We start from the raw sequence: 54,050 nt of genomic DNA on the forward strand, positions 1-54,050 counted from the left end.
CTCGCGCATGCAGCTGTTCACGGCACGGTCCAGATTGCTCGAGTTGTAGCTGCGCTGGTTGTAGCGGTTGTTATAGCGGCGATCATCATAGCGATCGCGGCGCTTGTTCTTGCTGGCCGCGCTGGCAATGGCAGCGATGCCGCCCAGGATCGCAATGCCTGCAATCACATCACCGGCATCCACGCGGTTGCGGCGATAGCGACGGTAGCGGCGGCGATATTCGCCATTGTCTTCTTCGAACTGGAAGGTGCCTTCTGTATACGCACTGCGCTGGCTGGAAACCGGCAGCTCTGCGGCTGCAACCGGTGTCGCGACGAGCGAGACGGCAACGCTGGCCGCGGCAAATGTGGAAAGAATCTTCATGGCAGGACCCCCCTAGGTCCGAGAGTGGATTGGTCTGCAAATGCGGCGCCCATGCCGCAAGGATGGGAACGGAGTTAGGCGGCCCCGGCTGTCACCAGCCTGAACCGCCCAACCCGGGAGAAATCATCGGTTATCGATCACCGCAGACCACGGACGCCGCGGAAGTCGATATCGGCAACCCGGCCACGCTCGACATAGCAAGTGAACTTGCCGGTATCGTAGGCACGCTGGCGATAGCCGTTGTTGTAGCCATAGTCGTAGCGGCGATCATCATACCGGGCCCGTTGGCGATAGCCGCGCTGGCCCTCGACAGCGATCCGGCCCTTCACGCGCCAGCCATAACGGGTACGCTCGACATCGCGGATCTGGGTCACATCGGCGAAGCGATAGCCGCCGCGACGGGCGTCGCGCTTCGCATTGCGGATACATTTCTGGACGGCGCGATTGCCATTGCCACGCCGTTGCACACGGCGGTCGCCATAGCGGCGATCATCGTAACGGTACCCATCGCGATAGCGATCCTTGCCGACGCTGGAAGCGACTGCGGCAATCCCACCGAGGATCACGGCACCTGCGATCACATCACCAGCATCGACACCGCGATCACGGTGACGGTCATTGGCCATGGCAGGGCTCGCGGAAGATGCCGCCATCGCACCTGCGGCGACGGTTCCGAACAGTGCTTTGGAAACGGTCTTCATTGTCTCTATTCCTCGTTTCGACGGGACGGGAGTGCCCCTGTCGATGTTGGGAATAGAACATTGGCAATGAGGCGAGACTGAATTGGCCCGACAGCCGATGTTCAGAAAAGTGAGCACTTTTCTGAACATCGGCGTCAAAGGCAGTTAGTCGGTCAGATCGAGCCCTGTGAAATAGGCCAAAAAGCCAAGAATATCAGCCGCTTCCTCGATGGCCTTGTCGGTTGGCTTGCCCGAGCCATGACCGGCGCGGGTTTCGATGCGGATCAATTGCGGCTTGTCGCCCAGCTGGGCCGCCTGCAACGCCGCAGTGTATTTGAAGCTATGCCCTGGCACCACGCGGTCATCCGTATCGGCCGTCGTCACCAGCAATGCGGGATAGTCCGTACCATCTTTGACGTTATGATAGGGCGAATAGGCGAGGAGGTTTTTGAAGTCCTCTTCCTTGTTCGGATAGCCGTAGTCATCGACCCAATAGCGCCCCGCGGTAAAGCGATCGAAGCGCAGCATATCCATCACGCCCACCGCCGCATTGCCCGCGGCAAACAGGTCCGGACGCTGGTTGGCCACTGCACCCACCAACAAGCCGCCGTTTGATCCCCCCTGAATGGCGAGGCCATCTTCCGGGGTGATCCCTTCAGCGATCAGCGACTCGCCTGCGGCAATGAAATCATCGAACACGTTCTGCTTGTTCAGCAGCCGCCCGCCATCATGCCACGGCTTGCCATATTCACCGCCGCCGCGAATGTTGGCGACGACATAGGCCCCGCCCGCCTCCATCCAGGCCAGCCGCGACGGGCTGAAGCCGGGCGTGAGCGAGATATTGAATCCGCCATAGCCGTAAAGCAGGGTCGGCACGGCCTCACCGCTTTCCGCGACTGCCTTGCTGCGCACCAGGAACATTGGAACGCGGGTGCCATCCTTAGAGGTGTAGAACTTCTGCTCGACGACATAGTCATCGGGGTTGAACTTCACTTCAGGCGCGGCCCAGCTTTCACTGTCACCGGTCGCAACATCATAGCGATAGATGCTGGTGGGACGGTTGTAGCTGGTGAAGTAGTAGAAGGTTTCGCTGCCTTCCGTATCACCATCAAACCCGCCGGCAGTTCCGATCCCGGGCAAGGCGACTTCGCGCACGGGATTGCCAGCCAGATCGAACACGCTGATCTTGCTCTTTGCATCGACCAGGTAACTCGCGACGAGCTTGCCGCCGACCAGCGATACTCCGCCAAGCGTCTCCTTGGCTTCGGGAATAACCGTTTCCCAGGTCAGATCGCCCTCGGCCAAATCAAACTTCACGACCTTTTCCAGCGGCGCGCCATCATTGGTAGTGAAGAAGAAAGTGCCATCGACATTGCCGACATAGGAATAGGAATGATCGAAGCCGGGCACGATCACCCGCGCCGCGCCGGTGGCGCGATCGATCAGAGTTACTTCGTAACGGTCATCCGTGCCGCTGGAACTGGTGACGATCACATAGGCCCCATCGTCGCTCACCTGTGCAAAGTGGTTCAGCTCTGGCGCGTCGGGTGTCTTGAACACGACGGTGTCCGCGCTCTGTGGCGTGCCCAGTTTGTGGAAATAGACCGTGTGATCGGTGTTGAGCGCCTGGAAGGTCTCGCCCTCGCCCGTGGCAGGGAAGCGGCTGTAATAGAAACCGCTGCCATCCTTGGCCCAGTCGAGGCCCGAGAATTTGACCCACTCGACTGTGTCTTCGAGCACTTCGCCCGTGGCGACATCCATCACCTTGACCGTGCGCCAGTCGCTGCCGCCATCCTGGATTGCATAGAGGATCTTCGAGCCATCCTTGGTCGGCGACCATCCGGCCAGAGCGGTTGCATCATCATCCGACCATTCATTCGGATCGATCAGCTGGCGCGGCGCACCATCCAGACCTTCACGCATATACAGCACTGACTGGTTCTGCAGGCCGTTATTGCGGGTGTAGAAATAGCGTCCACCCGCCTCCTGCGGGATGCCGAACCGTTCGTAATCGGTCAGCTCGGTGATCCGTTGCTCGAGCGCTTCGCGTCCCGGGATCCTGGCCAGGAAAGCATCTGTGACGGCATTCTGTCGCTCGACCCAATCGGCCACTTCTTCGTCCACACGGACATCGTTCTCCAGCCAGCGATAGGGATCAGCAACCCGCTCACCGAATTGCAAGTCAGCCACATCTTGCGCGCGCGTTTCGGGGTATTCTGGTGCAGTCATATCCTGGGCATATCCTGGGCTGGCAACAAGCACGGCCGCAGCGCCGGCAAGAAGGGTGTTGCGAAACATGGGGGCAGTCCTCTCCAAAAGGTTCGTTATGTTGCTCATGATTTAGCCGCTCGAAGGGCCGTTTCAATGGCGCCCGGGCGCGAACTATTCTTCCAGCGCAGCCAGCACATCACGGGTAAAGGCCGCAATGTCGAAGCGGGTGCCGACCATGTCTTCCCCGCGCCGCACGATCACAACCTCGCGGCTGGGCACGATCACGACATACTGCCCCCGATTGCCGAACGCCGCGAATGCGTCTGCCGGAACACCTTGCGATGTGTTGAGCAGCCAGAACCCTGCCCCATAGCCGAACGGACGGCCCACTGGCTGCGGCCCCGATGGCGCGGAAACATATTCGGTCCAGTTCTCGGGCAAAATACGTGTGCCATCAGGCAATACGCCGCCATCAAGATAAAGCTGCCCCAGCTTCGCCAAATCGCGCGCGGTCGACCAGACTTGCGAGGACAAGACATACTGCGCCCGCCAGTCTGTCTCCGGCACCGTATGCGTCATGCCGACCCGCAGCAGGAAGTCTTCCGGCGAATGGTCACGCGATGCCCGGGCCATTGCCTGCGTCGCTGCGAGCGTATCATTGTTGGCATAGCGGAAGACAGAGCCAGGCTGGTGAACCAGCGGCCATTTCAGGGCCGTCTCCAGGACACTACCGCCGCCCCAATACAAGGGATCGGTACGATTGCCCGGAGTGTCCGAATAGCGGCCAGATGCCATCCTCAGCAGATGATCGATCGTGATCGCCTTGCGCGGCTCGCCCCGGCGAAACCCGAGAAAAGCTGATTCCTCGACTGTCAGTTCCCCGCGCTCCACTGTGGCTCCCACCAGCGTAGCGGCGAGGCTTTTCGCAACGGACCATGTCCGCTGCGGCGTCCCCGGATCAAACCCGGCCGCATAGGCCTCTGCAACCGGTCGTCCCTTGTGGGTGATATATACCGCTGTCGTACGAACGCCCTCCCCATACTCTGTGCTCAGCGCGTTCGCGACAAGCGGTGCGAAACGTGGCCCGGGCGCCGCGATCGGGGCCATCTCACGCTTCCTTGAAGCAGGCTCGGCCGCCGGTCGGCCATACATACTCCGCACCCCGCCAATAGGGGTGAGAGAGCATCCGCCTGTCTCGATATGCACGGCGAAGCGCGGGGGCATGCCGTCTGCCCAATCGACGCTGACCCGCTCCATGGTGCCATTCTCATGGCGCTCAATGGTGGCGTTCAATTCCGGAACGATGCTGTTCAACGGCTCCTGGATGCCCGTCAGCTCCCATTGCTCGATGCTCTCTACCGTGCGGCTGGAGCCATTCCGCTCTGAATTGGCCAGCGCACTGCACAAGAACAGCGCCTTGTATCCGGCCGCAAGCGCCCGGTCGTAGCGGGAATCAAGCTGTTCCTGCTGGCTCTGAGCGGTGGCGGGAGATGCGGCGAGGAACAGCACGGCGGCTACTGCGATTGTCGTTCGGATCATGGTGGGCACCCTAAGCGCCTGTGCCCAAAAGAAAAGGGCCGCCGGATTGCTCCGCGCGGCCCTTTCTGTGGTCGATAAAACCGATCCGCTTACGCGTCTTCGGTTTCGTCTTCCTCTGTCATCACCGGACCGCTGTCCTGGCCACGGGCGTCTTCGTCACGGTCGACGAGTTCGATTACCGCCATGGCAGCGCTGTCGCTGGCACGGTAGCCGGCCTTGATGATGCGGGTGTAGCCACCCTCACGATCGGAATACCGCTCGGCCAGAACGTCAAACAGCTTCTTCAGCTGGGTTTCGTCGAGCAGGCGGCTCTGCGCCAAGCGACGGTTGGAAAGGCCGCCACGCTTTGCCAGCGTGATCAGCTTCTCGATATAGGGGCGCAGTTCCTTGGCTTTCGGGGCCGTAGTGACGATCTGCTCATGCTTGATGAGGGCAGCCGACATATTGCGGAACAGGGCCTTGCGGTGGCCCGACTTGCGGCTCAGCTTACGCTGGCGAATTCCGTGACGCATTGTATTTTCCTTCGTTCGTAAGGGGCCCGTATGAGGTAGCCCGGTACGGGCCGGATGTTCGGGTCCGGCCCATTCCCGTGTGAATTAACCCAGCAGCTCTTGTTCGAGCTTCTTGGCCATTTCTTCGATGTTTTCCGGCGGCCAGCCAGGGATGTCCATCCCGAGGCGAAGACCCATGCTGGAAAGCACTTCCTTGATCTCGTTGAGCGACTTTCGGCCGAAATTCGGCGTGCGCAGCATCTCGGCTTCGGTCTTCTGGACCAGATCACCGATATAGATGATGTTGTCGTTCTTGAGGCAGTTGGCCGAACGGACCGACAGTTCCAGCTCGTCGACCTTCTTGAGAAGGTAGCGGTTGAGCTGGTTGGCGTCCGATTCCTGCGGCTCGGCAGCAACACCGATCATGGCGCTCTGCGGCTGCGGGATGCCGTCTTCGAAGTGGACGAACAGGGTCAGCTGGTCCTGCAGGATACGCGCGGCATAGGCCACGGAATCTTCAGGCGTGACCGTGCCATCGGTTTCGATCGTCAGGCTCAGCTTGTCATAGTCGAGTTCCTGGCCAACACGGGCGTTTTCGACCTTGTAGCTGACCTGGCGGATCGGTGAATACAGGCTGTCGACCGGGATCAGGCCGATCGGCGCATCGGCCGGACGGTTCTGTACGGCCGGGGCATAGCCCTTGCCGACATCTGCGGTCAGTTCCATGTTCAGCGTCGCGCCTTCGTCGAGGTGACAGATCACGAGATCCTTGTTCATCACTTCGATGTCGCCGGAAACGGCAATGTCACCAGCCTTGACTTCAGCCGGGCCGGTTGCGGAAAGCTGCAGGCGCTTGGGGCCTTCACCTTCCATCTTGAGAGCGATCTGCTTCACGTTAAGAACGATGTCGGTCACGTCTTCACGCACACCGGCAAGCGAACTGAATTCGTGCAATACGTTCTCGATCTTGATCGAGGTTATAGCCGCGCCCTGGAGCGAGCTAAGCAGAACACGACGCAATGCGTTGCCGAGCGTGAGGCCAAAGCCACGCTCCAGCGGTTCGGCGACAAAGGTTGCCTTGCGCGTCTTGTCGCTGCCCTCTTTCAGTTCGAGCTGCGTGGGTTTCTTGAGTTCCTGCCAGTTCTTGGTGTTCACGGACATGGATTTCCCCTGGTTCGGATGCGGGCAGGACCGGAGCGTCAGATTGACGCGTCCGGTCCGTAAAAAAGTGTCGGCAACCAGATGGCTGCCGGGCAGCTACGGATCAGACGCGGCGACGCTTGGACGGCCGGACCCCGTTATGCGGGATCGGTGTAACATCGCGGATCGAAGTGATCGTGAAGCCGACGGCCTGGAGGGCACGCAGCGCACTTTCGCGGCCCGAGCCCGGGCCCTTCACTTCGACTTCCAGCGTCCGGACGCCGTGTTCGGCGGCCTTCTTGCCGGCATCGTCAGCGGCAACCTGGGCAGCATAAGGCGTCGATTTGCGACTGCCCTTGAAGCCCATCATGCCTGCGCTGGACCAGCTGATAGCATTGCCCTGCGCATCGGTGATGGTGATCATGGTGTTGTTGAAGCTGGCGTTTACGTGCGCAACGCCACTGCTGATATTTTTCCGCTCGCGGCGCCGGATGCGGCCTGGTTCGCGTGCCATGGTGGTATTCCCCTAAATCAGATCGGGAAGGAAGAGACGGGCTGAGCCGCCTGCTTACTTCTTCTTGCCGGCGATCGGCTTCGCCTTGCCCTTACGGGTACGGGCATTCGTGTGCGTGCGCTGTCCGCGAACGGGCAAGCCGTTACGGTGACGCAGACCGCGATAGGACCGCAGGTCCATCAGACGCTTGATGTTCATTGCGGTCTGGCGACGAAGGTCACCTTCCACAGTGTAGTCAGCGTCAATCGCTTCACGCATCCGCAGTACTTCCTCGTCAGAGAGGTCTTGCACGCGGCGGGCGTGATCGATGCCCAGCTTGTTGGCGATATTCACGGCAGTCGTGCGACCGATCCCGTGAATGTAGGTAAGCGCAATGATTACGCGCTTGTTTGTGGGGATGTTGACCCCGGCAATACGAGCCACTTAATTCTTCTCCATGCTCCACAGAAGATGCCCGGGGCAGCTTCTATCTCATCGCTAAAAACACCCGGCAGTTGCGCGCAATGCCCTACGGCAAAAAGCCCGGATGGCGTGCATCAATTGGCTGCAGCCTGCCGGACTCGCTCGAAACTGTCGAATGAAAGCGCGCTTAAGGCGATTCGACCCGGAGGTCAACCGTAAGCCACGCAAAACGACGCGACTGCCAAGATGGGCAGCGCGCGATGAATATCAAGAGGTCTACCCTTCCCGCGACTCGCTGTCAAAACCGGGCATGTTGAGAAACCGCTGCAAGAACTGCAGTGTCGCGTGTGCCATCACCCTATCGCGTTGGTTCGTCTAGGAAATCCTCGCCAATCGCACTTTCGATCACGGGCTCTGGTTCAGCCTCTTCATCACCCTCCGGTGCCGGATCAGGCGCGTCTTCGGATTGAGCCTCGCTCGGGGTCTCTGGCTCCGGGTCAGGATCATCGATCCGCCCCAGCTTGCTGGCCAGCCCATCCAGCTGCTGGCTCATCACGCCGTCCACGGCTTTCGCGATGTCACTCACTTTGAAGCGCATGTAACCGCCGACGACATACTCCCACAGGATCCGCGTACCGCCGTCGACCGGCTTGAGGGTAATTGTCAGCACACCGTCGACCGGCTCGCTTTGCAAGGGCCCCAGCCCGCCACGCATGCGCAGCGCCCGGCGCGGGAACGCCTGCAGCACAACCATGTGCTGGACGCTGCCGGCAAGGCCGATCGCACCGTCATCTTCGGTTGCAGGAATGCGCTCGCAGAAACAGCCACCCCCTTGCGGGGTCAGCATCATATTGGAAGCGTCAGCCGACCAGGTGTGGGCATCGTTCCACCAACCGCCTGGCGAAATCAGTTCAAGCCAGACTGCCTGAGGCTCGGCACCTACTGTCGCGCTGTCGCGGGTCACAAAGCTGTTGCTGCCCTGGTCGACAACTTCGCCCTGGGCCGGAACGCTCAACATGGCAGCGCAAGCTGCCAGCACGGTGGCTAAACGGATCATGCTATCCCTCCTCATGCGTCCCCTATTTCACGGACCGCGCAGGAGGGAAAGGGTTTTGCTGCCGGTCAGGCGAGCAAGGCTTCGATCGAAGCGGTCACGTCGCCGATTGCCGCCATGCCATCGACGCGGGCAACAATCCCGCGCTCTTCGTAAATCGGCAGGATCGGCGCCGTCTTGGCCCGATATTCCTGCATCCGGGTGCGCACGGTTTCCTCGGTATCGTCAGGACGGCGCTTGAACTCGGTTGATCCGCACGTGTCACACACGCCTTCCTTGGCCGGAAGCTTGTGGCGATCGTGGTAACCTGACCCGCAATTGGCGCAGGTATAGCGGCCGGTGATGCGATCAACCAGGGCCTCTTCATCGACTTCCAGTTCGATTACCCGGTCAAGCGTGCGATCGTGCCTGGCAAGAATGGTGTCGAGCTGGTGCGCCTGCGCTTCGGTCCGCGGATAGCCATCGAAAATGGCGCCGACGTCTGCGCCCATAGCGGTAAGCTCCGCATCGATCAGTTCGGATACGACTTCGTCGGAGACCAGCTCACCACGATCCATGATCGCCTTGGCCTTCAGGCCAACAGGTGTTCCGGCCTTCACCGCTGCGCGCAGCATGTCGCCGGTCGAGAGCTGACGCATCCCGTGACCTTCGACAAGATTGTGGGCCTGCGTGCCCTTACCCGCCCCCGGAGGGCCCAACAGAATGATGTTCACGTCCGAATCCCCTTCGAACCCGGCATGGACTAACGCTGCCGGCCCTTCAACTTAGCCTTCTTGATGAGATCGCCATACTGGTGGGCGAGCAAATGCGACTGCACCTGGCTGATCGTATCCACGGTTACGTTGACAACAATCAGCAGGCTGGTTCCGCCAAGGAACAGCGGAATACCGGTCTGCGCGATCATGTATTCGGGCAGCACGCAGACCAGGGTCAGATAGGCTGCGCCGACAACCGTGATACGGGTCAGGACATAGTCGAGATATTCAGCCGTACGCTTGCCCGGACGGATGCCGGGAATGAAGCCGCCATTCTTCTTCAGATTGTCCGCTGTCTCTTCCGGGTTGAACACAACCGCGGTGTAGAAGAAGCAGAAGAAGATAATCCCGATCGCATAGAGCGACATGTAGATCGGCTGCCCGTGCTGCAGATACTGGTTCAGCGTCACGATGATGCCACCAGCGGTGCTGCTGGTATCGACCGAATTACCGGCGAACTGGCTGATCGTCAGCGGCAACAGCAACAGCGAACTGGCGAAGATCGGCGGGATCACGCCCGCGGTGTTCAGCTTGAGCGGCAGGTGCGAGCGGTCTGCCTGCATCATGCCGCGCTGTGTCGCTCGCTTGGGATACTGGATCAGCAATCGCCGCTGCGCCCGCTCCATGAAGCAGATGAACAGGATCAGGCCGATGACCATCACGATGAAGCCGATGATGATGAAGGCACTGATCGAACCGGTCCGGCCGCCTTCAAACATATTGGCCGCAAAGCTAGGGAACTGGGCAACGATGCCGGCCATGATGATCAGCGAAACGCCGTTGCCGATGCCGCGACTGGTGATCTGTTCACCCAGCCACAGCAGGAACATGGTGCCGCCAACCAGGCTGATCACCGCGCCAACCCGGAACATGAGGCCGGGGTCGACCACAGCCTGGATACCGCTCTGCGCACCGAAGCTTTCAAGGCCCGATGCCAGGAACCAGCCCTGGATCGCGCACAGAAATACCGTGCCGTAGCGCGTATATTGATTCAGCTTCTGGCGCCCGGTGGCGCCTTCTTTCTTGATCGCCGCAAGGGTCGGATGCAGGGCCGCGGCCATCTGCACCACAATCGAAGCGGTAATATAGGGCATCACGCCGAGCGCGATGAGGCTCATCCGCTCAAGGCTGCCGCCCGAAAATGTGTTGAACAGGTCGAGAATACCACCGCGCGCCTGGTCATAAAGCGTTTCCAGAACCAGCGGGTTCACACCGGGAAGCGGCACGAAGCTGAGGAAACGGAACACAACCAGCGCACCGATCGTGAACCAGATCCGGTTCTTGAGCTCGGTGGCCTTCGAGAAATTGGCGAGACTGAGATTGCTCGCAATATTGTCGGCGCGTGATGCCATGGGAGAACTTGATTCCTAGCTTGTCGCCGGTCCCTCCCGGCTATCGGAAGGACACATAGGTAGCGACGGGCCCGATGTCGAACCCGTCGCTCACCTTTTTCCGATTATTCAGCAGCTGCCTTGTCGGCCTTCGCACCCTTGGAGGCCTTTGCGCCATCCTTGGTCCAGGGCTGTTTGGCAGCAATGACTTCGACCGAACCGCCAGCCTTTTCAACAGCTTCAATCGCACCCTTCGATGCGCCTGCAACTTTGAAAGAGACCTTGGCCTTCAGTTCGCCCTTGCCCAGCAGGCGGACGCCATCCTTGCCACCACGGGCAAGACCGGCCGCCTTGAGAGCGTCGTGATCGACAACTTTCTTGCCGTCGAGCTTCTTGGCGTCGATGAATTTCTGCACCATGCCGATATTCACTTCTGCATAGTCCTTGCCGAACGGGTTGTTGAACCCGCGCTTCGGCAGACGCATGTGAAGCGGCATCTGGCCACCGGCAAAGCCGTTGATGGCTACGCCCGAACGGCTCTTCTGGCCCTTTTGGCCACGCGCGGCAGTTTTGCCCTTGCCGGAACCGATACCACGGCCGACACGCATGCGGCCCTTGCGGGCACCTTCGTTGTCACGGAGATCATTCAGTTTCATGTTCGCACTCGCTTTCGCTTTCCAGGCCCCGCATTTCGGGGTTCGCGCTTAAAAGAAGCGGCCCGGTACAAGCCCGGGCCCCTTTGGTCAATTGTGATGCGTCGATTACTCGACCACTGCCACCATGTGCGGCAGTTTGGCGATGGCACCGCGAACCTCGGGAGTGTCCTCGAGCTCAACCACCTTGTGCATCTTGTTCAGGCCCAGTCCGACCAGGATTTTCTTCTGGCTTTCCGGGCGACGGATCGGCGAACCGATCTGCTTGATCTTGATCTTGGCCATTCTCGATTACTCCACCACAGCTGCGGCGTCGGCTTCTGCCTCGGCTTCGCTGGCACCACCGCGACCAAGCAGGTCAGCAACCTTCTTGCCACGACGCTGGGCTACCGACTTCGGTGAAGTCTGGTTGGTCAGCGCGTCGAAGGTGGCGCGGATCATGTTGTAAGGGTTGGACGAACCGACCGACTTGGTCACCACGTCGGCAACACCAAGGCTTTCGAACACAGCACGCATCGGACCACCGGCAATGATGCCGGTACCCGGAGGCGCCGTACGCACGGTCACCTTGCCAGCGCCGAAACGGCCCTTGGCATCGTGATGCAGCGTGCGGCCTTCCTTCAGCGGAACGCGAACCATCTTCTTGCGCGCGGCTGCGGTAGCCTTGGTGATGGCTTCCGGAACTTCGCGGGCCTTACCGTGGCCGAAGCCTACGCGGCCCGAACCGTCACCGACAACAACCAGTGCTGCAAAACCGAAGCGCTTACCGCCCTTTACGGTCTTGGAGACGCGGTTGATGTGGACCAGCTTCTCGATGATGCCATCATCTTCTTCTTCGCGACGACCGCCACGGCGATTGTCACGACCACCACGACCGCGGCCACCGCCGCCGCCACCCTGGCCGCCACGTCCACGACCACGGCCACCGCCAGCGCCTTCGCGCTGTTGCGGAGGTGTGTCATCGCCTTGTGCAGGCGATTGCGTCGCAGCCGCTTCCGAAGGCGTATCAGCAACAGCCGGTGTTTCTTCGGTCTTGGCTTCAGCAGCAGGTGCTGCTTCTGCCGGAGCTTCCGTCGCTGCAGTAGCTTCGACTGCGGCTTCTTCGGTTTTCTTTTCGTCAGCCATCATCAGAACTCCAGCCCGCCTTCGCGAGCGGCGTCGGCCAGCGCTTTCACGCGGCCATGGAACAGGAAGCCGCCGCGATCGAACACGACGGTAGTAACGCCGGCCTTCTTGGCAGCAGCAGCAATGTCTTTGCCGACCGTAACGGCAGCATCGACATTCGCACCGGACTTCTTCGCGCCCAGCGTCGATGCAGCAGCAAGGGTCTTGCCGTCTGCATCGTCAATGACTTGCGCGTAGATGTGCCGACCCGTGCGATGCACGGACAGACGCGGTTTGCCACCGGCGCGGTTGCGCAGGGCCGTGCGGACACGGCGGCGGCGACGTTCGAAGAGGGAAAGTTTCGCCATCTTACTTCTTCTTCCCTTCCTTGCGGAAGACGTATTCGCCCTGGTACTTGATGCCCTTGCCTTTGTAAGGCTCGGGCTTGCGCCAGCGGCGGATTTCGGCAGCAAGCTGGCCAACGGCCTGCTTGTCGATACCGGAAACGATTACGGTGGTCTGGTCAGGACACTTCACATCGATGCCTTCCGGCACGTCAATGTCCACATCGTGGCTAAAGCCAAGCTGAAGCTTCAGCTTACGGCCTTGCGCGGATGCACGATAACCAACACCGCTGATTTCCAGCGTTTTGGAGAAACCGTCGGTCACACCTTCGACCAGGTTCGACACCAGCGTCCGGTGCATACCCCAATAGGAACGCGCCAGCTTGGTATCGTTGGCCGGATTGACCTGGATCTCGTCGCCTTCGACCTTGTAGTCGATCTGGTCAGACAGACCCATGGACAAGGTGCCCTTCGGACCCTTCACGCTGAGCGTGTTGCCTTCGACATTGGCGGTGACGCCACTGGGGATCGCCACCGGTTTTTTACCGATGCGGCTCATCAGAACACCTCCGCCAGCACTTCGCCGCCGACATTCTCGGTCCGCGCTTCGTTATCCGAAAGCACGCCGCGAGGGGTCGAGACGATGGTGATGCCAAGACCATTACGTACAGTCGGCAGCTCTTTCGAACCCGAATAGACGCGGCGGCCCGGCTTGGACACGCGGGCAACATGCTTGATCGCAGGTTCGCCCTCGAAATATTTCAGTTCAATCCGCAGCGCAGGGTGCTTGCCCGAGCCATCTTCGCTGTAGCCGCGGATGTAGCCTTCGCGCTGAAGCACTTCGAGAACATTTGCACGCAGCTTGGAAGCCGGCGACAGGACAGAATCCTTCTTCGCCTGCTGGCCGTTGCGGATACGGGTGAGCATATCACCCAGGGGATCGGTCATAGCCATCTACTTGATCCTCACCAGCTCGACTTGGTCAGGCCTGGAATGAGGCCCTTGTTGCCGAGGTTACGCAGTTCGATACGGTTGATGCCGAACTTGCGATAATAGCCGCGTGGGCGGCCGGTGGTGGCACAGCGGTTGCGCACGCGGGTTGGGTTCGCGTTGCGCGGAAGTTCCGCCATTTTCAAACGTGCGATAAGACGCTCACTTTCGTCGAGCGACTTGTCGTTCGCGATTGCTTTCAGCTTCTCATATTTCGCAGCGTACTGCTCGACGAGCTTCTTGCGACGCTCGTTTTTGTTGATCGAACTCAGTTTCGCCATTGGACTTAAGCTCTCCTATAGACCGCTTACGCGGCCTCCTTCTCTTCAGACGATTCAGCGGGGAACGGGAAACCGAACAGGCGGAGCAATTCCTTCGCCTCTTCATCCGTGTTCGCTGTGGTCGTCACGATGATATCCATGCCCCGGACCACGTCGATCTGGTCGTACGAGATTTCGGGGAAGATGATCTGTTCCTTGAGACCCATGGCGTAGTTGCCACGGCCATCAAACGACTTGGCGTTGACCCCGCGAAAGTCGCGAATACGCGGCATCGCAATAGTCACCAGGCGGTCGAGGAATTCATACATGCGGTCACGGCGCAGGGTAACCTTGCAACCGATCGGCATGCCTTCGCGCAGCTTGAACTGTGCGATCGACTTCTTGGCCTTGGTGATCACCGGCTTCTGGCCAGCGATAAGGGCCATTTCCTCGGCAGCCGTCTGGACCTTTTTCTTGTCCTGGCTCGCCTCGCCCACGCCCATATTGAGCGTGATCTTTTCCAGCTTCGGAACCTGCAAACGGTTCTTGTAGCCGAACTTTTCAGTCATCGCCTTGACGATTTCGTCGTCAAAACGCTTCTTCATGCGGGGGGTATAATCAGCCATCGATAGTCTCCCCGGACTTTACAGCAACGCGGACCTTCTTCCCGTCCTTCTCTTCGAAACGGACGCGGGTCGGCTTACCGGATTTCGGATCTGCCACAGCAACTTTGGCAAGATGCAACGGCGCTTCGTAGCGGTCGATGCCACCTTGCGGATTGGCCTGGCTCGGCTTGCGGTGACGGGCGATCATATTGACGCCTTCAACAACGACCTTGCCATCTTTCGGTATGACCTTCGTTACAGTGCCGGTTTTGCCCTTGTCCTTGCCGGACAGGACGACGACGCTGTCACCCTTCTTGATCTTTGCAGACGCCATTATAGCACCTCCGGAGCAAGCGAGATGATCTTCATGAAGCCGCGGCCGCGCAATTCGCGGACCACTGGGCCGAAGATACGGGTGCCGATCGGCTCTTCATTCTTGCTGACGAGCACGGCGGCATTGCTATCGAAGCGGATCACGCTGCCATCCTGGCGGCGAACTTCTTTCTTCGTACGCACGATGACAGCGCGATGGACATCGCCCTTTTTCACCTTTGCGCGTGGCTGGGCTTCCTTGACGGAAACCACAATCACGTCGCCGACAGACGCGGTCCGGCGCTTCGAGCCACCCAGTACCTTGATGCACTGGACGCGCTTTGCGCCGCTATTGTCCGCGACGTCGAGATTGGATTGCATCTGGATCATTGATCCGGTTCCTTCTCATTGGCTTGCCGGAACACATGTCCGGCAGTTCCTAACGTCGATCCCCGCCATGACGGGGACAAACTCATAATCCTCAGTTGCCCGGCGTAGCTTCTGCCACATCGAGATCGGCCTCAACCGCCTGCGTTCCGCCATCGACCACACGGTCAATCACAGCCCAGGTCTTGGTCTTGGAAATCGGCTTCGTTTCCTCGATGCGGACGATATCGCCCAGCTTGTAATCATTGTTTTCGTCGTGCGCGTGATACTTCTTCGAACGACGGATGATCTTCCCGTAAAGCGGGTGCTTCACCTTGCGTTCGACCTTCACGGTCACGGTCTTGTCGGTCTTGTCGGAGGTGACAGACCCGATCAGGATACGTTTCGGCATTGTCTGCTCCTCAAGCCTTTGCCGCAGCGTTTGCACGCTCGGTTTGCAGCGTCTTGATCTTCGCGATCGAGCGACGGACTTCCTTGATCCGAGCCGGCGCTTCCAGCTGGTTCGTGGCAGCCTGGAAGCGCAGGTTGAATTGCTCGCGCTTCAGCTCGACCAGTTCTTCCTGGAGCTGGTCATCGCTCTTCTGACGCAGGTCTTCGACTTTCGTCATTATTCGCCTCCCAGGTGAGAGGTGTCACCAAAACGGGCGACAACCTTGGTCTTGATCGGCAGCTTCATCGCAGCGCGTTCAAACGCAGTTGCGGCAAGCGGTCCGGGGACACCGTCGAGTTCGAAAAGGATGCGGCCCGGCTTCACGCGAGCTGCCCAGTATTCGACCGAGCCCTTACCCTTACCCTGACGGACTTCGGCAGGCTTCTTGGATACCGGCACGTCGGGAAAGACGCGGATCCACAGACGGCCCTGACGACGCATGGCACGGGTGATGGCACGACGCGCAGCTTCGATCTGGCGCGCGGTCAGACGCTCCGGTTCGAGAGCCTTCAGACCATAGGAGCCGAAGTTCAGCGTGGTGCCGCCCTTCGCGTCGCCCTTGATCCGGCCCTTGAAAGCCTTGCGGTACTTGGTTTTCTTCGGTTGCAGCATTGCTCTACCCTACCCTTAACGCGCCGGCCGGACGCCGGACGTCTGGGCTTCCATCATGAGACGGTCCTGTGCGGTCGGATCATGGCCGAGAATCTCGCCCTTGAAGACCCAGACCTTGATGCCGATGATCCCGTAAGCGGTCAGCGCTTCGGTTTCGGCATAATCGATATTGGCGCGCAGCGTGTGCAGCGGCACACGGCCTTCGCGGTACTGTTCGACACGTGCGATTTCCGCACCACCGAGACGACCACCGCAAACGATCTTGATGCCCTCGGCACCAAGACGCATGGCCGACTGCATCGCGCGCTTCATGGCACGACGGAAGGCTACACGGCGGATCAACTGGTCCGCGATACCCTGGGCGACGAGCTTGGCGTCGATTTCCGGCTTGCGGATTTCAACGATGTTCAGCTTCACTTCGCTTTCGGTCATGCCGGCAAGCTGGACGCGCAGCTTTTCGATGTCTGCACCCTTCTTGCCGATGATGACGCCCGGACGCGCCGCATAGATCGAAATACGGCACAGTTTGGCCGGACGCTCGATCACCACCTTCGAAATCGCGGCCTGCGGCAGCGACTTGACGATGAACTTACGGATCTGGATGTCCTCTGCGAGCAGCTTCGCATAGTCACGCCCTTCGGCGTACCAGCGGCTATCCCAGGTACGGTTGATCTGCAGGCGCAGACCGATCGGATTACTTTTCTGACCCATCTTACGCCTCTTCCTGCTCGCGGACCACGATGCGCAGACGGCTGAATGGCTTCAGGATCCGTGTGCTCTTGCCGCGGCCACGGGTGTGGAACCGCTTCATGGTGATCGACTTACCGACACTGGCTTCGGCGACGACGAGTGCGTCGACATCCAGGTCGTGATTGTTTTCGGCATTGGCGACAGCCGATGCGAGCACCTTGGTGGCGTCGCGGGCCATAGCCTTCTTGGAGAAAGCGAGGATGTTCAGTGCTTCCTCGACCTTCTTGCCGCGGATCAGTTCAGCAACGAGGTTCAGCTTCTGCGCGGACCCACGGATCGTGGTGCCCACAGCCAGAGCCTCGTTCTCACCAACGCGGCGGGGAGATTTTGCCTTGCCCATTAGCGCTTGCCCTTCTTGTCGGACGCGTGACCGGGGAACGTGCGCGTAGGCGCGAATTCACCAAGCTTGTGTCCGACCATGTCTTCCGAAACGGAGACCGGGATGAACTTGTGGCCATTGTAGACGTTGAACGTCAGACCGACGAATTGTGGCAGAACCGTGCTGCGACGCGACCAAGTCTTGATCGGCGCACGGCCACCGTTTTCCTGAGCGTCTTCAGCCTTCTTCAGAAGGCTAAGTTCGACGAAAGGACCTTTCCATACGGAACGAGCCATGTCCGTTACCTCTTCTTCTTGGCGTGACGCGAACGGATGATCATCTTATCCGTCTGCTTGTTCTTGCGAGTGCGGGCACCCTTGGTCGGCTTGCCCCACGGAGTCACCGGATGGCGACCACCGCTGGTGCGGCCTTCACCACCACCATGGGGGTGATCGACCGGGTTCTTGGCGACACCACGCGTGAGAGGCTTGATGCCCATCCAGCGACGGCGACCGGCCTTGCCCAGGTTCTGGTTCTGGTTGTCGGGGTTCGAAACCGCACCAACCGTACCCATGCAATCGGCGCGCAGGTAACGCTGCTCACCGCTGTTCAGGCGCACAATGACCATCCCGCGGTCACGACCGACGAGCTGGACATAAGCACCGGCAGAGCGGGCAATCTGGCCACCCTTACCCGGCTTCATCTCCACGTTGTGGATGATGGTGCCGACCGGCATCTGGCCCAGAAGCATGGCATTGCCCGGCTTCGTATCGACCTTTTCGCCTGCGATAACCTTGTCACCAACCGCAAGACGCTGCGGAGCGATGATGTAGTTCAGTTCATCGTCGGCATATTTGATGAGCGCGATGAAAGCGGTGCGGTTGGGATCATATTCGATCCGCTCCACGGTGCCTTCAACGTCCCACTTGCGACGCTTGAAGTCGATGTAGCGGTACTTCTGCTTGTGACCGCCGCCGATGCCACGCGAGGTGACATGGCCCTTGTTGTTCCGGCCACCGGTCTTGCGCTTACCTTCCGTGAGCGACTTGACCGGCTTGCCTTTGAACAGGCCGGACTTGTCGACAAGGATCAGGCCGCGGCGCGCGGGGCTTGTCGGTTTGTAGTTCTTGAGTGCCATGATCTGCCTCAGATACCGCTGGTGATATCGATCGGATCCTGGCCTTCAGCCAGCTTCACGATCGCTTTTTTCACATCGGAACGCTTGTAGGGCTTGCCCTTCCAGCGCTTCGTCTTGCCCTTGGTGACGATGGTGTTCACGCCAGCGACCTTGGTGTCGAAGATAGCTTCGACAGCTTCCTTGATCTGCGGCTTGGTTGCATCGCCCGATACCTTGAAAACAACGGCGTTGTTCTCAGACATCAGCGTGGACTTCTCCGTGATGTGCGGAGCGAGAATGACGTCGTAGTGACGCGCGTCGATTTCTTGCTTCTTAGCCATTGAAGCGCGCCTCCAGCTTTTCGACAGCGTCCTTGGTCAGGACCAGTGTGTCGTGTTTCAGGATGTCGTAGACGTTCGCACCCATCGCCGGCATCGCATTGATACCCGGAAGGTTGCTGGCAGCCTTGGCGAAGCCATCATTGACGGCATCGCCATCGATGAAGAGCACCTTGCCGCTCAAGCCAGCCTTGTCGAAGTGTCCCTGCAGGGCCTTCGTCTTGGCGTCTTTGAGTTCGAGGCTGTCGACAACCACGAGGCCATCTTTTGCCTTGCTCGACAGCGCCATTTTCAGGCCGAGAGCGCGAACCTTCTTGTTCAGCGACTGGTTGAAATCACGCTTGCGCGCGCCGTGGGCCTTACCACCACCGATAAAGATCGGGGCGCCGCGGTCACCGTGACGTGCACCGCCCGAACCCTTTTGCGGGCCGTGCTTCTTGCCGGTACGCGCAACGTCGGAACGCTCGCGTGTCGGGCGTGCGGTGGCGCGGCGGTTTTCCAACTGCCACGTAACAACACGGTGCAGGATGTCGGCGCGTGGTTCGACACCGAATACGGCATCATTCAGCTCGACATCGCCAGCAGCCTTGCCGTCGATTTTCTGGACCTTCACCTTCATGGTTTAGCCCTCCTTACCGTCGTCGCTGGGGGCGGTGTTTTCGCCCTCTGCAGCGTTGGTTTCTTCCACCGGTGCGGCGTCCTCTACGGCTGCGTCTGCAACCTTGGGCTCTTCCGCGTCCGGCATGCCGGGATCGTTCAGCGGCGTCGTGTCGACAACAGCACCCGGGAACGGGACGCCTTCGGGAAGCGGCAGCTTGACCGCATCGCGAATGACCATCCAGCTGTTCTTCGTGCCCGGGACCGAACCCTTGACGAAGATCAGGCCACGCTCTGCATCCGTACGGACGATTTCGAGGTTCTGCTGGGTGCGCTGACGGTCGCCCATGTGGCCGGCCATCTTCTTGCCCTTGAACACGCGGCCCGGATCCTGGCGGTTACCCGTCGAACCGTGCGAACGGTGAGAGATCGAAACGCCGTGCGTTGCACGCAGACCACCGAAACCCCAACGCTTCATGGCGCCGGCGAAGCCTTTACCCTGCGTGTGACCGGTAATGTCGACCTTCTGGCCAGCGATGAAGTGATCAGCGCTGATCGAGGCACCAACAGGCAGCAGCCCGTCTTCGCCGTCGACGCGGAATTCCGCGACTTTCATCTTCAGCCCGACTTCCGCTTTCGCGAAAGCTTCACGCTGAGGCTTGGCAACATTCTTCTGCTTGGCAGTACCCGAGCCGACCTGCAGTGCGAAATAGCCATCGCGGTCTGCGGTGCGGTGGGACACGACCTGGCAGTCTTCCAGAGCCATGACCGTCACGGGAACGTGACGTCCATCCTCCTGGAACAAGCGGGTCATCCCGACTTTCTTTGCGATCACGCCTGTGCGCATCGTCAAAACTCCTAAAACAGAGGCACACAAGGCCCATCCCTGCGTGCTTGCGAACCCATTCGTGAGAACAGACTCAATCAACCCAATTTTCGTGCATCGCCCCGTCCGGGCTGAATGCTCGTGCAGCCGGGGGGCTGTTTGAGCGAGACGGGGGACGCAGGCCCGGACAAGTCCGGCGGTATCCCTATGTCGTGCCGGTCTTGCGATCCGGCGGGGCCATACGGAGCCCCTAAACTTCCCGGTTGTTTTACGTCCTACCCGGCGGACGGCGATCTCTGCTTTTGCAGAGACTTCGGCAAACTCTTAGGCGAGCTTGATTTCCACGTTCACGCCAGCAGCAAGATCAAGCTTCATCAAAGCATCGACCGTCTGGGCGTTCGGCTGCACGATGTCGAGCAACCGCTTGAATGTGCGCACTTCGAACTGCTCGCGCGACTTCTTGTCGATGTGCGGGCCGCGGTTCACAGTGAACTTCTCGATGCGCGTCGGCATTGGAATGGGGCCACGAATAAGAGCACCTGTGCGACGCGCGGTTTCCGCGATCTCGCCAGTTGCCTGATCGAGCACGCGGTGATCGAATGCCTTCAGGCGAATGCGAATATTCTGAGCTTCCATGTCCAAGTCTACCGATGCGAAAGAGCCAAAAATCGCCGCACCGTCAGGTTGCCCCGCCGGCCCGGCTCTTCAATTCAAAATGTGCAATCCAAAGGCGCAGCCTGACCTGATCTCTAAGCGAGGGGCCAAACCGGACCGACGGATTGGAAAAAATTTTGCCCGCTACGAAGCGGGCTTGGCGCGTCCCTTAACGGCAACACTGATTCTGGGCAACCCCATTTTCCTACATTTTTGCGCCAGCACGGCTTACCGGATGAAGCAGGCATCCAGATAGATCACCGATCCATCCTTGCCGAAGAACTGATCCCGCGTCCCGGCAAAACGGAAACCGTGAGACTTCATCGCTTCGTACAGGGCATCAAAGGTCGCCTGCCCTTCGTACAATGGAGCCAGGCACACCTCCAGCACGACTGCGCTTGCCCGTGCGAGTGTTTTCGGTGCGCCTGCAATAACCCGATCTTCGAACCCCTGCACATCCATCTTGATCACCAGCGGGCCCCGCCCCTCGGCGTCGATCACCGGCATGACATCATCCAAACGCTTTTGATGCACAGTGGTTTGCATCGTTTCGGCAAGAAACGGAAACATGTCGACACTGTCGCTGGTCTGCTGCAGCAAGGACGACGAGGATGGCGAGCCTGTGTTGAACTGCATGTCAACTTCGGCCTCGATCTCTCCCAAGGCAAGTTGATGCGCGTGGATCCGCGGGTGTCGCGCAGCCGTCGCCCCGAGGCGCGCAAAATTCACCGGGTGCGGTTCGAAGCAATGGATTTGGGCGTTGGGAAAGGCGTCCAGCAATTCACGCTCGGCCAGCTCCCCGCCGCAAGAACCGATGTCGAGCACCATAGCTGCATCGATGGCCTTCAGACCATTCCAGCCATCGCCGTATCGGCCCAACGCGAGCCTTTTGCCCGCGCCGATGAGACCGCGACTGGTCATGCTCCTGATCCGCGAACCTATGCCCATTTCTCGGTGCTAGCCCCTTGGTCCAAAAGAAAACACCCCCTCCCGTTTCCGGGAGAGGGTGCCCTCTAAATCAGTCGATGTGCGAAAGATCAGGCAGTGATCTTGGCAACAACGCCCGAACCGACGGTGCGGCCACCTTCGCGGATAGCGAAGCGGAGGCCTTCGTCCATGGCGATCGGTGCAATCAGCTTGACGCTGATGGTCACGTTGTCGCCCGGCATAACCATCTCGGTACCCTCTGGGAGGATCACTTCGCCGGTCACGTCGGTGGTGCGGAAGTAGAACTGCGGACGATAGTTGGCGAAGAACGGCGTATGACGGCCACCTTCGTCTTTCGACAGCACGTAAACTTCGGCGCTGAATTCGGTGTGCGGATTGACCGAGCCCGGCTTGGCCAGAACCTGGCCACGCTCGACGTCTTCACGGCCAACACCGCGGATCAAGGCACCGACATTGTCACCAGCTTCACCGCGATCAAGCAGCTTGCGGAACATTTCGACGCCGGTCACGGTCGTCTTGGTGGTGTCCTTGATGCCAACGATTTCGACTTCGTCGCCAACATTCACAACGCCGGTTTCGATACGGCCGGTAACAACCGTACCACGACCCGAGATCGAGAACACGTCTTCGATCGGCATCAGGAAGTCCTTGTCGACCGGACGATCGGGCTGCGGGATGTAGGAGTCGACAGCTTCCATCAGTTCCTTGATGGAGTTTTCGCCGATTTCCGGATCGCGGCCTTCGAGAGCGGCCAGAGCCGAACCCTTGACGATTGGAATATCGTCACCGTCGAAGCCGTACTCGCTGAGGAGTTCGCGGACTTCCAGCTCGACGAGTTCGAGGATTTCCTCGTCGTCGACCTGGTCAACCTTGTTCATATACACGACCAGAGCCGGAACACCGACCTGACGGGCCAGCAGGATGTGCTCGCGGGTCTGCGGCATGGGGCCGTCAGCTGCGTTCACAACCAGAATCGCGCCGTCCATCTGCGCGGCACCGGTGATCATGTTCTTCACATAGTCAGCGTGACCCGGGCAGTCGACGTGTGCGTAGTGACGTGCGTCGGTTTCATATTCAACGTGTGCCGTCGAAATGGTGATGCCGCGCTCACGCTCTTCAGGAGCCTTGTCGATGTTGCCGAAATCAACGGCAGAACCCTGGACCTTGGTGATAGCCGCAGTCAGTGTGGTCTTGCCATGGTCAACGTGACCAATGGTGCCAACGTTCACGTGCGGCTTATTGCGCTCGAATTTTTCCTTCGCCATTTTGCTCTTAACCTCTGTCTAAAGATAGAATTTTCATCGGGAGAGGACGGCACCCGAGGAATCAGGCGCCGCCCCTAAACGCTTGGCCCTGCTTAGGCAAGCTTCTCCTTGACTTCCTGTGCAACAGTCGCCGGCACTTCGTCGTAGTGGCTGAACTGCATCGAGTAGTTAGCACGCCCCTGGCTGAACGAACGCAGTTCGTTCACATAGCCAAACATATTGGCGAGCGGCACCATGGCTTCAACAGCTTGTGCGTTACCGCGGCTGTCAGTGCCCTGGATTTGGCCCCGGCGGGAGTTGAGGTCGCCGATCACATCGCCGAGATAATCCTCAGGCGTGATGACTTCAACCTTCATCACCGGCTCGAGCAGCTTGATGCCGCCACGTTCGGCTGCTTCACGCATGGCGCCCTTACCGCAGATCTCGAAGGCCACGGTCGAGGAATCGACATCGTGATACGCGCCATCATAGACGTGGATCGTGAAATCGATGATCGGGAAGCCGATGAGATAGCCGCTGTCGGCCTGCTCACGGATGCCCTTCTCCAGCGACGGGATGTATTCCTTCGGAATGTTACCGCCCTTGATGCTGTCTTCGAACACGATACCCTGGCCGCGTTCACCTGGGATGAACTTGGCTTTGGCGCGTGCAAACTGGCCGGTACCGCCCGACTGCTTCTTGTGCGTGTAATCGACTTCGATCTCGCGACCGAGCGATTCACGGTAAGCAACCTGCGGCGCACCAACATTGGCCTCGACCTTGAATTCACGCTTCATACGGTCAACCAGGATGTCGAGGTGAAGTTCACCCATACCCTTGATGATCGTCTGACCGCTTTCGTGGTCGGTGCTGACGCGGAAGGAGGGATCTTCGGCTGCCAGACGGTTCAGGGCGACGCCCATCTTCTCCTGGTCGGCCTTGGTCTTGGGTTCCACAGACAGTTCGATAACCGGTTCCGGGAATTCCATCCGCTCCAGGATAATCGGATGCGCGGTATCGCACAGCGTGTCACCTGTGGTGGTTTCTTTAAGGCCTGCAATCGCCACGATATCACCGGCATATGCCTCTTCGATATCTTCACGATTGTTGGAGTGCATCAGCAGCATGCGGCCGATCTTTTCCTTCTTCTCCTTGACGGAGTTGAGCACGCTACCTTTTGCAAGGTGGCCGGAATAGATGCGGGTAAAGGTCAGCGAGCCCACGAACGGATCGTTCATGATCTTGAAGGCGAGAGCCGAGAACGGCGCGCTATCGTCGGACGGACGCTCGTCTTCCTCGTCGCTGTCAGGCTTCACGCCCTTAATCGCAGGCACGTCGAGCGGGCTCGGCATGTAGTCGACAACAGCGTCGAGCAAAGGCTGGACGCCCTTGTTCTTGAACGCAGAACCACAGATCACCGGCACGAAATCACGTGCCATGGTGCCCTTGCGGATCAGCTTCTTGAGCGTAGCAGCATCCGGCTCGTTGCCTTCCAGATAGGCTTCCATCACGTCATCGTCTTGCTCGACAGCAGTTTCGATCAGCTGTTCGCGATACTCGGCAGCCTTGTCGGCCAGATCAGCCGGGATGTCGACGTAGTTGAACGTCGCACCCAAGCCATCATTTTCCCACACGATGCCGCGATTGTTGACGAGATCGACAACACCCTGAAGATCGCTTTCCGCGCCGATCGGGAGATAGAGCACGAGCGGAGTGGCGCCGAGACGGTCGATGATCGATTGGACGCAGTAATAGAAATCGGCACCGGTCCGGTCGAGCTTGTTGATGAAGCACATCCGCGGAACACCGTATTTGTCAGCCTGACGCCATACGGTTTCGGATTGCGGCTCAACGCCGGCCACACCGTCAAACACGGCGACCGCGCCATCGAGCACGCGCAGCGAACGCTCGACTTCAATCGTGAAGTCAACGTGGCCCGGGGTATCGATGATGTTGATGCGGTGCTTTTCACCCTTGCCATCCTCGTTCTGCCAGAACGTGGTCGTAGCAGCCGAGGTAATGGTGATGCCGCGTTCCTGCTCCTGCTCCATCCAGTCCATCGTCGCAGCGCCATCGTGCACTTCGCCGATCTTGTAGGACTTGCCGGTGTAATAGAGGATACGCTCGGTAGTCGTGGTTTTGCCGGCATCGATGTGGGCCATGATGCCGATATTACGATAACGCTCCAGCGGATATTCGCGGGCCATATGTAATTCCTTGGGTCGTATGGAGGGGCAAATCTTGCCCTGCCCCATATGGTTACGATTGTGACCGGTTAAAGACGCCCCGACGGTAAGCCAGGGCGCCCTGCCCGATCACGATATTGCCAGCGCCAAATTACCAGCGGTAGTGGCTGAACGCGCGGTTGGCGTCGGCCATGCGGTGGGTATCTTCCCGCTTCTTGACCGCGTTGCCGCGATTGTTCGCCGCATCCATCAGTTCACCCGACAGGCGGGCGGACATGGTGGTTTCCGGGCGACCGCGTGCAGCACCGATCATCCAGCGGATGGCCAGCGCCTGGGCACGCTCTGGGCGAACCTCGACCGGCACTTGGTAGGTGGCACCACCAACACGGCGGCTGCGCACTTCGACTTGCGGCGCAATGTTCTGCAGCGCTTCGTGGAACAGCTGGACCGGATCGGTCTTGGCCTTGGCCTCCACCGTATCGAGCGCACTGTACACGATACCTTCTGCGGTGGACTTCTTCCCGTCCAGCATCAGGTTGTTCATGAACTTCGACAGGACCTGATCACCAAACTTGGGATCGGGCAGGATGACCCGTTTCTCGGGACGACGACGACGTGACATATTCTTAAACTCCTTCGGAGTGGCCGCTCACATCAGTGAGCGTCCTAGCGGCTCCGGCCCGCTCCCCCACCCTTCCACCCGGAGACTATCCTCGTCGGTGGAAGGGTGGGGGAACGTGCCAGATCCGCGCCTAATCCATTACTTGGGCCGCTTGGCGCCGTACTTCGAGCGCGACTGCTTGCGGTCCTTCACACCCTGCGTGTCGAGCACGCCGCGCAGCACATGGTAACGCACACCGGGAAGGTCGCGCACACGGCCACCGCGGATCAGGACAACGCTATGCTCTTGCAGGTTGTGGCCTTCACCGGGGATGTAGGAGATGACTTCGCGCTGGTTGGTCAGGCGGACCTTGGCAACTTTACGCAGAGCCGAGTTCGGCTTCTTCGGCGTCGTGGTGTAAACGCGCGTGCAAACACCGCGCTTCTGCGGGTTCGCTTCCATCGCAGGGACCTTGCTCTTGGCCTTCTGCGGAACGCGGCCCTTGCGGACCAGCTGGTTAATCGTCGGCATATGAGTCTTTCTCTTCACCGTTATGAGTGGTGACCACATGCGAGATTTGGGAGGAGATGTTTGGCCGGGCGCCCGTCATCCCAGCGAAAGCCGGGACCTTTCTCAACCCGCGCCGAACTTGCGGCACGAGATCCCAACTTCTGCCGGGATGACGCCTGACTGATACACTCCACCCTCGCCCGCAAGGACACCAGGTTACTTTGACGCTAGCCCCTCAGCGATCCGGCAATGGACCACTCCAATAGAAAAGAGCCTCGATGCAAAAGCACCAGGCCCCGGGACTGACACGCCAATGTTCAGCTCTATTGCCCGAAGAGACTCAGCGGAGGCCCTCGGTTGAGCGCGCTAATAGCGGCGGGGTGGGGTGGGGTCAAGCAGTCAATCCAAACCTAAATATGCCCTACTCCGCCGCCGTCACCGTCAGGTCAAACGTACCGGAAGAACCAAACGAGCCCTTCGCGCGAATCCGGAAACTCTTGCGCTCCTCTTCGGTCAGAGCTCCAAAATTCACCAACAAGCGCGCATCAACATTGCCCGCTCCGATATCGTCATTGCTATCAATGACCGCGAATCCCAGTGATGACCTTAATCCCACTTCAAGCAACGGGTCTCCTTCGCCACCGTCCTGCCGCTTTAAGTCGATGACACCCTGGCCGGAAGAGAGGGCGGCCCAGGCCGCATCGGACAGCCTGTACTCCACAAACGGCTCCTCGCCACCGACCGAGGAGTAAGCTGCAATCTCTGCGGATTGCGTATCATTGACCCCAATCATCTGGGTGTCTTGTACTACTTTCTCCACAGGCTTCGAGACTTTGAGCGTCATCGCCCCTTCACCTTGATTCAGGCTGCCAGCTTTAATCCGAAAATTTCCGCTTGACGGCAGACGGAAGGCGAGGCGTGAGTTAAGCCCATCACCACCATCATCGTCGCCTGCAACTGGCGTCGATCCGGTTCCCTGGAAATCAAAGACCTGAAGGATGGGATCAGCTGTGCCCTCTTCGCTCACCAGGTCGAAAACCCATATATCGCCGGCTGCACCACTAAACACGAACTCGCTCCCCTCGCCGGACGGGATAGTTCTGTCGGGAGCGCCGAGTAACAAGCGCTGAAAATCTTCAACCTTTGGAGGGCGATAGTCCGATGGACGCACTTGAATTTCAAACGGCATGGCGCTTGAGGCGGTTCCCCCCGAGCTTTGGCTAATTCGTACTACGAGGTCCTGGGCCCGCTCGCTATAGACCCGGGCAAAAGCGGACATTCCGGGTCCGCCATCATCGTCGCGAACCATCAGGCTCCCGTTTGCTGACACAACCTCAACCACAGGATCAAGTCGCGGGTCCAAGGCTTCAGGGACAAGAATTTCGATGGCAGTATCCGCAGTGATCGGCAGACGAAATTCAGCGCGTTCTTGGCCCTCTTCCAGAGTGCGCTCGAAGGTGCGGATAAGAATGTCGGGTTCTTCAAGGCGTGGCCCTGCCGCATTTTGCGCCGCCACTGGCCCAGCCAGAGTTGCAGCCAAAGTAACTACTCCGGCGACGGCAGATTGATGCTTCAAGTTAAGTCCCAACATTGATTTCCCCTCTTCCTCATTCATACTGCCCCACCGACGATCCCTCGCGGAGCAGAGCACACCAAGACCCTCCTGCTACAAAGCTCCTTTTGAATCTCATTCTTGATGCCATTCAAACGCTTTGTCGTGACCCCTCCTTTTGTCGTTTTACATCTATTTGTCTTCAGCATGATGAGCATACGATCCGCCTCCATCATCGCCGTAATTAGTAAATCATTAGAAGTGTTTGTCTTTGCAATAGAAATAGCCGACAACGCTTCACGGTGAGACTGGGTACATCCTCCGATCTTGGCAACACCATAGTTAAGTTGGACCATTTTGCGAAATTCAGCACCAACTATAATTTCTATGTTTATCCTATCCGCTTCAAATCCCATCTTCTTTATATTGGAAGATTCAATAGTCAAAATACGAAATTCACCATTAGCCTTCTTCGGTACTTTTTTATCGATCATCCTTCCATTTCGGCGATAGGTCCGAACCACCGTAGGACGGTCAACGCGATTTTCCTTGGGTCGCGTTCCGTACTTGTCGTCAAAGACAATTTTAAATTCACTTGCTGAGAGCGATGCCGATTGTGCAGCCAAAAACAAGGCTAGCAAAGCAAATATCCAGTTTGCTCTATTCAAAAGCATGACCAGCTGCTCACCCCCCATTTTCGATGGTAACAGCTGGCAACTTCACACCAAGCTGTCGTGCGATTATCCCACCAAACCAAACCATCAATGCAGGTAGGAACCAAGACAGATCGGACCGAATTTCGGGACCGGCATTTCCCTCTACAGGAACGCAAATTTTTGGAAGTGCTGCCATTCCCGATATCAGCTCATTATCGTTGGCAACACCAATCGATATCCATATGAGGAGAATAAGGGAAGCCAGTAGGCCAACAGCCGATCCATAGACGAAGAATCGCCAAAGCCAGACCTGTTCAGGTTTTTTCGCCACCAGTGCAAACCCGAAGGCCACAATTGTCATTATCACGCCAAGATAAGGACCACCCAAGCGAACACCAGAAACTATCAGTATTGAGCAGCGTCCAACAACTGAGCCTTCGTCAGCTTCGTAGAGTATTGCTTCCGCAAGAGTGAGCAATACCGTGAATAATGCGAGGGAAAGTGCAATCGCGGAAAATCTCGTCGCAGCGAGAAAGGTTTCTTGCTCTCGCCTTTGCCGAAAATCCAATACCCTCTCCCCATTCCGCGATTTATTTGAGTTGTATTTATATCAGCTTTCCACCTATTGCAATCACGATGAATGTTACGCCGGACACCTGGGAACGGCTTTGTTAATTCTGGTGGATGCGAAGCATCATACAACTATACCCAGCAGGTTTCTGTAGTGCCATTCTCTGGTTGGCGGAGGCCGGTCGGTATTTGGAAGTTGCTCGCCGGTCCCTTGCGACACCTTGCGCAAACCTCGCAAGACTAACCCGCCTCGGTCAAAAAGGCCACCAGCCCCTTCATCTTCTTCTGGCGCCATTGCGGTAGCGGCGCGATCAGCCAGTAGGCGCGGCGGCCTTCGTCGGGGCCTTCAAGCGCCACGACTTTCCCGGCTTCGATCGATTCCTCGACCAGCAGGTATGGCAGGATCGCCTTGCCCAACCCGGCAACAGCGCTGCTCAGCGCTTGCCCGGCATTGCTGACCTGCACAGTCGGCTGCGCGCCCTCTGGTAAGGGAGCCCCGGGCCAGTCGATCCAGTCCAGCGTATCTGCCTTGTCGGCCAGTTCGGGCCTGGCCACAACGACACGGCGTGCAGGCGCCAGTTCCACCCCTTCCAACTCGCCGGGCCCATCCACCAGGCGGATCGCCACGTCCAGATTTGCCTCGGTGAAATCCGCATTCTCGTTTTCGACCAGCATGAAGCTGATGCCCGGATTGGCCTCGCGAAATGCCGCCAGCCGGGGCGCGAGCCACTGGGCATAGAATTCGCGCGGCGCAGCAATCGTGTATCTGTCGCTCGCCTGCCCGGCCTGCATATTCTGCACGCTTTCCTCGAATTTGAGGAAGCCTTCGCGCAGGGGCGCAAGACCGGCACAACCCTCTTCGGTCAATTCCAGTCCCTTGCTGGTGCGGCGGAACAGCACGGTGCCCAGATGATCCTCCAGCGCCCGGATCTGCTGCCCCACGGCAGCGGGCGTCACTGCCAGCTCGTCTGCCGCACGGGTAAAGGAAAGGTGCCGCGCTGCAGCGTCATAAACGCGCAAGGCGTTGAGGGGGAGATGGGTCCGCTTCATGGTGCGGGGGATTTAGGGCGCAGTTGCGCGCCCTGCAACCGCCAAGGCGCAACTGCCCGATGGTGACGCAGAAACGGCGCGGGGTAAGCCTAACGTTCGGCGGTAGCCGGCGCAGCCAACGGAAAGAACGGAATGCGCACTTCCAGCGCGCTGCCATCTTCGCGGTGGAAGGTATAGAACCCCTCCATCGACCCATATGGCGTGGTCAGCGGGCAGCCCGAGACATAATCATGCGCCTGACCGGGTTGGAGCACGGGCTGTTCACCTACCACCCCGTCACCATCAACATGGTTCACCATCTCGCGCGCATCGGTGATGCGCCAGTGGCGGCTGATCAATTGGACCCGCTCGTTCGAATGATTCTCGATCCGGATATGGTAGACCCAGAACCACTTGCCCGCATCCGGCTGGCTTTGCTCGGGCAGGAAATTGACCGCGACCCGAACAGTCAGGTCCTCGGTCGTGGCGGCATGCTGAAAAAGCTCTTTCATGGCGATTCGAGAGGGTAAGCTCTCCGCGCGAGGTCGCAAGAGGGACCTTTGGCTATTTTTCCACCGCCCGGAAAAGCGCGGGTTTCATGACTAACGCCGGTTTAACTCCTGCTTTGCGAAACCTTAACCCGCGGGGCGCTATTCCCCTGTCCAATTCCCGCAATGCGCAAGCGGGGTAAAGGAAATGGACAGAACTATGGGCAAACAGGGCTTCATTCAGAGCCTCTTGCGAGATCGCAAGGCGAACATGATGGCAATCGGCGCCGCTTCGGTCGTGCCGATGATCGGTGTGGTTGGCGGCGGCGTCGATGCCAGCCGCATGTACCTGGCCCAGTCGCGCCTCCAGCAGGCCTGCGACTCGGCAACCTTGGCCGCGCGCAAGAAGCTGTCCGGATCCAGCGTTACCAACGGCAATATCCCGTCCGACATTGTCGATACGGCGGATGATTTCTTCGATACCAACTTCCCGTCGGGGATGTATGGCACGACCAACGTCAACTACACGCTAAGCGCGGGTACCGCGACGCGGATGGATGGGACGGCAAGCGCAGCCGTTCCGACGACGCTGATGAAAGTGTTCAACATTCCCACCGTCAGCATCAGCGCGACTTGCAGCGCAGAGCTGAACCTGCCCAATATCGACGTGATGCTGGTGCTCGACAATTCGGGATCGATGCGGGATGATCGTATTGCGACCCTGAAGACAGCAGTATTTTCTTTTTACGACGACCTGATGGCGGCCAAGCCGGCCGGCACACGGGTGCGGATCGGCATGGTGCCCTATTCGAATACGGTGAATGTCGGCGAGCTGCTGCTGGATACGACCAATGGCGGGAACACCGACTGGATGCGCAGCAGCGCGGTCTACCAATCGCGCGAGGCCGTTTTCGAAACGCGCATGACCGATCCCGGCAGCCCATTTATTCCCGGTGATCCCGGTGTCCCGGGCAGTCCGGAACGCGAAGAGCTCGTCAGCGACGAGCGCACCATTGTACCGCGTAACGACAATCAACTCGGCTCGAGCAACAGCAACAAATATCGCTATAAAAATAATGCGAACGCCAACAGTCAGGGCTGGGACGATTGCCAGGATATGGCAGGAACCTACATGGTAGATGACCAGAAATGGATCATCAGCGATATGGCATATATCCAGGGTTACTTCTCTGGGGGCAACAAGAACAAACGTGCCGCATGTGAAGCCCGGGTTCGCATATACAATATCATTCCCGCGGTGGAAGAAATTCCAGGCACGCCCGATATCCCTGCGGTTCCGCCGACCTACGAAGATTTCTTCCTAGAGTATCATTACAAGCCGGTGACCTACAACACGTCGCAGTTCCTGCTCGGCAATGTTGTGGCAACGCCGACCGGTATCGAAGGTGCCGACGTAAACAGTCGGGTCTGGAACGGCTGCATCGAAGAAGTGAAAACAGTGGCGTCGGCGACCTACGATCCGATTCCGACCGGCGCGCTGGATCTGGATATCGACATCGTGCCTGATCCGACCGATCCTGACACGCAATGGGCCCCGCATTGGCCGGATGTCACTTTCGACCGCGAAGCCCCCGCCGAGGTGCGGACAACCGACGCGGATTTCGAAAACAACTACGAGTATGATTGTCCAGTCCGTTCCTACAAGTTGCAGGAATGGCCGATGACGGGGACGGTGCGCAACGCAGCGTTTACGACGGCTGTGAACGCCATGGTCGCCAGCGGCTACACGATGCACGATATCGGCATGCTCTGGGCCGGGAGACTGCTGTCACCGGATGGCTTGTTTGCCGCCGACAATGCTGTTGCGCCCAACGGCGATCCGATCTCGCGCCACATCGTTTTCATGACTGACGGTCAAATGGAGCCTGGCCCCGACAGCTACCACGCTTACGGTGATTATGATGTCGAAGGCCGGATCAACGGCTTCGCCGCAGACGGCACCTGGAGCACGACCGATATTGGCGTGTTCCACAGTAAGCGTCTGGAGGCGATCTGCCAGATCATCAAGAACAAGAACATCACGATCTGGTCGGTTGCATTCGAACTCGATCACACCGACTACACACGCGAATGCGCCACTGGCGGGTCCGCGCGTGCATTCAAGGCGGACAACAACGCCCAGCTGATCGCCAAGTTCAAGGAAATCGCGACCTCCATCGCGGAGCTGCGCCTGACACAATGAGCAAGCTCACCTCCCTCCTGCGCGATATTGCGCGCGACCAGACGGGCGTGACCGTGATCGAATTCGGCTATTGCATGCCGATCTTCGCGATCATGCTGATGGGCATGTTCGATGTCGGGTTCCAGATTTATGCCGGGTCAGTCCTGCAAGGGGCTGTCCAGGCAGCGGCGCGTGCCTCCACGCTGGAATCGGGTGGAACCAATGCGAACGCGCTGGACACGATGGTGACGGACCGCGTGCAGCAAGTGATTCCCGGGGCGACCTTGACGTTCACGCGCAAAAACTACGCCACCTTCTCGGATGTCGGGCTGGCGGAGGATTTCACCGATACCGTGGGCGCCGAAGATGGCATCTGCAACAATGGCGAACCGTTCGAAGATCTGAACGGGAACGGCAATTGGGATGCTGATCGCGGGGCCGACGGGCTGGGCGGCGCGCGCGACGCGGTGCTCTATGGGGCCACCGCAACATTTGACCGGGTTTTCCCTTTCCACGAATTTGCCGGTATTCCGGCCCAGATCACGATCGACAGCTCGACTGTCCTGCGCAACCAGCCGTTCAATGAGCAGGGCAGCCGCGATCCTGTGATCGGAGCGTGCACATGATCATGCAACACCTCGGCAAACTGGGCGCGATGATCCGCAAGTGGGACGCGCGCTGGTTTGACAATCGCGGTGTCGCGATGGTCGAGTTTGCCTTCATAGCCCCTGTTGTCCTGTTCATGGGCGTGGTCGGCATCGAACTTGCCAACATGGCTGTGGTCAATATGCGCATCAGCCAAGCCGCGATGCATATCGGGGACAACGCCTCGCGCATCGGTGATCGCAGTGCCCTGGCCACGATGACCGTGTACGAAAGCGACATCAACGACATTCTGATCGGGGTCAGGATCCAGGCCGGCGTGCCGATCGACCTGTACGAGAACGGGCGCGTAATCCTCTCCAGCCTCGAGCGGAACAGCGATGACGGCCAGAAAATCGGCTGGCAGCGCTGCATGGGGCTGAAAAATGTCGCGTCATCCTATGGCACCGAAGGCACCGGCAACACGGGTACAGCCTTTGCTGGAATGGGCGCATCCGGCTCGGAACTGAAAGCTGCAACGACCAGCGATGCGATCATGTTTGTTGAAATCGAATATGACTACCAGCCGCTGTTCGACAACCAGTGGACGCAGCCTTTCCTGCCCACCCCTGCGATCCGCAGCGAGGCCGCGTTCCATGTCCGTGGCAACCGTGATCTGTCAGGGGTGGCGCAGCGCGACCCCTCTTCGCCAGATCCGTCGGCAACCTGCAACAAATTCGAAAAGATCTAGGGCGCGACCATGAAACCTTCCGTCGCCTTGCTCTTCGCGCTCGCTGTGCTGTTCCTTGTCTCCCAGATGGTGGGTGAGGACAGCCAGATTTCAGACATCGCCCAATTGGATGATGATCGCCTGCGCAGTGCCTCTGCAACGATAGGCAATATGGACGGCTTCACCGAGGAAGGCGATCTGGGCCTGTTGCCCAAGGAGAAAGAGACTGACCGGGCAAGCGATGACCGCGCGAAAGCCAAGAAGAAGGCCAAGCCCGGGCGCAACGCGCGCGCAGCGCAGCAGGCGGCCAACACCGGCTGGGCCGAGCAGGGCCAGTTCGGTTCGGGAACGGTGATCCAGCCGTTTGACCCAAGCGGCACTGGCGCGGGTGGTGACGATGATGATGACGACGAAAGCGCCCCGGCAAGCAGCAAGCCACGGGTTGTGAAAGTGTCCGACGCGACGGAACCCGAGTAAGCCCGCCTATTCCAGGCGAGATGGCTCAGCCCTTGCCGAATTCCTCCACCGTTCCCGCTGCCGATACTGCGGCGCAGATCCTCTTCAACGCAACGCCATAGGCCGCAGTTCTCATATCAAGGCCGGATTGGTCCATCAGATCGCGTACAGCCTGAGCCGCATCCTGCATCTTGTCTTCCAGATAGTCCGCCACCTCGTCATCTTTCCAGCCCAAGCCGGTGCGGCCCTGCACCCATTCGGCGTGACTGATCGTCACCCCTCCGCCATTGGCGAGAATATCGGGAACCACGTCGATCCCTGCATCACGCAGAGGCTCGTCAGCCTCGGGCAGGATCGGGCGATTGGCGATTTCGACGATCGCCTTGCAGGCAAGCTTTTCGACATCGTCCGCGTCACCGATCACACCGCCCAGGGCCGCCAGCACCAGCACGTCGCAATCCTGTTCGATTATTGCCGCGCCATCATCGGAGGTTTCGACCCCGTCGCCCGAGAAGGACGTGACCGAGCCTTCTTTCTCCTTGGCTTCGATCAAAGCATCTATGTCGAGCCCGTCTTTATGACGGACAAGGCCCGAACTGTCTGAGACAGCGACGATTGTGTGCCCGTTCTCAACCGCTGCCTTCGCGAACCAGGTGCCGGCATTGCCGAAACCCTGCAACGCAATGGAGAGCCCGCCGTCGCCGTCGAATCCGAGGCTGTCGCGCACGGCCTCCAGCGCGATCATGCCCCCACGCCCGGTGGCCGGGGTGCGACCGGGAATGCCGCCCAGCGCAACGGGCTTGCCAGTAAAAGAGTTGGGCTCGATCGAGCCGCTCAAATGACCATATTCGTCGACCATCCATGCCATCTCCCGCTCACCGGTGGCGACATCAGGCGCCGGCACATCACGATTGGGCGAGACAATCCGCGCAAAGGCCCGGACCCAGCCGCGCGCGACACGCTCTGTCTCCATCGTCGACAATTCGCGTGAATCGACCTGTACCCCGCCTTTGCCGCCCCCGAAGGGCAGGCCCATCAGTGCACACTTCATCGTCATGAGAAAGGCCAGGGTCTGAACCTCGTCCTGATTGACGGTTTCATGGAAGCGTATCCCGCCTTTCGTCGGGCCGAGAGTCGCGTCATAGCGGCACCGCCAAGCTTTCAGCTGTGTCAGGCTGCCATCGTCACGCCGCAATGGAATCGATGCGGCCAGCGTTTCGGTCGGATAATCCAGCCGCTCCACCAATTCGTCGGTCAGATCGAGATTTTCAGCCGCCCGGTGCATCCGTGTGCGTGCGGCACTTAACATATCGCCCATAATCGCTCCTTTTGCAAAACAAGCGAGCGAGACGCGGATTGGTTTCGAAATTCCTGAAGCAGCAAAAAGCCCAGCCAGCACCCGAGGATATTATGGTTAGTTTCGGGTAAACCGCAGATTCTTAAGGCACGTTAAGATGTCCGGGCCGAAAAGAGCATCGAAGGAGCCGCCCGGTACCCCCGAAATCCCAAGGCTCCTTGTGGCGGCATATTTGCCGCATCTTGCCAGAATTGCCGCGCGTATCCGGCGCGTCATTGGCAGGTCGTGAAAACGGTGCGGACCCGGTGGTCCGATCTCCTGGTCCTTGAATGGTCCCGGCTCCGCACCCTTCACGCCGCCGGGCACCCCGCGATCAGCCTTCCGTCAACATCTCTTCCATCTGGCCGAGGCGTTCTTTGCCGAAGAACATCTCGTTGCCGATGAAAAATGTCGGGATTCCGAATGTGCCGCGATCGACCGCGTTCTGGGTGTTGTCCATCAATTGCTGCTTGATTGCCGGGTCCTGGGTCTTGGCGAACAGCTCCTGCCCGTCGAATCCAGCCGCAGACAAGGCCGCGCCCAACGCGGCAGGATCATCCACCGCGACGCCTTCTTCCCACAGGGCAGGCAATAGCGCATCGGCCAGGCGGATCCGTTCTTCCCCTTCCACCGCCAACAACATGCGCAAGAGGTTGACCGAATTGAACGGGAATTGGGGATGCATCTGGAATTTGTCGAAGCCGTGCTTCGCGATCCAGCGCTGCATTTCGAGCATCGCATACTCGACTTTGCCCTTCACATCCTTGTCGCGGATCATCGGCGGGGCATTGCCGGTCAACTTGTGCATCCCTCCCAGAAACGCTGGCGTGATCTCCAGCTGCGCACCAGTCCGCGCCACCATGTCGCGCAGTGGCTGCCACACGAGATAGCCATTCGGGCTGACAAAATCGAAAATGAACTCGACGGTCTTGGTCATGCTTGCCTCTCCTACAGTCCGGCGGCTTTGAGCGCCTGGTCCATGTCTTCGATCACGTCCTCGATATCTTCGAGGCCGACATTGATGCGCAGCAGACCCTCGGTCACGCCCATTTCGGCGCGGGCGTCCTCGCCCATATTGGCATGGGTGGTGCTGGCCGGATGGCACATCAGGCTGCGCGCATCGCCGATGTTGTTCGAAATATCGATCAACTCAAGCGCATCCAGAGTGGCAAAAGCTGTCGCGCGATCACCGACATCGAAAGCGAAGATCGGGCCCGTCGCCCGCATTTGCTTGCGAGCCAGATCATGACGGGGATGGCTCGGCAAGCCCGGGTGAAGCATACGGTTGACGCGCGGTTCGATGAATGTGCCGAGCGTGACGGCGCTTTCACTTTGCCGCAAGGCGCGCAGTTCAAGCGTTTCGAGCCCCTTGAGCACTACCCACGCGTTGAATGGCGCACAATTTGGCCCTGTATTACGCTGGAACGGGAGGAGCGTCTCGTTGATCCATTCCTCGCTGCCGCAGACGGCACCGGCGAGCACCCGGCCCTGCCCGTCCATCAGCTTGGTCGCACTATAGGCGACCACATCGGCACCGAAATCCAGAGGGCGCTGAAGGACCGGTGTTGCAAAGGCATTGTCGACAACTGTCGTGATCCCGTGCGCTTTAGCCAACTGGCAGACATACTCCATATCGACCACATCCAGCGTCGGGTTGGCCGGGCTTTCGAAGAAGAAAACCTTGGTGTCGGGCCTGATGGCCGCGTCCCATTGTGCGTTGTCGGCGCTGTCGATCACCGAGGTTTCGATGCCGAAGCGTGGGCACAAATGGTCGACCAGCCAACGGCACGAACCAAAGGCCGCGCGGGCGGCCACAACATGGTCGCCGGCGGAAAGCTGGCTCAATAGGGCCGCTGTCATCGCCGCCATGCCACTGGCCTGCGCCCGGCATGCTTCGGCCCCTTCCATCAGGGCAATCCGCTCTTCCAGCATCGCGACCGTGGGGTTTTGCAGCCGCGAATAGGTCATGCCATCGGCTTCGCCGGCAAACCGCGCAGCGACAGTCGCAGCGTCATCATAGGTATAGCCGCTGGTCAGAAACAGCGCTTCGCTGGTTTCACCATGCTCGCTGCGCCAAGTGCCGCCACGCACGGCCTGGGTGGCCGGGCGCCATGTGCGCGTGGTGCTGCGATCTGTGCCCGTGGTCTTCTTCATGCCGCGCGGCTTAGGCACGGAACTACATTGCGGCAAGCGTAACGCACTTCATCCTGTCCAAGCAGCGCTACTGATCGGTATCGGCCAAAGAAAAAGGGCGAAGCCTTCCGGCCTCGCCCCAATCTTTACCCAAGCGGGTTAGCGCTTACGGGCTGGTTGCTTCATCATCGTCTGCGATGATGATGATGCCGGCAATAACAGCTGCAGCGGCGAGCAGGGCGATGAGAATACCATTCTCGCCTTCCAGTTCACTTTCAGCAGTCACGGGCGCAATTGCCCGCTCGTTTGCGATCGCAGTGGCACCCATGGGCGCAACTGCCATAGTCATGGCAGCAAGGCCGAGGGCCATCTTCTTCAGTTTCATTTTTGGTCTCCCGAGTTGAGACGTTTTTGCAGGCTACGGTGCACATGCAGCCTTTGACACGGACCAGGAGAGGCTGTTTTCGCCCCTTTCCCGATTCGCGCAGTAGCAGTGTCTTATTGGCCGGCATTGTATGAATGCGACGTCTTGTGCATCGATCAAGGTGATGTGCTCACACATCAATAGCGGGCAACACTTTGGGAAATCGTCACAAACCCGGCAATCCGGCAATTCCCCCTGATCCGATCTCGGCGCGGCCAACCGCAGCGAGCATTTGCGCGCCCTCGATTACGGTCAGAACGGCTCGGGCCCCGGCCCCAGGATCAGGATCATTGGCAGGCAAATGCGCCTCCACCCAGTCCAGCAACCGATCCATGATCGCACCTGCACTGCGCAGATAGGCATCGTCCCCGCGCGCGCAGCCACTGACGATATCCCACCACAAGCGGAAAAAGGGCGCGAAGGCAGGGTCAGCGGTGACTGCGATAACCTGCTCTGCACATGCGCGGCGCGAGATCGCCCGCCCCTGTGGAAATGCAGTATCGAGGGCGCCCGCGAACATCTCTGACAGGTGGGTCAGCACCGCTGCCACCAATTGGTCTTTGTTACCGAAGTGATAGATCAACATCCGGTCACTGGTTCCGGCAGCCTTGGCGAGCGGTCGCAAACTGAGATCGGCCAGGCCGTGTTCCAGCACATGGGCGGCAATGAGAGGAAGCAGGGATTCTCGGGAAAGGCGGGTTTTGGACATACCGGTCTTGTAGCGACTGCTACAACGAGCTACAACTGTAGCAGTTGCTACAATCGATTCGGGAGAATCCCGCCATGTCCGCTTTCATGATCCTGTTCCTGATCGGCGTAGGTGCCGCCGGCCTCGTCCTCGGCTCCATCGTCGTGACAGACCGCAAGACTGGTAGTCCCGCTCTCGCCATCGCCCTGTTGGCCGGCTTCGTTGCCCTGACCGCCATCACCATCGCGCATGAGGGGGTGTGGCAGGTCGTGACCAATCACACCGTCAATTTCTGGGGCATCCAGGTCTGGTATGATCTGCTGTTTGCTGTTGGCATCGCACTGTTCTTCATCGCACCGCGCGCACGGGCAATGGGGATGCCGCTGTTGCCGTGGATCGTCTTTGTCGGCCTGACCGCCAGTATCGGCCTGTTGGCAATGGTGGCGCGGCTATTCTGGCTCGAGCGACAAGCGCAGACTTAACTGCGATTCCACAAAATTTTCAGCGCCCAAACGAAAGGCGGAGCCCCTTTCGGGACTCCGCCTTCCTCTTGGTGACCTGTTAGATCAGGCGCTTATGCGCTGACCGAATCGTTGTCACTGCCGGCGGCGATGATCACGCCTGCAACAGCTGCAGCAACGACCAGAATACCGATAATCACATTGTCGCCGCCGAGCTCTTCACCTTCGACCGGAGCGCTTGCGCGTGCCAGGGCCGGTGCAGCCGACGAAACGACCGGAGCTGCGAGCAGCGAAAGCGCTGCGGCACCCGAAAGAACGTTACGAAGTTTCATTGTGTATTCCTCAAAACATGCATGTTTGCGACCACACACCTGTCATGCGCAACAGCGCCCAGCACTGTCGCAGTCCCTTTTGTGGCGTGCGGCGGAGGGAGTAAGGGCCGACGTCGACAGGGTCAATTATCAATTGGTATCACTTGGTAAGCATTCGATTGCACGGGTGATAACGTGACCTATTCGCAACGGATTGACAGGTCATTCCCGCAAAAACAGCGCCTTGCCCGTTCGCAAAGACGCCCGTATCGCTGGATTCACGATGCAAACGCCGCATGTCAGATCACCCGATCCCCTTGTGGCCATGCTGGCGCTGAGCGCTGCTTTTCTTGCCTTGTGTTTGTGGCGGATCACGATCCCGACTGCGCCCTTTTTCGACGAAATCCATTATCTCCCCGCCGCTCGCGCCATGCTCGACGGATCGCAATGGATGAATGCAGAGCACCCGCCCCTGGGCAAATTCCTGATCGCAGGAGCGCTGGCATTGTTTGGCGACTCGCCGCTTGGATGGCGCATCGTCCCGGCGCTTTCGGGTGCGATATCGCTATTCGCATTGGGACGTGCCTTGTGGTTCGCCAGTGCCAGCCGCTTTGCAACGCTGGCCTATCTGATCCTGCTGGCGACCGGCTTCTTCCTGTTCGTTCACGCCCGCATCGCCATGCTCGACGGGATCATGGTGGCCTTTGTCAGCATCGCTCTGTGGCAATTCGCCCGGGCCATCCGCGCCCCGGAAGAGGGCCGCTGGCGACTTGCGTTAACCGGGCTTGCGATCGGCGCTGCCATGGCGACCAAATGGAACGCCCTTCCCCTCGCGATCGTGCCGGGCCTCGCCTTCTTCTTCGTCCGCCTTTCCGCGGGGCGCCGCCGATTGCTGGTCAGTCGTCGCGGTGCGCCAGTGCCCGGTATCTCGCTTCTCGAGGCAGGCTTGTGGCTCGGGCTGGTCCCGCTGGCGATCTATGCCCTCAGCTTCGCGCCGCTGTTCTGGATGGGCGAGCACCCTTTCGGTGATCGTGGCCTGTTCGGCATCCAGGCGATGATGCTCGAACTGCAGCAGAGCGTGAAAGCGACGCATAACTACCAGAGCAGGTGGGACGAGTGGCTGATCAACTGGCGGGCGATCTGGTATCTCTATGAGCCGGTGGACGGAGCGCAACGCGGCGTCCTGCTGATCGGCAATCCGCTCACCATGCTGCTGGGATTGCCGGCCATGCTGTGGTGCGGATGGATCGCAGCCACCCGTCAGCGCAAGGACGCCCTTGCCATCGTCATCCTGTTCGCGGTCAGTCTGGGCTTCTGGATCGTGGCGAGCAAACCGACCCAGTTCTATTATCACTATTTCCTGCCCAGTTGCTTTCTGCTGGCAGCCTTGGCTCTCGCGCTTGCGGCGCTTCGCAATGCGGGCTGGACCAAGCTCGCCTGGGTCACACTGATCGCCAGCACCGCAGTGTTCGCTTGGTTCTACCCGATTTTGAGCGCCGCGCCGCTGGACGGTCCGGAGAGTTTTGCCACCTGGATGTGGCTGGATAGCTGGCGCTAGAGCTTTCGCTAGAATCGGCCCCAGACAAAGCGGCTCGACAAGGCGTAGTTCCACACCGCGCCGATCAGGATGCCCGCCACGGCCGCCAACGCCCAGAATATGCCGTTGGCCTGTAAAAGGCTGGCCACCGCTACATTCGCCACTGCGCCAACCGAACAGGTCAGGCAAAAGCCGAGCCATCCGGTCAGCATGGCACGCGGCCCGACCAGTCTTTGGTCTCGATAAGTCAGCCAGTTGTTGAGCCAGAAATTGAAGCTCATCGCCCCGAAGGTGGCCACGGCCTGCCCCAGCGCAAAGCCGCTGCCCATGACGAGGAAGACAAGTGCCAGGATCGCCATATGGACTGCGACACCCACCGCGCCAACTGTGCCGAACAAGGCGAACCGCGTCGGGATCAGGCGCCCAAGATGGCGATCATACAGCCCGACAAGAAACTCGAATGCGACGGCCCGGTCCAGCTTGCTCGCTCCCGCCCTGCGTGGGGCGAACTGCAACGGGACTTCGCGCACGGTTAGTGACCTGTCCGACGCCGTCAGGAAATCAAGCAGCACCTTGAACCCGATACCCGAAAGGCGCGGCGCCACGTCGCGCATGTGACGGGTTTCGAGCAGGAAATAGCCGCTCATCGGATCGCTTAGCTCGACGCCCGTCAATCGTCGAGCCAGTCTGTTGGCCATCGCCGATCCCTCGCGCCGCCGCGCATCCGCGAGGCCGCCGGGATCGCCCCCGTCGACGAAACGAGAGGCAACTGCAACGTCAGCCCCGCCAGTGCGGACCAGCTCCAGCATCCCCGGTAGGAGCGCGGGATCATGCTGGTGATCGGCGTCCATGACCGCAATATAGGGGGCCGCAGTGGCACAGGCACCTTCGATCACAGCACTGGCCAATCCACGCCGACCGATACGCTGGATCACCCTGATGCGCGGGTCTGATGATGCAAGCGCGCGCGCCGCATCCGCCGTTCCATCCGGGCTGTTATCATCGACGAAAATGGCTTCCCATGTAATGCCGCCCAGGGCCCCATGCAGCCGATCCACCAGCGGGCCGATATTCTCGCGCTCGTCCAGCGTCGGCAGGATAATGGCGAGATCGGGCATGGTTGAAGCCTTAGAGCCGCGCGATCACCGCGTCACTGATTTCCGCGGTCGACGCAGTCCCGCCCAGATCGGCCCCGCGAATGCCATCGGCCAGGGCGCGCGCCACCGCCGCCTCGATCTTCTGCGCAGGATCCTCTGCGCCGAAGCTGTGGCGCAACATCATCGCTGCCGAAAGGATGGCGGCCAGCGGGTTGGCCTTGCCTTGCCCGGCAATATCGGGCGCGCTGCCATGGATCGGTTCGTACAGGCCGAACGTACCACCGGCGGTCTTGCGCTCACCCAGACTTGCGCTCGGCAACAGGCCGATCGACCCGACGCACATGCTCGCCTGATCGGACAGAATGTCTCCGAACAGGTTTCCAGTCACGATCGTGTCGAATTGCCCGGGCGCGCGGACCAGCTGCATCGCGGCGTTGTCGACATAGAGATGATCGAGCGTCACATCGGGATACTCGCCCGCAACTTCGGTCACGACATCGCGCCACAGTTGACTGGTTTCCAGCACGTTGGCTTTGTCCACACTGGTCAGCCGTTTGTTCCGGCCACGCGCGGCCTCGAACCCGATCCGGGCAATCCGGCGGACCTCGTCTTCCGCGTAAGACATCATGTCCCAACCCTCGCGCCGACCATCCTCGGTGGTCCGCTGGCCCTTGTCGCCAAAATAGACATCACCATTGAGCTCACGCACGATCAGTAAGTCGATTGCGCGGGCAATTTCCGGTCGCAAGGCAGAGGCGTCCTCCATCCCCTCAAACGTGGTCGCGGGTCGCAAATTGGCAAACAGGCCGAGTTCTGCACGCAGGCCCAGCACTGCCTGTTCGGGCCGCAAATGCCGTTCCAATCCGTCGCAGGATGGATCGCCGACCGCGCCGAACAGGATTGCATCGGCCTCGCGCGCAGTTGTCAGTGTCTCCGGCGGCAAGGGATGCCCGTGGCGCTGATACGCGATGGCACCCACATCTCCCCCCAGTAACACAAGCCCAGGTAGGCGCATTGCCTCCAGCACCCGGACGGTTTCGGCGATGACCTCCGGCCCGATACCGTCTCCGGGAAAAACTGCGATTTTCATATGTTTGCTTCCTACCCCTCAGACCTGATCGCGATTAAACCATCTTGCGCAGCCGTTCGATCAGCTGCTCGCGCGCGGCCATCGTGTCTCCGAACCGGTCGGCTAGCAAATAGCGCTGGAGCGGATCAGCCAGTTTTTCCATAGCCGCCAATATGTCAGCTAGGCCCTCGGCTTCGGGCTTCGCCCCGCCATAGCCCAATTCACGCAGCAACAACGTCTCGTACGTCAAAAGAGCCGGTGCCCAACCACGGGCAGAGGGCGCTTGGCAAATCGCCTCAAGCAGAGCCTTCAGGGCATTGTAAAGGCTGGGATAGGGGTTGCGTTCGGGCAACGCCGTCGCGGTCAGGGCAGTGACCCATTGGATCGCTGCTGCGGGCAACGGCTCGCTCAGCCAAGGCCCCCGGCTTTCCAGCAACTCAAGCTTGGCAAAGGGCAGCTGGCTATCTGATTTTGCCCGTAGATCGACTGCGACAAGGTTTCCCGGAATTACCACCGGGCGCAAATTGCGCCCCCTGCCCCCGGCGACATAACCCGCGACCAATCCGTATTCCTCGGTCAGCAACCGCGCAATCACCGCTGTCTCCCCATGTGGACGGACAGCGATCAAAATGGCGGGCGCGCGCAATTGCATGGCGCGCCAGAACCAATCAGGCTTTCAGCTTGGCTTCCAAAGCCGCGATTTGCGCCGCAAGCTTTTCGTTCTCTTCGCGCGCCTTGGCGGCCATCGCTTTGACCGCATCGAATTCTTCGCGGCTAACAAAGTCAACGCCGCCCATGGCTTCACGCACACGTTCGCGCGCGCTTTCGCGGGCTTCGCGGCTCATGCCCGCAAAGGTACCAGCCGCTCCGTTCACGAGCTTAACGATGTCGGCGATCATTGGATTTCGGCTTTGCATCCGGCGCAAATGGGCCGGATTGCGGGATTTGTCTAGAGTTCAATCCGTTGGACCGCAGGCTCGGACCCTTCACCCGATGCCCCGGGATTGAGGCGCAGGAATTCATAATTGAGCGCGGTCGCGAACAGGATCCAGGCGAGATAAGGTAGCAACAGCAATGCCGCCAGCCGTCGCACTTTCCAGAACAAAATGATCGTCGCGATCACCAGCACATCGAGCACAAGGATAACGCCCAGCGCGACATCGATTTGCTGGAAATTGAAGTAGATCGGGCTCCAGGTCAGATTGACGAGAAACTGCACAACGAACACGACAATCGCCATCGTTCGTCCGCGTGCGCCCCAGGCAGCACAGACCAGCGCCAGCGCGATACCCATCAGGAAATACAGGATGGGCCACACGATCCCGAACAGATAGGACGGCGGATTGAACGCCGGCTTGTCGAGCCCGTTATACCATGCCGAATTGGGCCCATCCATGCTGAGCTGTGCGGCCAGAAAGGCCAGCAGCATCACGGCCGGCACAACAAACAAAGCCCAGCGAAAGAAGCTGGCGCGCAATTGTGCCTTGGATGCAAGTCCGGTCATGTGTCCTCTGGTCCCGATTCTCTCGTGGGATAGGTTGGCGCTGTTTGCATAGCCTTTGCCGGTCACGCAAGCGCGCCGGGCCAGTCTATGCCGGATCGCCCCCACGGTGTGCCGAAATGAGAAATTCCACATTGCCTTCCGGCCCTGTGATCGGGCTCTCTACGATGCCCTGGACCTGCCAGCCGCTGTCTTGCAACCAGACCTTCACTTCAGCGCACACACGCTTGTGCAGCGCCGGATCACGTACCACTCCGCCCTTGCCCACTTCCTCGCGCCCGACTTCAAATTGCGGTTTGATGAGGGCGACCAGACGGCAGTTCGGTTGCGCCAGTCTGAGCGGCACTTCGAGCACTTTTGCGAGCGCAATGAACGAGGCATCGCATACCACCCAGCTATAGGGGCGCGGCAGCATGACCGGGGTCAGGATGCGGGCACTGGTCTGTTCCAGCACCGTTACGCGTGGGTCTTGCCGCAGCTTCCACGCCAGCTGGTTGGTGCCACTGTCGACGGCAATGACATGCTCGGCCCCGCCTTGCAGCAAGACATCGGTGAAACCGCCGGTCGAGCTGCCGACATCCATCGCGGTCACACCGGCGGGGTCCAGCCCAAAATGTTCCAGAGCATGTGCGAGCTTGAGCCCGCCCCGGCTGACCCAGGGGTGATCGCGCCCGCGCACTTCCAATGGCGCATCCTCGGCCAGTTGCTGCCCCGGCTTGGCCAGCTTTGTCTCGCCGGAAAACACAATGCCGGCCATGACCAGCGCCTGCGCGCGGGTGCGGCTTTCGGCCAGTCCGCGCTGGACAAGCATTTGATCGATGCGCTGCTTCTTTGCCATGGACCTACATTTATCGTGGACGCTCCGCCGGTTAGCTTGCATTGAGGGATTATGTCACGTTCCCATGCACAAATGCTTCTCCGCCTGACCGTTCTTGCCCCCAGCATGGCGCTCGCCTGTTGCGTGGCGCCGCCTCCGGAAACTGCCGCACCACCGCCGCCTGTGGCTGTTCCTGCGCCGACCCCTGCCCCACCGCCGCCGGTGGTGCAGCAGCCCGTCTACGCAAATTTCCTTGATGCACCGCAGACGCCGGGAAACTGGCGCTATGGTGACCGGCCCAATGGGGGCTTCGCGACATTTGGAGGCGATGGAGAGCCGGCGATGTTCGGGATCGAATGCTCGCGCAGGGCAGGATCGGTTCGTCTGGTCCGCACTGCCAGAGCCAATGACCGCGTTGCCATGCGCATTCGCACCGAGACGACCCAGCGCCTGTGGCAGGCCGTCCCCAATCCATCCGGCACGCCAACCGTGATTGTGGATATCCCCGCAAGTGATCCGCTGCTCGACGCGATTGCGCTCAGCCGCGGGCGGTTTGCTATCGAGACCGAAGGCTTCACGACACTCTATTTGCCGGCATGGGCCGAAGTCACCCGGGTGATCGAGGATTGCCGTTAAGGGGGCGTTGGTTTGGCCCTCGAACAAATATCCTCAAAACTCCAAAATACCGCTTGTATTCCCGTCTGAAACGACTCAGATTGCGAATTGAGTTCGGCGGTCCACGCGGTACTCGGCCCCCGGTGAAACGGTGTGGGTCTTGCTTCAAAAGCTTGAAAGGAGGTGATCCGATGTCTCATGGTTCAGTAGCGAGGTCGGTGAAGATCCCTACGGAGCATATTCGGTAACAATTTCCTTGCCGAGTAAGGCGACGTGAGCGGCTCTTCCGGCCGCTGACCATGCGAAAGGCGGTTCCTGCTGAGGCGGGGCCGCCTTTCTCTTTTCTTGTCTTGTTTTTCGCACGCCCTCCGGCGCGCGATATCCTCGCTCCCTACGGTCGCTGCGGGCGGGCGGTCGCCCTTGCGGCTTGCTTGTCGCAAGCCGTGCTCCGCCACCAAGCCTTGAGGCCGGGAATACTCCGGTCGGCGACTAGCCGACCGCAAGCGCGACTGCGCGCCCGAGCTTTTGCGAGGAAGCAAGGGGCGCGGACGCGCCCCGCCCGCAGGGTCAAAGCAAAGACCTTGAACTGCCAGCGTAACGTTCCGTACTCGGTAAACAATCTTGCCCTAGCCACCCTCGCCCTTTATCGCGCAGCCCATGCAATTCACACGCAATCCCCACCCTGCCCCGACGCATGAGAACGTCCGCAAGGCTGCCATTGCCGATCCCGGTTTCGGCACGGTGTTCACCGATCACATGGTCACCATCGACTATGACGAGGCGAAAGGCGGCTGGCACTCGGCGCAGATCGGGCCACGCGAGGCCATTGCGCTCGATCCGGCGGCGAGCGTGTTGCACTATGCGCAGGAAATCTTCGAAGGGATGAAGGCGTATCAGCAGCCAGACGGCAGCATGGCGCTGTTCCGCCCGGAAGAAAACGCCCGCCGCTTCAATGACAGCGCACGCCGGATGGCGATGCCGGAGATTCCGGAGAAGCTGTTTTTCGATGCGGTCAAATTGGCGGTGGAGACCGATGCAGAATGGATGCCGCCGGTCGAAGGCGGCTCGCTCTATATTCGGCCCTTCATGTTCGCTTCCGAAGCCTTCCTCGGCGTGCGCCCGGCCAAGCAATACAAATTTGTGGTTATCCTCGTTTCCTCGGGCAATTACTTCAAGAACGGGGTGAACCCGGTGCATATCTGGGTGAGCCAGGATTATGTTCGCGCGGCACCGGGCGGCACCGGCGCGGCCAAGACCGGCGGCAATTATGCCGCTTCGCTCGTGCCCCAGGCCGAAGCGATTGCGCAGGGCTGCGACCAAGTCGTGTTCCTTGATGCCACCGAGAAGAAATGGGTCGAGGAACTGGGTGGCATGAACCTGTTTTTCATCCGCAGCGACGGCAGCGTGATCACGCCGCCGCTGACCGGCACGATCCTGCCCGGCATCACCCGCGACAGCCTGATCGCCATGCTGCGCGAAGAGGGGCTGGAAGTGCGCGAAGAGCCCTACTCGATCCAGCAATGGCGCGAAGAGGCCGAGAACGGCACCCTTCTGGAGACCATCGCCTGCGGCACGGCTGCAGTGGTGACTCCTGTCGGAAAGGTCTCTTCACCCGAGGGATCGTTCAAAATCGGCGCCGGCGGCATCGGCCAGATGGCCCAGAAAATGCGCGAGCGGCTGGTGGGCATACAAACCGGCGCGGTCGCTGACACGCATGGCTGGATTACGACGTTGAGATGATCTGGTGAGCAACACCACCCCCGTTACCGTCGCGGCACTTTACCAGTTCACCTCCTTTGCCGATCCCGCCGCGCTCCGTGAGCCGTTGCTCGCGCTGTGCGAGGAAGTTGGCACGTGCGGCACGCTGCTGCTCGCCAGAGAAGGCATCAACGGCACGATTGCAGGCTCGGACAATGCAGTCAGCGCAGTGCTCGCACATATCCGGACCCTCCCCGGCTGCGCGGATCTCGAAGTGAAATACTCCCACGCCGACACCATGCCCTTCGCCCGCATGAAAGTCCGCCTCAAGCGCGAAATTGTGACTATGGGTCAGCCCGATGTCGATCCGCGCGCCAGTGTGGGTCGCTATGTCGATCCACATGACTGGAACGATCTGATTTTGGACCCCGACACGATCGTGATCGATACCCGCAATGATTACGAAGTGATGACCGGCCAGTTCAAAGGCGCAGTGGATCCGGCCACCGAGAGCTTCCGCGATTTTCCCGCATGGTTCCGCAGCCACCGGGAGGAGCTGCTGGAAGGCAAGAAGAAGGTCGCGATGTATTGCACTGGCGGGATTCGCTGCGAAAAATCGACCAGTTTCCTGCGTCAGGAAGGAATCGAGGATGTGTTCCACCTCAAGGGTGGCATCCTGAAATATCTCGAGACCGTGCCCGAAGATGAAAGCCTGTGGGAAGGCGAATGCTTCGTTTTCGACGAGCGGGTGACAGTGAAGCACGGGCTGGAGCAAGGCGAATACAGCCTGTGCCGTGCCTGCCGCCGCCCGATCACGGACGAGGAAATGGCCAGCCCCGACTATGTCGAGGGCGTCAGTTGTCCATACTGCATCGGCGAAAAGACCGAAGAGCAACGCGCCCGCTATGCCGAGCGGCAAAGGCAGCGCGAACTGGCCAAGCAGCGCGCAGGGAAGAACAGGTCATGAGCGACCTCCCGATCCTCTACAGCTTCCGCCGCTGCCCCTATGCGATGCGCGCGCGCATGGCGCTTTGGATCAGCGGCACGCGGTGCGAATTGCGCGAAGTGAAGCTGGCCGACAAGCCGCCGGAAATGCTGGAAGCGTCGCCGAAGGGGACAGTGCCCGTCCTACAACTGGCCGATGGCACAGTGCTGGAAGAGAGCATCGAGATAATGCGCTGGGCGCTGAGCCGGAATGATCCAGAAGGTTGGCTGGCGGGCGATGATGCCGGGCTGATTGCGCTGGGCGATGGCGCCTTCAAATACCATCTCGACCGCTACAAATACCCCACCCGCTATGAAGACGAGCCGAACCACGGCAAAGTCGATCACCGCGGAGAAGGGCTCGCCATACTAAGCGACCTGAACTTCCGCCTCGCAGACCGCGCCCAATTGATGGGGCCACAGCGGACCATGGCAGACATCGCCCTGTTCCCCTTCATCCGCCAGTTCGCCAATGTCGACCGCACCTGGTTCGACGTCCGGCCCATTCCGCATTTGCACGAATGGCTGGCAGACCATCTCGCCAGCGATCTTTTCCAGAACATCATGCCCAAATACACCCCGTGGAAAGCGGGTGACGATGTGGTGATTTTCAACTCGTGAACCGGGCCGAATCTTCCGCGCCGATCGTGCGCAATGCGGCAAGCGGCTATTGGGGTCACGACTTGGTCCGGCGCGAAGTGGGCAATGCAGTGTTCCAGTTGCACGAGGCCAATGCACCGCCCGAATGTGTGACGGCGCACGGCCATCATGGCGCGCATATCGTGTTCGTGACCTCCGGCGCCTATGTCACCAGCGTGACCGGCGAAAATGGATTCGTTGCCACACCGGTTGCGGTGATGAACCCGCCAGGCATGTGGCATCGCGATCATTTCGTAGGCGGGCGCGGCAGTTTCATGACGGTGGATCTGCATTGCGATGACTTGGAAGATGGCTACGCCCGGCATGATCAGTCGCAAAGCGGCCTGGCCCTTCTCGCCCGGATTGCGGCCTGCCTCAGTTCCGCCGATCCTTTGGCATTGGAAGACAGTGCGGCGCTACTCGTTGAGAAATTCACCCCCCTTGGTGCACCGGAACGCCAGGACCCCGGCGCCATCGCGTTGGCCTATGACGCGATCATGGCGAGCGAAGAGCCATGGCTTTTGACCGCTAGCCACTTGGCGCAGGCGGCCTGCATGCATCCGAATTCCCTGCCGCGTGCTTTCCGCAATCACTTCGGGCGTACGGCCTCACAGATCGCCAAGGCCCGGCAGGTCGAGCTGTGTGCCGACGCAATTGCAAAGCGGGACTATCCGCTTGCCGAAGCTGCCATCGCTTTCGGGTTCTGTGACCAGGCCCATATGACCGGCGCCTTTCGCAGGGTCACCGGGCTGCCTCCGGCGCGCTGGCTAAAAATGGTTTCACAACGTTAGATTTTTCCAAGACTGCGTGTTGCTCGTGCCGGTATGCAGGTCCAATGAAAACCACCTCTATCAAGGCCCTTTGTGCCGCCATCGCCCCTATCCTTATGATCAGCCAGCCCCTTTCCGCCCAACCGGCATCAGAACAGATCGACACCAAGGTCGAAGCCGGCGAGTTCAATCGCACCACCAGCATTCTGCTCACCCGGGGCGACCAGGTCTTGCACGAAAGCTATTACGACGAGGGCGGCGCCGGGGCGTTGCGCAACACTCGCTCCGTCACCAAGACGGTCACCGGTATGCTCGTCGGCATCGCCGTGGCGCGCGGGGCCCTGCCCGGGGCCGATGCCAAGGTCTTGGACTATTTCCCGTTTACGCCGGACAATCCCGACCCGCGCAAATCCGCCATGACAGTGGAAGATCTGCTGACGATGAGCGGGCCGCTGGAGTGCAATGATTCCAACCCGTGGTCACGCGGGAATGAGGAGCGGATGTACACGATCGAGGATTGGCCACGCTTCTTCCTTGATCTGCCGATCAGGGGCTTCCCCGCCTGGCAGCCCAAGCCCGCAGACAGCCCCTATGGTCGCGCGTTCTCCTATTGCACGGCCGGCGTTTCAACGCTTGGCGCAGTGATCGAAAGCGCAACGGGCGAGCAATTGGAAGACTATGCCAATACGCACCTGTTTGCCCCCTTGGGAATCGACACAACAGAATGGCAATTCTCGCCCTTGGGCCTGGCACAAGGCGGCGGCGGTCTTGGACTATCCTCGCGCTCATTGGAAAAGCTTGGGCGGCTCTATCTCGATGGCGGGAAGGTGGGTGACCAGCAGATCGTACCGGCCGACTGGGTCGCGGCATCGATTGCGCCCAAGGCTAGCGTGCCCGACCAGGAGGGGGTCGAATACGGGTATCTGTGGTGGCAGCGCAGCTATTCCCATGACGGCAAGTCCTATCGCGGTGCATCGATGAGCGGAAATGGCGGCAACAAGGTCATCATCATCCCGGAACTGGATTTGGTTGCCGTGATCACCACCACCAATTTCGGCCAAGGCAATGCCCACCAGGTGAGCGATCGCCTGTTCGAAGAGCACCTGTTGCCGCTGGCGGTTGCAGCGGGCTAGGCGCCTGCTTCAATCCGCGCAGTCTGCCAGCGTGTCGCGGATGGTGTCGATCAGCCAGCTGGTCGCCGGGCCCGGTCGCTGGTCGCGCCGCCATAGCGCGCTGAGGGTGTAGCGGTCGCCCGGCTTTTCGGGCAGATCGAGCTCCACCAGCGTGCCACGGGCGAGGTCTCCGGAGACCATATGGCGCGGCATGTTCCCCCAACCGATGCCTTCTTTCAGCAAGGCGTGCTTCGCGCCCAGATCGCCCAAACGCCAGCTGAGCGGGCTGAGCACCGAGAATTCTCGCCCCTCGGTCAGGGTGGAGCGGTCGGACAGGATCAATTGCAAATGCTTACGACTTTCCCCCGGCGCAATCTCCGGCGAAGCAAGCGGATGGGTGGGCGCGGCGACGGGGATCAACTCGATCTCGCCAATGGCCTGCCGCTCCAGCTCGGGGTGATCGCCAATAACCGGGCCGCCAATGGCCAATTGCGCATCATTTTCCAGCAGGCACGCGACAACCGCGCCTAGCCCTTCAACAAACAGGTTGAGCGAAACAGTCGGAAACATGGTGCGGAATTCGCCAAGCACCTGTGCGGTGACATCGCCGGGTACCATCACGTCAAGCACTAGCGATACATCGCTTTCGAGCCCCTGATGCAGGCTGCGGGTTTTGGCGAGCAACGCATCGGAGCGATCCGCCACCGCGCGCGCTTCGGCCAATAATCCCCGTCCCGCCTCGGTTAGCACCGGTTTGCGCGAACCTTGGCGTGCGAACAGGGTCACGCCCAGCTGGGCCTCCATCTGCGCAATCCCGTAGCTGATAGCAGACACTGCCCGCCCCATCCGCCGCGCGGCACCGCCAAAGCTGCCTTCCTCCTCCACGGCGAGGAAGATGCGGAGCTGGTCGAGGCTGGGTTCTCCTAAGCGCACGATCTATCTTGTTCGAAATATCTGAACATCTTGGAGTATTTTATCCCACTTATCCGGTTCGATCTCAAGGCCTATCTCCCTCTCACACAGTCGAAATGACATCAAAGACTCCAACGGGAGAATTGAAATGATCGAACACCGTCCCTTCAAAACGCTCGGCTCTGCCAATCACGGCTGGCTCGATGCACATCACCATTTTTCCTTCGCCAGCTACCATGATCCGGAGCGGGTCAACTGGGGTAGCCTGCGGGTCTGGAATGATGACACGATTCAGGCCGGTACCGGCTTCCCCACCCATCCGCATAACGACATGGAAATCATCACCTATGTTCGCAAAGGCGCCATCACCCACCGCGACAGCATGGGCAATGAAGGCCGCACCGAAGCAGGCGATGTCCAGGTGATGAGCGCAGGCAGTGGCATTCGCCATTCCGAATACAACCGCGAGGACGAGGATACCCAGATCTTCCAGATCTGGATCATCCCCGAAGAGCGCGGCGGTGAGCCGGCATGGGGTGCCCGCCCCTTCCCCAAAGGCGATCGGGCGGGTGCATTCGTGCCGCTCGCCAGCGGAGCTGCAAACGATGGTGCTTCGGGGGATGACGGCGCATTGCCCATCCGCACCGATGCCCGTGTGTTGGGCGCAACGGTGAAAGCGGGCGAGAGCATCACCTACACCACGCGAGATGCGTCCCGGCACCTTTATCTGGTGCCTGCCACCGGCAAGGTGCAGATCGAAGATGTCGAAGCCGAAGCCCGCGACGGCGTTGCCATCACCCACCTCGAAAGCGTCACCATTACCGCGCTCGAAGACAGCGAACTCGTCCTCGTCGACGCAGCCTGATCCCTCTGCCCCTCTCGGCTTGTGCGAGAGGGGCATCCCAATTTCCAAGGAGAATTCCCATGTCCACTATCCTGCACATCACCGCCAGCATCCGCGGCGAAGAGTCCGTTACCAATGCACTCAGCACCACTTTGGCCGAAGGTCTTTCGGCCAAGACCGGCGCACAGATTGTGACCCGCGATTTGTCAAAGAATGACGTGCCGTTCGTTTCGGCCAACCGCTTCGAGGCGAACCTGACACCGGCCGCCGATCGCACACCGGCGCAACAAGATCTTGCCCATTTCGCCGACCAGCTAATCGCCGAATTGCAAGCTGCCGACAGTGTGGTGTTCGGGGTGCCGATCTACAATTTCGGAGCCCCTGCAAGTGTCAAGGCGTGGGCTGATATGGTCGCCCGTGCCGGAACTACGTTTGCTTACACTGCGACCGGACCCAAAGGGCTGCTCGAAGGCAAGAAAGCCTATCTCGCCGTCGCTTCTGGTGGCACACCGGTCGGCGGTGACATGGACTTCATGACCCCGTGGTTGACCTTTTTCCTTGGTTTCCTGGGCATCAATGACGTCGAACTG

Annotated in this window: 69 protein-coding genes (2 of these 69 only partly in view); 14 read left to right on the top strand and 55 right to left on the bottom strand. The window is 59.8% G+C overall.

All coding sequences use genetic code 11. From position 1 onward, the window contains the following. The 42 genes from ABD653_RS04360 to apaG form a co-directional block, all read right to left on the bottom strand. Window positions 1-363, bottom strand: partial view of a hypothetical protein gene (locus tag ABD653_RS04360; protein WP_199801139.1) — the 5' portion only. The gene continues 324 nt to the left of window position 1, outside the view; the window shows 363 of its 687 coding nt (coding positions 1-363); its start codon is at window positions 361-363; its stop codon lies off the left edge, out of view. 137 nt (window positions 364-500) lie between these two features. After that, window positions 501-1,064: a hypothetical protein gene (locus ABD653_RS04365; RefSeq protein ID WP_160780034.1), complete on the bottom strand. Its 564-nt coding sequence runs from the start codon at window positions 1,062-1,064 to the stop codon at window positions 501-503. Window positions 1,065-1,208: 144 nt separating this feature from the next. Continuing rightward, the gene (locus ABD653_RS04370) at window positions 1,209-3,341 is read right to left on the bottom strand and encodes a prolyl oligopeptidase family serine peptidase (RefSeq protein WP_160780035.1); all 2,133 of its coding nucleotides are present in this window, start codon (window positions 3,339-3,341) and stop codon (window positions 1,209-1,211) included. Window positions 3,342-3,425: 84 nt separating this feature from the next. Next, a complete protein-coding gene (locus ABD653_RS04375) occupies window positions 3,426-4,793 on the bottom strand; it encodes a serine hydrolase domain-containing protein (protein ID WP_160780036.1) in 1,368 nt (455 codons plus the stop codon). 89 nt (window positions 4,794-4,882) lie between these two features. After that, a complete protein-coding gene (gene rplQ, locus ABD653_RS04380; protein ID WP_160780037.1) occupies window positions 4,883-5,305 on the bottom strand; it encodes a 50S ribosomal protein L17 in 423 nt (140 codons plus the stop codon). 84 nt (window positions 5,306-5,389) lie between these two features. After that, window positions 5,390-6,445, bottom strand: a complete 1,056-nt coding sequence (locus tag ABD653_RS04385) for a DNA-directed RNA polymerase subunit alpha (protein WP_160780038.1) — start codon at window positions 6,443-6,445, stop codon at window positions 5,390-5,392. 103 nt (window positions 6,446-6,548) lie between these two features. Next, a complete protein-coding gene (rpsK, locus tag ABD653_RS04390) occupies window positions 6,549-6,938 on the bottom strand; it encodes a 30S ribosomal protein S11 (RefSeq protein WP_010234721.1) in 390 nt (129 codons plus the stop codon). A 54-nt stretch (window positions 6,939-6,992) separates the two neighbouring features. Continuing rightward, window positions 6,993-7,361 (bottom strand): 30S ribosomal protein S13, encoded by a 369-nt coding sequence (gene rpsM, locus ABD653_RS04395; RefSeq protein WP_160780039.1) that lies wholly within the window; start codon window positions 7,359-7,361, stop codon window positions 6,993-6,995. Between the two features lie 337 nt (window positions 7,362-7,698). Further along, complete coding sequence (locus ABD653_RS04400; protein WP_160780040.1) at window positions 7,699-8,397, bottom strand: SRPBCC family protein; 699 nt, start codon at window positions 8,395-8,397, stop codon at window positions 7,699-7,701. A 65-nt stretch (window positions 8,398-8,462) separates the two neighbouring features. Continuing rightward, window positions 8,463-9,107, bottom strand: a complete 645-nt coding sequence (locus ABD653_RS04405; protein WP_160780041.1) for an adenylate kinase — start codon at window positions 9,105-9,107, stop codon at window positions 8,463-8,465. Between the two features lie 29 nt (window positions 9,108-9,136). Next, entirely contained in the window at window positions 9,137-10,501 is a 1,365-nt protein-coding gene (secY, locus tag ABD653_RS04410) for a preprotein translocase subunit SecY (protein WP_160780042.1), read from the bottom strand. 104 nt (window positions 10,502-10,605) lie between these two features. Continuing rightward, the gene (rplO, locus tag ABD653_RS04415) at window positions 10,606-11,136 is read right to left on the bottom strand and encodes a 50S ribosomal protein L15 (protein WP_160780043.1); all 531 of its coding nucleotides are present in this window, start codon (window positions 11,134-11,136) and stop codon (window positions 10,606-10,608) included. A 105-nt stretch (window positions 11,137-11,241) separates the two neighbouring features. Beyond that, window positions 11,242-11,418: a 50S ribosomal protein L30 gene (gene rpmD / locus ABD653_RS04420; protein ID WP_160780044.1), complete on the bottom strand. Its 177-nt coding sequence runs from the start codon at window positions 11,416-11,418 to the stop codon at window positions 11,242-11,244. Window positions 11,419-11,424: 6 nt separating this feature from the next. After that, entirely contained in the window at window positions 11,425-12,261 is an 837-nt protein-coding gene (gene rpsE / locus ABD653_RS04425) for a 30S ribosomal protein S5 (RefSeq protein WP_160780045.1), read from the bottom strand. Beyond that, complete coding sequence (gene rplR / locus ABD653_RS04430; protein WP_160780046.1) at window positions 12,261-12,605, bottom strand: 50S ribosomal protein L18; 345 nt, start codon at window positions 12,603-12,605, stop codon at window positions 12,261-12,263. The genes rpsE and rplR overlap by 1 nt, the downstream gene beginning before the upstream one ends. 1 nt (window position 12,606) lies before the next feature. Beyond that, window positions 12,607-13,140 carry a 50S ribosomal protein L6 gene (rplF, locus tag ABD653_RS04435; protein WP_160780047.1) on the bottom strand — a complete coding sequence of 178 codons (534 nt, stop codon included), beginning with the start codon at window positions 13,138-13,140 and terminating at the stop codon, window positions 12,607-12,609. Continuing rightward, complete coding sequence (rpsH, locus tag ABD653_RS04440) at window positions 13,140-13,535, bottom strand: 30S ribosomal protein S8 (RefSeq protein ID WP_160780048.1); 396 nt, start codon at window positions 13,533-13,535, stop codon at window positions 13,140-13,142. The genes rplF and rpsH overlap by 1 nt, the downstream gene beginning before the upstream one ends. A gap of 11 nt (window positions 13,536-13,546) precedes the next feature. After that, a complete protein-coding gene (gene rpsN, locus ABD653_RS04445; RefSeq protein WP_160780049.1) occupies window positions 13,547-13,852 on the bottom strand; it encodes a 30S ribosomal protein S14 in 306 nt (101 codons plus the stop codon). 26 nt (window positions 13,853-13,878) lie between these two features. After that, on the bottom strand, window positions 13,879-14,457 hold the full coding sequence (gene rplE, locus ABD653_RS04450; RefSeq protein WP_160780050.1) for a 50S ribosomal protein L5: 579 nt from the start codon (window positions 14,455-14,457) through the stop codon (window positions 13,879-13,881). After that, complete coding sequence (gene rplX / locus ABD653_RS04455) at window positions 14,450-14,770, bottom strand: 50S ribosomal protein L24 (protein ID WP_160780051.1); 321 nt, start codon at window positions 14,768-14,770, stop codon at window positions 14,450-14,452. Before rplX ends, rplE begins: the two co-directional genes overlap by 8 nt. Continuing rightward, complete coding sequence (rplN, locus tag ABD653_RS04460; RefSeq protein ID WP_160780052.1) at window positions 14,770-15,138, bottom strand: 50S ribosomal protein L14; 369 nt, start codon at window positions 15,136-15,138, stop codon at window positions 14,770-14,772. Before rplN ends, rplX begins: the two co-directional genes overlap by 1 nt. Window positions 15,139-15,229: 91 nt before the next feature. Beyond that, complete coding sequence (gene rpsQ, locus ABD653_RS04465; protein WP_160780053.1) at window positions 15,230-15,526, bottom strand: 30S ribosomal protein S17; 297 nt, start codon at window positions 15,524-15,526, stop codon at window positions 15,230-15,232. Between the two features lie 10 nt (window positions 15,527-15,536). Beyond that, window positions 15,537-15,743, bottom strand: coding sequence for a 50S ribosomal protein L29 (gene rpmC, locus ABD653_RS04470; protein ID WP_160780054.1), 207 nt, complete (start codon window positions 15,741-15,743; stop codon window positions 15,537-15,539). Beyond that, on the bottom strand, window positions 15,743-16,177 hold the full coding sequence (rplP, locus tag ABD653_RS04475; protein ID WP_160780055.1) for a 50S ribosomal protein L16: 435 nt from the start codon (window positions 16,175-16,177) through the stop codon (window positions 15,743-15,745). The genes rpmC and rplP overlap by 1 nt, the downstream gene beginning before the upstream one ends. Before the next feature lie 15 nt (window positions 16,178-16,192). Then, window positions 16,193-16,888 (bottom strand): 30S ribosomal protein S3, encoded by a 696-nt coding sequence (rpsC, locus tag ABD653_RS04480; RefSeq protein WP_160780056.1) that lies wholly within the window; start codon window positions 16,886-16,888, stop codon window positions 16,193-16,195. Between the two features lies 1 nt (window position 16,889). Continuing rightward, window positions 16,890-17,267 carry a 50S ribosomal protein L22 gene (gene rplV / locus ABD653_RS04485; protein ID WP_160780057.1) on the bottom strand — a complete coding sequence of 126 codons (378 nt, stop codon included), beginning with the start codon at window positions 17,265-17,267 and terminating at the stop codon, window positions 16,890-16,892. Continuing rightward, window positions 17,267-17,542, bottom strand: a complete 276-nt coding sequence (gene rpsS, locus ABD653_RS04490; RefSeq protein ID WP_160780058.1) for a 30S ribosomal protein S19 — start codon at window positions 17,540-17,542, stop codon at window positions 17,267-17,269. The genes rplV and rpsS overlap by 1 nt, the downstream gene beginning before the upstream one ends. 5 nt (window positions 17,543-17,547) lie before the next feature. After that, on the bottom strand, window positions 17,548-18,384 hold the full coding sequence (gene rplB, locus ABD653_RS04495) for a 50S ribosomal protein L2 (protein ID WP_160780059.1): 837 nt from the start codon (window positions 18,382-18,384) through the stop codon (window positions 17,548-17,550). 8 nt (window positions 18,385-18,392) lie between these two features. Further along, on the bottom strand, window positions 18,393-18,704 hold the full coding sequence (locus ABD653_RS04500; protein ID WP_160780060.1) for a 50S ribosomal protein L23: 312 nt from the start codon (window positions 18,702-18,704) through the stop codon (window positions 18,393-18,395). Then, window positions 18,697-19,320, bottom strand: a complete 624-nt coding sequence (rplD, locus tag ABD653_RS04505) for a 50S ribosomal protein L4 (RefSeq protein WP_160780061.1) — start codon at window positions 19,318-19,320, stop codon at window positions 18,697-18,699. The genes ABD653_RS04500 and rplD overlap by 8 nt, the downstream gene beginning before the upstream one ends. Window positions 19,321-19,323: 3 nt before the next feature. Then, window positions 19,324-20,145, bottom strand: coding sequence for a 50S ribosomal protein L3 (gene rplC / locus ABD653_RS04510; RefSeq protein ID WP_160780062.1), 822 nt, complete (start codon window positions 20,143-20,145; stop codon window positions 19,324-19,326). A gap of 303 nt (window positions 20,146-20,448) precedes the next feature. Then, entirely contained in the window at window positions 20,449-20,760 is a 312-nt protein-coding gene (gene rpsJ, locus ABD653_RS04515) for a 30S ribosomal protein S10 (protein WP_086436159.1), read from the bottom strand. A gap of 246 nt (window positions 20,761-21,006) precedes the next feature. Further along, a complete protein-coding gene (locus ABD653_RS04520; protein ID WP_160780063.1) occupies window positions 21,007-21,699 on the bottom strand; it encodes an FkbM family methyltransferase in 693 nt (230 codons plus the stop codon). A gap of 116 nt (window positions 21,700-21,815) precedes the next feature. Then, window positions 21,816-22,991, bottom strand: coding sequence for an elongation factor Tu (gene tuf / locus ABD653_RS04525; protein WP_160780064.1), 1,176 nt, complete (start codon window positions 22,989-22,991; stop codon window positions 21,816-21,818). Window positions 22,992-23,083: 92 nt separating this feature from the next. After that, a complete protein-coding gene (fusA, locus tag ABD653_RS04530; protein WP_160780065.1) occupies window positions 23,084-25,177 on the bottom strand; it encodes an elongation factor G in 2,094 nt (697 codons plus the stop codon). A 130-nt stretch (window positions 25,178-25,307) separates the two neighbouring features. Beyond that, a complete protein-coding gene (gene rpsG, locus ABD653_RS04535) occupies window positions 25,308-25,778 on the bottom strand; it encodes a 30S ribosomal protein S7 (protein WP_160780066.1) in 471 nt (156 codons plus the stop codon). 138 nt (window positions 25,779-25,916) lie between these two features. Next, window positions 25,917-26,288, bottom strand: a complete 372-nt coding sequence (rpsL, locus tag ABD653_RS04540) for a 30S ribosomal protein S12 (protein WP_115366484.1) — start codon at window positions 26,286-26,288, stop codon at window positions 25,917-25,919. Between the two features lie 400 nt (window positions 26,289-26,688). Continuing rightward, on the bottom strand, window positions 26,689-27,882 hold the full coding sequence (locus ABD653_RS04545; protein WP_160780067.1) for a hypothetical protein: 1,194 nt from the start codon (window positions 27,880-27,882) through the stop codon (window positions 26,689-26,691). After that, window positions 27,879-28,514, bottom strand: coding sequence for a hypothetical protein (locus ABD653_RS04550; protein WP_344705284.1), 636 nt, complete (start codon window positions 28,512-28,514; stop codon window positions 27,879-27,881). Before ABD653_RS04550 ends, ABD653_RS04545 begins: the two co-directional genes overlap by 4 nt. Then, window positions 28,504-29,043 carry a hypothetical protein gene (locus ABD653_RS04555; protein WP_160780069.1) on the bottom strand — a complete coding sequence of 180 codons (540 nt, stop codon included), beginning with the start codon at window positions 29,041-29,043 and terminating at the stop codon, window positions 28,504-28,506. Before ABD653_RS04555 ends, ABD653_RS04550 begins: the two co-directional genes overlap by 11 nt. A 242-nt stretch (window positions 29,044-29,285) precedes the next feature. Continuing rightward, window positions 29,286-30,095, bottom strand: coding sequence for a LysR substrate-binding domain-containing protein (locus ABD653_RS04560; protein WP_160780070.1), 810 nt, complete (start codon window positions 30,093-30,095; stop codon window positions 29,286-29,288). A gap of 89 nt (window positions 30,096-30,184) precedes the next feature. After that, complete coding sequence (apaG, locus tag ABD653_RS04565) at window positions 30,185-30,586, bottom strand: Co2+/Mg2+ efflux protein ApaG (protein WP_160780071.1); 402 nt, start codon at window positions 30,584-30,586, stop codon at window positions 30,185-30,187. Between the two features lie 184 nt (window positions 30,587-30,770). On the opposite strand from apaG, the gene ABD653_RS04570 reads away from it, so the two are divergent. The 4 genes from ABD653_RS04570 to ABD653_RS04585 are packed head-to-tail and all read left to right on the top strand — an operon-like array spanning window position 30,771 to window position 34,533. Continuing rightward, on the top strand, window positions 30,771-32,765 hold the full coding sequence (locus ABD653_RS04570; RefSeq protein ID WP_160780072.1) for a TadE/TadG family protein: 1,995 nt from the start codon (window positions 30,771-30,773) through the stop codon (window positions 32,763-32,765). Further along, window positions 32,762-33,370: a TadE/TadG family type IV pilus assembly protein gene (locus ABD653_RS04575; RefSeq protein ID WP_160780073.1), complete on the top strand. Its 609-nt coding sequence runs from the start codon at window positions 32,762-32,764 to the stop codon at window positions 33,368-33,370. The genes ABD653_RS04570 and ABD653_RS04575 overlap by 4 nt, the downstream gene beginning before the upstream one ends. Next, entirely contained in the window at window positions 33,367-34,077 is a 711-nt protein-coding gene (locus ABD653_RS04580; RefSeq protein ID WP_160780074.1) for a TadE/TadG family type IV pilus assembly protein, read from the top strand. The genes ABD653_RS04575 and ABD653_RS04580 overlap by 4 nt, the downstream gene beginning before the upstream one ends. Window positions 34,078-34,086: 9 nt before the next feature. Next, window positions 34,087-34,533: a hypothetical protein gene (locus tag ABD653_RS04585; RefSeq protein WP_160780075.1), complete on the top strand. Its 447-nt coding sequence runs from the start codon at window positions 34,087-34,089 to the stop codon at window positions 34,531-34,533. 25 nt (window positions 34,534-34,558) lie between these two features. Here the strand turns inward: ABD653_RS04585 and ABD653_RS04590 are convergent, their stop codons facing one another. The 5 genes from ABD653_RS04590 to ABD653_RS04610 all read right to left on the bottom strand — a co-directional run bounded on the left by ABD653_RS04590 (window position 34,559) and on the right by ABD653_RS04610 (window position 39,114). Continuing rightward, window positions 34,559-35,830: a Glu/Leu/Phe/Val family dehydrogenase gene (locus ABD653_RS04590; protein ID WP_160780076.1), complete on the bottom strand. Its 1,272-nt coding sequence runs from the start codon at window positions 35,828-35,830 to the stop codon at window positions 34,559-34,561. Window positions 35,831-36,182: 352 nt separating this feature from the next. Then, window positions 36,183-36,785 carry a 2-hydroxychromene-2-carboxylate isomerase gene (locus ABD653_RS04595; protein ID WP_160780077.1) on the bottom strand — a complete coding sequence of 201 codons (603 nt, stop codon included), beginning with the start codon at window positions 36,783-36,785 and terminating at the stop codon, window positions 36,183-36,185. A gap of 11 nt (window positions 36,786-36,796) precedes the next feature. Continuing rightward, a complete protein-coding gene (gene metZ / locus ABD653_RS04600; protein WP_160780078.1) occupies window positions 36,797-38,002 on the bottom strand; it encodes an O-succinylhomoserine sulfhydrylase in 1,206 nt (401 codons plus the stop codon). Window positions 38,003-38,147: 145 nt separating this feature from the next. Next, window positions 38,148-38,366, bottom strand: a complete 219-nt coding sequence (locus ABD653_RS04605; protein ID WP_160780079.1) for a hypothetical protein — start codon at window positions 38,364-38,366, stop codon at window positions 38,148-38,150. A 205-nt stretch (window positions 38,367-38,571) separates the two neighbouring features. Then, the gene (locus ABD653_RS04610) at window positions 38,572-39,114 is read right to left on the bottom strand and encodes a TetR/AcrR family transcriptional regulator (RefSeq protein WP_160780080.1); all 543 of its coding nucleotides are present in this window, start codon (window positions 39,112-39,114) and stop codon (window positions 38,572-38,574) included. A gap of 74 nt (window positions 39,115-39,188) precedes the next feature. Here ABD653_RS04610 and ABD653_RS04615 point away from each other — a divergent pair, with 74 nt between their 5' ends. Beyond that, a complete protein-coding gene (locus ABD653_RS04615) occupies window positions 39,189-39,575 on the top strand; it encodes a hypothetical protein (RefSeq protein ID WP_160780081.1) in 387 nt (128 codons plus the stop codon). A 92-nt stretch (window positions 39,576-39,667) separates the two neighbouring features. On the opposite strand, the gene ABD653_RS04620 is transcribed toward ABD653_RS04615, so the two are convergent. Beyond that, window positions 39,668-39,886, bottom strand: a complete 219-nt coding sequence (locus ABD653_RS04620) for a hypothetical protein (protein WP_160780082.1) — start codon at window positions 39,884-39,886, stop codon at window positions 39,668-39,670. 193 nt (window positions 39,887-40,079) lie between these two features. Between ABD653_RS04620 and ABD653_RS04625 the strand changes: the two genes are divergently transcribed. Continuing rightward, window positions 40,080-41,423 (top strand): glycosyltransferase family 39 protein, encoded by a 1,344-nt coding sequence (locus ABD653_RS04625; protein WP_344705285.1) that lies wholly within the window; start codon window positions 40,080-40,082, stop codon window positions 41,421-41,423. Between the two features lie 8 nt (window positions 41,424-41,431). Here the strand turns inward: ABD653_RS04625 and ABD653_RS04630 are convergent, their stop codons facing one another. The 6 genes from ABD653_RS04630 to ABD653_RS04655 all read right to left on the bottom strand — a co-directional run bounded on the left by ABD653_RS04630 (window position 41,432) and on the right by ABD653_RS04655 (window position 45,907). Then, a complete protein-coding gene (locus ABD653_RS04630) occupies window positions 41,432-42,520 on the bottom strand; it encodes a glycosyltransferase family 2 protein (protein ID WP_160780084.1) in 1,089 nt (362 codons plus the stop codon). A gap of 10 nt (window positions 42,521-42,530) precedes the next feature. Beyond that, window positions 42,531-43,589 carry a 3-isopropylmalate dehydrogenase gene (gene leuB / locus ABD653_RS04635; protein ID WP_160780085.1) on the bottom strand — a complete coding sequence of 353 codons (1,059 nt, stop codon included), beginning with the start codon at window positions 43,587-43,589 and terminating at the stop codon, window positions 42,531-42,533. Window positions 43,590-43,623: 34 nt separating this feature from the next. Beyond that, complete coding sequence (gene recO / locus ABD653_RS04640; protein ID WP_160780086.1) at window positions 43,624-44,220, bottom strand: DNA repair protein RecO; 597 nt, start codon at window positions 44,218-44,220, stop codon at window positions 43,624-43,626. A 16-nt stretch (window positions 44,221-44,236) separates the two neighbouring features. Continuing rightward, a complete protein-coding gene (locus ABD653_RS04645) occupies window positions 44,237-44,485 on the bottom strand; it encodes an accessory factor UbiK family protein (RefSeq protein ID WP_160780087.1) in 249 nt (82 codons plus the stop codon). 32 nt (window positions 44,486-44,517) lie between these two features. Next, complete coding sequence (locus ABD653_RS04650) at window positions 44,518-45,072, bottom strand: TspO/MBR family protein (protein WP_160780088.1); 555 nt, start codon at window positions 45,070-45,072, stop codon at window positions 44,518-44,520. Window positions 45,073-45,157: 85 nt separating this feature from the next. After that, window positions 45,158-45,907, bottom strand: a complete 750-nt coding sequence (locus ABD653_RS04655) for a TlyA family RNA methyltransferase (protein WP_160780089.1) — start codon at window positions 45,905-45,907, stop codon at window positions 45,158-45,160. A 72-nt stretch (window positions 45,908-45,979) separates the two neighbouring features. Between ABD653_RS04655 and ABD653_RS04660 the strand changes: the two genes are divergently transcribed. The 6 genes from ABD653_RS04660 (at window position 45,980) to ABD653_RS04685 (ending at window position 51,725) form a co-directional block, all read left to right on the top strand. Beyond that, a complete protein-coding gene (locus ABD653_RS04660) occupies window positions 45,980-46,522 on the top strand; it encodes a hypothetical protein (RefSeq protein ID WP_344705286.1) in 543 nt (180 codons plus the stop codon). Window positions 46,523-47,158: 636 nt separating this feature from the next. Beyond that, on the top strand, window positions 47,159-48,241 hold the full coding sequence (locus ABD653_RS04665) for a branched-chain amino acid aminotransferase (RefSeq protein ID WP_160780091.1): 1,083 nt from the start codon (window positions 47,159-47,161) through the stop codon (window positions 48,239-48,241). A 1-nt stretch (window position 48,242) separates the two neighbouring features. After that, entirely contained in the window at window positions 48,243-49,166 is a 924-nt protein-coding gene (trhO, locus tag ABD653_RS04670) for an oxygen-dependent tRNA uridine(34) hydroxylase TrhO (protein WP_199801295.1), read from the top strand. Further along, on the top strand, window positions 49,163-49,804 hold the full coding sequence (locus ABD653_RS04675; protein ID WP_160780093.1) for a glutathione S-transferase: 642 nt from the start codon (window positions 49,163-49,165) through the stop codon (window positions 49,802-49,804). Before trhO ends, ABD653_RS04675 begins: the two co-directional genes overlap by 4 nt. Continuing rightward, on the top strand, window positions 49,801-50,613 hold the full coding sequence (locus ABD653_RS04680; protein ID WP_160780094.1) for a helix-turn-helix domain-containing protein: 813 nt from the start codon (window positions 49,801-49,803) through the stop codon (window positions 50,611-50,613). Before ABD653_RS04675 ends, ABD653_RS04680 begins: the two co-directional genes overlap by 4 nt. Window positions 50,614-50,657: 44 nt before the next feature. After that, complete coding sequence (locus ABD653_RS04685) at window positions 50,658-51,725, top strand: serine hydrolase domain-containing protein (protein ID WP_199801140.1); 1,068 nt, start codon at window positions 50,658-50,660, stop codon at window positions 51,723-51,725. Between the two features lie 9 nt (window positions 51,726-51,734). Here ABD653_RS04685 and ABD653_RS04690 read toward each other — a convergent pair whose 3' ends face one another. Then, complete coding sequence (locus ABD653_RS04690) at window positions 51,735-52,637, bottom strand: LysR family transcriptional regulator (RefSeq protein ID WP_160780095.1); 903 nt, start codon at window positions 52,635-52,637, stop codon at window positions 51,735-51,737. Between the two features lie 127 nt (window positions 52,638-52,764). Here ABD653_RS04690 and ABD653_RS04695 point away from each other — a divergent pair, with 127 nt between their 5' ends. After that, window positions 52,765-53,481, top strand: a complete 717-nt coding sequence (locus ABD653_RS04695; RefSeq protein WP_160780096.1) for a pirin family protein — start codon at window positions 52,765-52,767, stop codon at window positions 53,479-53,481. Between the two features lie 59 nt (window positions 53,482-53,540). After that, window positions 53,541-54,050 carry the 5' portion of an FMN-dependent NADH-azoreductase gene (locus ABD653_RS04700; RefSeq protein WP_160780097.1) on the top strand. It continues 84 nt past the right edge of the window, so 510 of the gene's 594 nt are visible here — the first part of the coding sequence; the start codon lies at window positions 53,541-53,543; its stop codon lies beyond the right edge, outside the window.

The organism is Parerythrobacter jejuensis (genome assembly GCF_039536765.1).
GTDB classification, from domain to species: domain Bacteria; phylum Pseudomonadota; class Alphaproteobacteria; order Sphingomonadales; family Sphingomonadaceae; genus Parerythrobacter; species Parerythrobacter jejuensis.

Excerpts from the sequence above, each read along its gene's own strand:
- ABD653_RS04365 (WP_160780034.1), bottom strand. The coding sequence starts at position 1,064 with ATGAAGACCGTTTCCAAAGCACTGTTCGGAACCGTCGCCGCAGGTGCG.
- ABD653_RS04370 (WP_160780035.1), bottom strand. The coding sequence starts at position 3,341 with ATGTTTCGCAACACCCTTCTTGCCGGCGCTGCGGCCGTGCTTGTTGCC.
- ABD653_RS04375 (WP_160780036.1), bottom strand. The coding sequence starts at position 4,793 with ATGATCCGAACGACAATCGCAGTAGCCGCCGTGCTGTTCCTCGCCGCA.
- rplQ (WP_160780037.1), bottom strand. The coding sequence starts at position 5,305 with ATGCGTCACGGAATTCGCCAGCGTAAGCTGAGCCGCAAGTCGGGCCAC.
- ABD653_RS04385 (WP_160780038.1), bottom strand. The coding sequence starts at position 6,445 with ATGTCCGTGAACACCAAGAACTGGCAGGAACTCAAGAAACCCACGCAG.
- rpsK (WP_010234721.1), bottom strand. The coding sequence starts at position 6,938 with ATGGCACGCGAACCAGGCCGCATCCGGCGCCGCGAGCGGAAAAATATC.
- ABD653_RS04400 (WP_160780040.1), bottom strand. The coding sequence starts at position 8,397 with ATGATCCGTTTAGCCACCGTGCTGGCAGCTTGCGCTGCCATGTTGAGC.
- secY (WP_160780042.1), bottom strand. The coding sequence starts at position 10,501 with ATGGCATCACGCGCCGACAATATTGCGAGCAATCTCAGTCTCGCCAAT.
- rplO (WP_160780043.1), bottom strand. The coding sequence starts at position 11,136 with ATGAAACTGAATGATCTCCGTGACAACGAAGGTGCCCGCAAGGGCCGC.
- rpmD (WP_160780044.1), bottom strand. The coding sequence starts at position 11,418 with ATGGCCAAGATCAAGATCAAGCAGATCGGTTCGCCGATCCGTCGCCCG.
- rpsE (WP_160780045.1), bottom strand. The coding sequence starts at position 12,261 with ATGATGGCTGACGAAAAGAAAACCGAAGAAGCCGCAGTCGAAGCTACT.
- rplR (WP_160780046.1), bottom strand. The coding sequence starts at position 12,605 with ATGGCGAAACTTTCCCTCTTCGAACGTCGCCGCCGCCGTGTCCGCACG.
- rplF (WP_160780047.1), bottom strand. The coding sequence starts at position 13,140 with ATGAGCCGCATCGGTAAAAAACCGGTGGCGATCCCCAGTGGCGTCACC.
- rpsH (WP_160780048.1), bottom strand. The coding sequence starts at position 13,535 with ATGGCTATGACCGATCCCCTGGGTGATATGCTCACCCGTATCCGCAAC.
- rpsN (WP_160780049.1), bottom strand. The coding sequence starts at position 13,852 with ATGGCGAAACTGAGTTCGATCAACAAAAACGAGCGTCGCAAGAAGCTC.
- rplE (WP_160780050.1), bottom strand. The coding sequence starts at position 14,457 with ATGGCTGATTATACCCCCCGCATGAAGAAGCGTTTTGACGACGAAATC.
- rplX (WP_160780051.1), bottom strand. The coding sequence starts at position 14,770 with ATGGCGTCTGCAAAGATCAAGAAGGGTGACAGCGTCGTCGTCCTGTCC.
- rplN (WP_160780052.1), bottom strand. The coding sequence starts at position 15,138 with ATGATCCAGATGCAATCCAATCTCGACGTCGCGGACAATAGCGGCGCA.
- rpsQ (WP_160780053.1), bottom strand. The coding sequence starts at position 15,526 with ATGCCGAAACGTATCCTGATCGGGTCTGTCACCTCCGACAAGACCGAC.
- rpmC (WP_160780054.1), bottom strand. The coding sequence starts at position 15,743 with ATGACGAAAGTCGAAGACCTGCGTCAGAAGAGCGATGACCAGCTCCAG.
- rplP (WP_160780055.1), bottom strand. The coding sequence starts at position 16,177 with ATGCTGCAACCGAAGAAAACCAAGTACCGCAAGGCTTTCAAGGGCCGG.
- rpsC (WP_160780056.1), bottom strand. The coding sequence starts at position 16,888 with ATGGGTCAGAAAAGTAATCCGATCGGTCTGCGCCTGCAGATCAACCGT.
- rplV (WP_160780057.1), bottom strand. The coding sequence starts at position 17,267 with ATGGGCAAGGCAAAATCTCCCCGCCGCGTTGGTGAGAACGAGGCTCTG.
- rpsS (WP_160780058.1), bottom strand. The coding sequence starts at position 17,542 with ATGGCTCGTTCCGTATGGAAAGGTCCTTTCGTCGAACTTAGCCTTCTG.
- rplB (WP_160780059.1), bottom strand. The coding sequence starts at position 18,384 with ATGGCACTCAAGAACTACAAACCGACAAGCCCCGCGCGCCGCGGCCTG.
- ABD653_RS04500 (WP_160780060.1), bottom strand. The coding sequence starts at position 18,704 with ATGGCTAAGAAGCAAGAAATCGACGCGCGTCACTACGACGTCATTCTC.
- rplD (WP_160780061.1), bottom strand. The coding sequence starts at position 19,320 with ATGAAGGTGAAGGTCCAGAAAATCGACGGCAAGGCTGCTGGCGATGTC.
- rplC (WP_160780062.1), bottom strand. The coding sequence starts at position 20,145 with ATGCGCACAGGCGTGATCGCAAAGAAAGTCGGGATGACCCGCTTGTTC.
- rpsJ (WP_086436159.1), bottom strand. The coding sequence starts at position 20,760 with ATGGAAGCTCAGAATATTCGCATTCGCCTGAAGGCATTCGATCACCGC.
- ABD653_RS04520 (WP_160780063.1), bottom strand. The coding sequence starts at position 21,699 with ATGACCAGTCGCGGTCTCATCGGCGCGGGCAAAAGGCTCGCGTTGGGC.
- tuf (WP_160780064.1), bottom strand. The coding sequence starts at position 22,991 with ATGGCGAAGGAAAAATTCGAGCGCAATAAGCCGCACGTGAACGTTGGC.
- fusA (WP_160780065.1), bottom strand. The coding sequence starts at position 25,177 with ATGGCCCGCGAATATCCGCTGGAGCGTTATCGTAATATCGGCATCATG.
- rpsG (WP_160780066.1), bottom strand. The coding sequence starts at position 25,778 with ATGTCACGTCGTCGTCGTCCCGAGAAACGGGTCATCCTGCCCGATCCC.
- rpsL (WP_115366484.1), bottom strand. The coding sequence starts at position 26,288 with ATGCCGACGATTAACCAGCTGGTCCGCAAGGGCCGCGTTCCGCAGAAG.
- ABD653_RS04545 (WP_160780067.1), bottom strand. The coding sequence starts at position 27,882 with ATGAATGAGGAAGAGGGGAAATCAATGTTGGGACTTAACTTGAAGCAT.
- ABD653_RS04550 (WP_344705284.1), bottom strand. The coding sequence starts at position 28,514 with ATGGGGGGTGAGCAGCTGGTCATGCTTTTGAATAGAGCAAACTGGATA.
- ABD653_RS04560 (WP_160780070.1), bottom strand. The coding sequence starts at position 30,095 with ATGAAGCGGACCCATCTCCCCCTCAACGCCTTGCGCGTTTATGACGCT.
- apaG (WP_160780071.1), bottom strand. The coding sequence starts at position 30,586 with ATGAAAGAGCTTTTTCAGCATGCCGCCACGACCGAGGACCTGACTGTT.
- ABD653_RS04570 (WP_160780072.1), top strand. The coding sequence starts at position 30,771 with ATGGACAGAACTATGGGCAAACAGGGCTTCATTCAGAGCCTCTTGCGA.
- ABD653_RS04575 (WP_160780073.1), top strand. The coding sequence starts at position 32,762 with ATGAGCAAGCTCACCTCCCTCCTGCGCGATATTGCGCGCGACCAGACG.
- ABD653_RS04580 (WP_160780074.1), top strand. The coding sequence starts at position 33,367 with ATGATCATGCAACACCTCGGCAAACTGGGCGCGATGATCCGCAAGTGG.
- ABD653_RS04585 (WP_160780075.1), top strand. The coding sequence starts at position 34,087 with ATGAAACCTTCCGTCGCCTTGCTCTTCGCGCTCGCTGTGCTGTTCCTT.
- ABD653_RS04590 (WP_160780076.1), bottom strand. The coding sequence starts at position 35,830 with ATGGGCGATATGTTAAGTGCCGCACGCACACGGATGCACCGGGCGGCT.
- ABD653_RS04595 (WP_160780077.1), bottom strand. The coding sequence starts at position 36,785 with ATGACCAAGACCGTCGAGTTCATTTTCGATTTTGTCAGCCCGAATGGC.
- metZ (WP_160780078.1), bottom strand. The coding sequence starts at position 38,002 with ATGAAGAAGACCACGGGCACAGATCGCAGCACCACGCGCACATGGCGC.
- ABD653_RS04605 (WP_160780079.1), bottom strand. The coding sequence starts at position 38,366 with ATGAAACTGAAGAAGATGGCCCTCGGCCTTGCTGCCATGACTATGGCA.
- ABD653_RS04610 (WP_160780080.1), bottom strand. The coding sequence starts at position 39,114 with ATGTCCAAAACCCGCCTTTCCCGAGAATCCCTGCTTCCTCTCATTGCC.
- ABD653_RS04615 (WP_160780081.1), top strand. The coding sequence starts at position 39,189 with ATGTCCGCTTTCATGATCCTGTTCCTGATCGGCGTAGGTGCCGCCGGC.
- ABD653_RS04620 (WP_160780082.1), bottom strand. The coding sequence starts at position 39,886 with ATGAAACTTCGTAACGTTCTTTCGGGTGCCGCAGCGCTTTCGCTGCTC.
- ABD653_RS04630 (WP_160780084.1), bottom strand. The coding sequence starts at position 42,520 with ATGCCCGATCTCGCCATTATCCTGCCGACGCTGGACGAGCGCGAGAAT.
- leuB (WP_160780085.1), bottom strand. The coding sequence starts at position 43,589 with ATGAAAATCGCAGTTTTTCCCGGAGACGGTATCGGGCCGGAGGTCATC.
- recO (WP_160780086.1), bottom strand. The coding sequence starts at position 44,220 with ATGCAATTGCGCGCGCCCGCCATTTTGATCGCTGTCCGTCCACATGGG.
- ABD653_RS04645 (WP_160780087.1), bottom strand. The coding sequence starts at position 44,485 with ATGCAAAGCCGAAATCCAATGATCGCCGACATCGTTAAGCTCGTGAAC.
- ABD653_RS04650 (WP_160780088.1), bottom strand. The coding sequence starts at position 45,072 with ATGACCGGACTTGCATCCAAGGCACAATTGCGCGCCAGCTTCTTTCGC.
- ABD653_RS04655 (WP_160780089.1), bottom strand. The coding sequence starts at position 45,907 with ATGGCAAAGAAGCAGCGCATCGATCAAATGCTTGTCCAGCGCGGACTG.
- ABD653_RS04660 (WP_344705286.1), top strand. The coding sequence starts at position 45,980 with ATGCTTCTCCGCCTGACCGTTCTTGCCCCCAGCATGGCGCTCGCCTGT.
- ABD653_RS04665 (WP_160780091.1), top strand. The coding sequence starts at position 47,159 with ATGCAATTCACACGCAATCCCCACCCTGCCCCGACGCATGAGAACGTC.
- ABD653_RS04675 (WP_160780093.1), top strand. The coding sequence starts at position 49,163 with ATGAGCGACCTCCCGATCCTCTACAGCTTCCGCCGCTGCCCCTATGCG.
- ABD653_RS04685 (WP_199801140.1), top strand. The coding sequence starts at position 50,658 with ATGAAAACCACCTCTATCAAGGCCCTTTGTGCCGCCATCGCCCCTATC.
- ABD653_RS04695 (WP_160780096.1), top strand. The coding sequence starts at position 52,765 with ATGATCGAACACCGTCCCTTCAAAACGCTCGGCTCTGCCAATCACGGC.